This window comes from Fontibacter flavus, from assembly GCF_042432905.1.
GTDB lineage: Bacteria > Bacteroidota > Bacteroidia > Cytophagales > Cyclobacteriaceae > Fontibacter > Fontibacter flavus.
The window spans coordinates 1-57,671 of sequence record NZ_JBHLWI010000037.1 but is presented as its reverse complement, the minus strand read 5'-3'; the positions used below and the strand labels follow the sequence as shown (position 1 = coordinate 57,671).

The following is a 57,671-nucleotide window of genomic DNA, read 5'->3' as shown; positions in this document are numbered from 1 at the left end:
CAAACGCACTACTTTTTCACGGACAAAATCAAGATCGATTCCGACAGGCATATCTTTATGAAAAATAGCCGCAGCTATTCCTTTGGTATGGGTGAGGGAAACATATCCATACCCATCCATAGGATGGGATTTGCCGTGCTCATCCTTGAAAAAACCAGGATATGGCAAGGAGATACACTCTAAAGCAGATTTAATGGCAATTCTTGCCCCTTTCCATTCTACTCTTTTATCAACTCTGGAAATATTGGCGAAAGATAATTTCTCACGAAAACTTAAAAAATCAACCCCATTCTGTGAAACTTCTTCAATATTATTGACAGCCAAAGCTGATAAAGGACTAATTTTTTCTATTTTTGTTTGCATAGGCCCGATTGGGGTTATAGTGCTAATCAATGCAATTTATGTCAAATATACAAGTTAACAAACTTCATACGCTTACTGGTCACAACGATTGTATCTATGCCTTGGTAGAAGGTCCTGATCCTCGTTTTTTTTATACTGCATCTGGCGATGGAATGGTTGTAGAATGGGATCTTGACAATCCAAAGGATGGTAGACTTATGGCAAAGGTTGCACACTCTGTCTATGCTTTGGAAGTAGATAAGGAAAGAAACCTCTTGTTTATAGGTCATAACTTTGAAGGAATTCATGTCATCGATCTTGAAAAATCCAAGGAAATCTGGTCTATTAAGATCACTGAGCAATCCATATTTGACCTTAAGGCAATAGGAAACGAGCTCTATGTAGGAACAGGTGACGGTATCATCATTATCATAGATATTGAACAGCGTTCGGTAAAAAAACACCTTAAAATCAGTAAAAAAAGTGTGCGGGTTTTTGCCATCGATCCTACAAAAAGGCAATTGGCAGCAGGAATGAGTGACCATTCCATTAAAATTTTCAACCTGGCAGACCATAGTCCTATCCATAACTTGGAAGCCCATAATAATTCAGTATTTGCCCTTAATTACGCTCCAAACAAACCAGTTTTAATCAGCGGGGGAAGAGATGCCCACTTGAATTTCTGGGAAACAAAAAATTACTCACTACAGGAATCCATAGTGGCACACATGTTTGCCATCAATTACCTCTCCTTCCGGGAAGATGGGAATTACTTTGTTACCTGTAGTATGGACAAGTCTATAAAAGTTTGGGACAGCAATAATCTAAAGCTCTTGAAAGTTATAGATAAAGCTAGACATGCCGGACACGGTACTTCTATCAACAAAGTGCTTTGGAGCACTTATAACCATCAGATAATTTCGGTCAGTGACGATAGAAATATATCTATCTGGCACATTAACCTTTAACCAATAACACACATGACTGCTGCAGAAATCCGCCAAAAATCCTTTGAGAAAAATTTCAGAGGTTATGATAAAGATGAAGTTACTGCCTACTTACAATCAGTAGCCGAAGCATGGGACAAGCTGGTTCTGGAAAAAAATGAACTGGAAAGAAGGGTTGAAAACAGCGAAAGGGAGGCTAAAAAACTCAAGGATGTTGAAGAATCTCTTTTCAGAACACTGAAAACTGCCGAAGATACTGGCGCCAGTATCATCGAGGAAGCCAATAAAGCATCTGAGGAAATTCTGGCCGAAGCACACCAAAATGCAAACAGCATGCTGCAGGATGCCAAAAATCAGTCACAATACCTTGTGGAATCTGCTGAAGCAAAAGCTAAGGAAATTTTGAATAACCTCAGAGCGGATGTCAATGGGACATTGGAAAATTATGAGAAGCTTATTCAGCAAAGGGTATTGATTCTTAAAAATCTTGAAAAACTATCTGCTGACCTTGAACAAAGTATATCGGATTCAAATGAAACCTTTAAAAAAGTGAATATTCAGGTTCATGCAGATTTGGTAGAAGAACTCCAAAATAATGATTCATTCACGATTGCAAAAATCGCTGAAATACATCAAAAGGAGGAGTTGATCTACAACACTTCCAATAAATTAGAAGCAGTTAGCGAACAGACTGCTCATTCTGATTTAGAAGACGTGCCAGCAACGATGGAAACTGAGGAAACAGTAACTTCTGAAGAAGTATCTAGTAAAGAAGCCCCAATTGAAGAACCTAGATTAGAGGTAGAGGAATCCAAAACTGAAGCGGAGGAAAATAAACACAAGCAAAACAAAGAAGGATCATTTTTTGACAACTTAGACTGATGGGGAAAATTTCATTAGAAGGAATTGAATTTCACGCATACCACGGTGTCTTTTCCGAAGAAACCAAACTAGGAAACCGGTTTACCGTGGATATTCATGTGGAAACAGACTTTCAAAAGGCCATGCTTGATGATGACCTGAGCCATACCGTGGACTATGTGGGGCTCTATAAGATTGCGCAATCCCACATGCAGGAACCGGTAAAATTGTTGGAGCATTTGGCCCATCTGATGATTAAAGATATCTTGGTAGCCTATCCCAGCCTCAAATCTGTCATCATCACGATCAAAAAGCATAATCCTGCACTGGGAGGTGTAGTCAATTACTCAGTTGTAACAGTTAATTATCCTGAAGATTATGAATAAAACCCTTTTGACATTATTGGCGTTTTTATGCGGTTTACAATTAAGTTTTGCACAAACTACTTCCTATAGAATTTTTACAAAAGAAGGAGAGGAAGTTCATTTCGAGACCCTTGCACAAGCAGTAGCTAAACATGAGGTAGTCTTCTTTGGAGAACTGCACAATAACGGCATGGCCCATTGGCTTCAGTTACAATTATTGAAAAACTTACATGCAGAAAAAAAGGATCTTATCCTCTCAGGTGAATTTTTTGAGAGAGACGACCAATTGAACATCGATGAATGGTTTGCCGGGAAAATGACAGACAAAAACTTTGAAGCAGAAGCCAAATTGTGGAACAATTATGCCTTGGATTACAAACCGTTGATGCTTTTTGCAAAAAAGAACAATATTCCGTTTATAGGTTCCAATATCCCTAGAAAATATGCTTCATTGGTCAGCCGAGAGGGATTAGATGCTTTGGCAGAATTGAGTGAAGAAGCTAAAAAATATTTCGCGCCTCTTCCTATTGAAGTTGATAAAACACTTTCGGGATATGTAGGCATGAAAGATATGATGCACGGTTCGGGCATGAATGCGGATTTTATGGTAGAAGCACAGGCAGTGAAAGATGCCACTATGGCGAATTCTCTTTATCCATTCCTCGAAAAAGGAAAAACCATCCTTCACATCAATGGTTCCTACCATTCCAATCATTATGAAGGGATTGTCTGGTATCTGAAAAGAGATTACCCTACTACCAAAATCCTGACTATCAATACTGTGGAACAGGAAAACCTCTCTAGTTTGGATGAGAAGTCCAAACCCACCGCAGATTTTATTATAGTAACTCCAATTGACGGTCCAAAAAGTTATTGAAGTAGATGTATAGTAAAGCTGAAACGGCAAAAATCCGAAAAGATTTCTGGACTGCTTTTGGCCTATACATGAAGCCTGTGCCAAATGCAGAAGGCTACAGGACCAATTGGCAGAATTACAAAACAGGTATCAAAGATATCTATTTCAGAATGAAAGCTGAAAGAGGTTATGCATCCATAGGAGTAGAAATCACGCATAATGACACTGAACTTCAACAATTGTATTTTGAACAATTTGAGGAATTCAAAAAAATACTGGAAAGCGAATTAGGAGAAGATTGGGTTTGGGAAATGCATGTTCAAGATGAAACAGGCAAGATTATTTCCAGAATCCAAAAAATCTTACCTAAAGTCAACATCATGCAAAAGGAAGATTGGCCACAGATCATTTCATTTTTAAAACCCAGGATCATCGGGTTGGATGCTTTTTGGTGCAATATGAAACCAGCTTTTGAAGAATTGTAAAAAAATACAAACTTCAACTCTCAAATTTCAAGCTCCAACTTTCGAATTCCAAGCAACAAGCTTCAAATTCAAAAATTCAAAACCCTTGAGGTCTTTCACGCCGAGACGCTTGGACCTCAAAGGTTTTCTTATCAGCAAAACCTGTTACAAAATTTTTAGGGAAAGCAAAGTCTTACCTGTTAAAACTTCGAGGTTTTACAAAAACCCTCAATGGTCACTTTTACACAATCACTTTGGTCGTCCCTCCACCTTTAAGAGTAATTTCAACAGGTTTGTTGGATTTCCACGAACCGCCTGTGAAATCAGGAATATTGATGGAGTTGGACCTGTTGGCCACAGACCACTCGCTCAACGGGGAAATAGCTGACCACAAAGCAGCATCATACACATCTTGGTCTAAGGGAAGCCCATTGCGCAGACAATCGATCAGACGCCAGTCCATCATAAAGTCCATCCCTCCATGGCCTCCTATTTGCTTGGCCAATTCCCCTACTTTTTTGACGATTTCAGGCGTATATTTTTCTTCCAAGGCTTTTACTTCTTCTGCTTTCATCCAACTATGCCCTTTGGCGACTTTTGGATCGGGATATTTCTGTGCAAAGCCTTCAGTTCCGCTAACAGTATGCAACCTGGAATATGGCCTTGGGGAAGTGACATCATGTTGGATCATGATAGATCGGCCTTTTTTAGTTTTGATGATGGTGGTATTCATATTACCACCGTATTTTTTCTCGGCAAATGGTCCAAAGAAATTATCCTTTTCCGCTAAAGACCTGGCCATTTTGGCCATATGAAAATCATTGGAAGAAAGGGAAGTCAGGTAATCCATCTGATCTCCCCGGTTGATGTCCATAATCTGACATATTGGCCCCAATCCATGTGTGGCATATAGGTTGCCATCCCGGTAATTTTCCTTCAACCTCCACATGTCCTGATAGCCGCCTTCAGTATCTTTTTTGAAATTCAGCCACAACAAATCGTGGATATAGGCACCTTCTCCATGGATGATTTCACCAAAGAAACCATCCCTTTTCATACTCAAGGTCATCAATTCAAAAAAGTCATAGCAGCAGTTTTCCAACATCATGCAGTGCTTTTTAGTACGCTCAGAAGTTTCTACCAATTGCCAGCATTCTTCCAATGTCTTGGCTGCAGGGACTTCCACGGCTGCATGCTTGCCCGCTTCCATGGCATATACTGCCATCGGGGTATGCCAGTCCCAAGGTGTAGTGATGTAAATCAAATCCAGGTCATTCCTGTCCACCAATTTCTTCCAGGCATACACATTGCCAGAATAGCCCTCCGGATTGTGCTTGGTGCCCTCAAGCTTCGCCTTCATTTTATCAACCCTTTCAGGGATCAGGTCACAAAGCGCTTTGATTTCCACCCCCTCTATCTTACTTAATCTGTCCACAGCTCCCGGCCCGCGCTGACCAAGGCCGATCACGCCTACCCGTACGGTAGCCAACTTTGGTGCGGCATAGCCACTCATATTGAAATGCTGGAGGTGGTTTCTCTGACTAAGTTGTAAAAGTTGCTTCGGACTTTCTGCCTGTGCAAAATTTGGCATGGCGGATCCTACCAAACCAAGACCTGCTAATTTGAGGAAATCTCTACGGTTATTGCTCATGGGTGTATGAAAATATGAATGGATTGAACATTTAATAACTGACCTGAATTTAAGGCATAATCTTGGCTATGCCTTACACCTGATAATAATCTATTGAAAAATGATAAAAAAAGGCAAGTCTTCGCAGGCTTGCCTTTCCTTACACAATCTTATTGCTCAGTCTAACTTTTTTTAATAGGGCAAGTATTGATCCCGAAAATGGCATATAAAGGGCAAAAACTGATAACACTGGTTATCAGGAAAATGACAGTGGCTATTACCAAAACAAGGCCAAATGTACCGGTAACGGTTCCTGAATAATAAAGGTAAGCAGCAATAGCGGCCAGCACCAAGCGGACAACCCTATCGGGAGTTCCAAGATTTTTTTTCATGGGTGGATTTTGGTTAAAGGGTGAAACAACGAAAACCTGGATTTAATGATCAATTCGCTTTAATTTACAAACTTTTGATGAATTTGTGAAATAATATTCGGAATTGAATCAGTCGAAAAAATAAAGGGAATTATCAAATCAATTCTTTCAGGAAGTCGTTGTAGAAGACTTAGATACCTTGTACATTTTTAAGGCATAAAACACAGTCAAATAGACCATCAAGTATAGAGGTATTCCGAGCAGACCCCAAGCTCCAATTGCTATCGCCAAACGGTCTGCAAACTGGGAAATTGCTTTGAAATAACCTGCTTCAAATGAGGCTTGTAAACCCTCTAGACTTAGGTCTAAATTATCAAAACCAAAAATAAACTCCCCTGCCCTGATGAATGGAATGATCAACAAAAGCTGCAGTGGCGTTAACAAATAATTGACTGACAATATCAAAGGAAGGTTGAGCTTGAACCTGATCGCCAGAAATGTTAAGATTAGACTGGTCGTTCCATAAATTGGAAAAACACCAATTAAAAAAGCTAAAGCCATGGAATTAGCCAATTGTTTGGGAGACAATCCTTGCTTGAAAAGTAGGGTAAGTTTGGCCCATGGCTTTCTTAGATTGAAGGACATATAGTTATCAGGTAATTGTTTGGATCAAAACCCTGAGATAAACTTTCACCCTTGTCTGTTATTTTTCCATAAAGTATACTTTCACATTCTCCAAGAGGATTTCTGAAAGCAGTTCCAATTCACCTGCTTTATACAAAGTTTCCATGTCTTCCACAGGGGTGTTTTTATCTGCCGGTTTGTAGTTTTCATAATCCAACAAAATCAGCCCATCCACTTCATGTTGACGGATGGCCTTCCTGAAGCGTACTCCCCCACCATCAGTATGGTAAGAGTAGGCCATATATTCAATCAAGGAATTTTCTTTATTGAACCAATATAAAAACTCATCATCATGATCCTCTCCTCCGCCATCCTCGGAAAAAGTAACTTTCACCAGGTGATAATCCTTCCCATCAATATTGGTTTCCCCTAAATACTCCTTAAAAACCGCCGCATCATTCAGACCATAGGGCAAAAAAGCAAAATAAGCCACTGAATTGACCGAATTGCTGAATGCTTTTACCCTATCTTCAGGAAGTTCTACACTTTCCCCATTAACTGTCCTTTTAAAGCCTTCATTGTTTAACACATCCTTGATTATACCAGTTGAATCCGAAAATTGACGAACATATTCAAACCTGCTTGGGGATTTGAATATCTCATAGCTTCTTTCCCTGAAATCAAAGCTGATTTTGGCCTTTTCGAAAAGCTTTCCCCCGTGTGCAGCGATGGATTGATCCACTATTTTTTGGGCCTCAGATTTCGTTTCACAGGAAGAAAGAACAGAAAAGACTAGAAATAGATAAAGGATAGTGCGCATATTTTTATGATTTATAAAGCTTATTTTTCAACTGGCAATTTTAGACTTAGTGATTAGTTGATTGGTAATTAGTTTATTGGTAATTAGTAATTAGTAATTAGATTATCGGTCATTTCAACTGCCAATTTGATACATCCCATAACCATAAAGCGCTCTACGATACACATGGTTCCCCAAAGAATCCACCCTGAAGCTTTCTCTTCTGGCAGGAAGCAGGATACCTAAAGATTTATCCCAGCCTTGATTATAGACCAAGCTAAAATGATCACTTGTTTTAACTTTGTAAGCAAATATTTCAAAGGTCCTCGGCTCGAAGTAATACCACCATATATCCACATTTGGATCTTTTGGGTCCCCATCGATTACCCTGACAGTTTCCATCATTACCCCTCCGGGAAGCTCTGTTATACCTTCATAGGTCAGGTGTTTGTCTTCGCCCAAGAGATCAAATGGCTTAGTGAGCACATAGAAAGCCGCATCAATATCCTTTTTTTTAGCCGCCAAAAAACCTTCATTTTGGATTTCATTGGCACCCATCCAATATTGGGTTTTCAAGCCATCAAACACTACCCTATGTTGAATACTGTCCTTTTCCCAGCTCATTTTGGCTTCGAAGAAAGGTTTGATGCGAAACTCATTTTCCTGTCTGACATTGGATTCTGTATCACCTGATTCGTCAAACATCCAGATATCCCTGACCATCTTGATGGACTGAACCTCTTCCCAGGCCTTCATCCCTCCATGGGCTTCAATGGACTTTTCTATAATTGAAACTGCCTGCTTGTCACGGGTGGAACAGGAAAATAAACTTAAAACAACTATTATACTTAAAAGAACCTTTCTCATCTTCTAGAAATCATTGAAAGATCAAAAATAAAAGAAAAGAGGTTGATTTGTGATCAACCTCTAATAAAAAATGAATTCTTTGATCTTTAACGGATAATAATGACATCCTCTCCTTCAAAGTCCGATCCATCCAACATTTTACCCCTGATTTTCACCTTGATTACATCACCTGATGACACATCTCCAAAAGTCCCGATAATTTCCTGAGCATTAAAACGGAGGGTCAAATCCTCGTAGCCATCACTTCCTAGTGTATGGCATGCACTAGATTCTAGTGGCTTATCCATAATAGGATCGAATGGTGTAGCAACATCACTATACGCATACCCTACCGGAGATACCCCCTCCAATGTCACCGTTGAAACGTCTATATTCTGGATATCTAGGTCAGAAGATCCCAAAATCGCAGTTGGAATCACCCCGTTTCTTCTTAACTGTATCGGATTCGGACAGCTGCCGGGATGCACATCAAAAGCGACAGAAATATTCTGATCAGGAACGGTAATTGTCACAGAAGTCCTAGCATATTCCGCACCATCCCCTACCAAACAAAGGTCAAATGTATATTCCCCCGGCGCTGTACCTTCAGGAACAGTAATCGTGACATCAAAATTTTTCTCCAAAGGCTCATCCAGAACAAGGTCATTGTAAGAACTTGGCGAAACACCAGTCAACCAAGATGCATAAGTTGGGTCACAAGACGCAATACTTAAATCATCTATTTTATTCAGATTCTCTGCGATGATTCCAGCTATAAAATCTGCTACATCAGGACTGAAAGCGTTAAATGGGAAAGCATCACCTCCTGTGAGTTGAGAAGCGGCTTTCCACAATTGAAAAACTTCGCTAGATAAAGGCCATCCTCCAGAGACTAAAGTTATTAAGGTTATACCATTAGCTTTTAAATCGTCAAGAACTTTTACAAATTCCAAATCATCTAAAGTTCCCGCTACACCATCTCTTCCTGGGTCAGGACCAGTTGAGAAACCATTAATACCGATTAGACCAAATACGTTGCAATCATGGGGTATATAATCCAACCAAAATATGGCAATTTTTTTGGATCCAGTCCTCCAATTTAAACTTTCATCATTGTATAGTTCCCAAAGAGGCCTTGTATAATTCTCTGGCCCATCAGAGCCATTTCCTAATACCATGGCGTTAATTCCATTTGCGGTATTTGTTAAATCAGAACTAAGGTTAGCATCCAATCTATAAGGATAATCTCCACATGTAATACATCCATATTCGTTGGAATATCCACAGCCACTAAAGCTACCTGGATAATCCATATGAGAAATGGCACCAAAATTCGTATCTGGAATCAAACCCCGTAGAGCATTCATGATATTAATTGAATTTATTTTTGCAGTATTAAGGACCCCTCCCATGCTTCCTGTGAGGTCTAGGGTGAACATGACATCTCCTGTTGAGGGTGCTCCATTGATTTTTCCGGTTAGCGTTTGCGTATGACTTTCTTCCGGTCTTAAAGTTGCCACAATATCATCCTCTAAACTGGATTCAGAAGATGAAGTACTTGCCCTTTGATTGAATGAATAATCCTTTAAAGGGACCATCGAAGGTGGCAATTCTCCTTCAAACTTATTGCTTAACATGTCTACTACTGCTTGCCTATCAAGGCTTTCCAGGTCTTGCTGTATCTCTGTCAAATCCTGACAGGAATAAAAAGCAAAAATCAAGAAAACCAGACCGGCCTTCCTGAAGAAAATTTGATTCAAATTTTTCATAAATGTGAAAGTTGATTATTGATAAAATGGAAAGTGGTTAAATAAAAAACAGACCCTGCTGTACCTGACACTTGAGAAGTTCAAAAAAATCGGTTTATCCGAAATTGACTTCACTTCAACTATATTGAAAGCTAATCACAACAATTGCTGCAAAAAAGTATAAATATGCAGTTCAGGTAGTTTTGAGGACCATAGCGCCTTTTGGCTGTACAACTTTCAGTTACGAAATTATTTTTTATGTATACCAAATGATAATTTTTGACAATTAATAGCTTAAAAAGAGAATTTTTGTCTATATTAAACCTTTGGGAATTGAAATTTATCCTGAAACTGCATCTCTATAAAGATGATTTTGTTTTTTTAAACTAAGAATCATTATGATGGTACCTTTTGTATTTCTTTTCTCTGGGATTTTATACTTTCAGGATTTTACTCCACTTGAAGCGTCTGTCACTGCATATGAAAAAGGATTTGAACTAATTGACATTGACAAGTATGCAGGAACCCGGCCAGATACGCTGTGGCAGGAAACTGGTTTCCAACCTCTAATCAGTAATAAAGAAAAAAGGGGCAACCATGTCTGGTTCAGGTTAGCGCTATACAACTCTTCCGAATCAACAGATACAGCTTACCTATTCCTCAGCCCTACTCCCATATGGCTCTACACCTTCAAACTGGAACAGAATGGTAATATTAGCCCATTAGATACGGCTGGTACCTGGCAAGTACCAGAACGGGTCCAGTTCAGCCAATTTCCTGAAATTACAGCCCTGCCACTACTTCCAAAAGAAAAGGCAACTTTTATCATCAAAGCCAATGTCCTAAGGGTCAATCCAAACAGGGTCAACCTCGTGGTCAAAGATAAACTATCCACTTACCAGGAATTTTATGAAAAGGATTATCAGGCTGAATTTGTCCGTGTCATTCATACCATTTCGATGGGACTGATTACCTTTGCTGCGATTTTCTTTTTTGCCTATGCCCTGATCAACCGTCAAAGACTATATTTCATTTACCTGCTCTATATCCTTTCAAGCTGGTTTTTTTCCCTCCAATTCTGGGCCCATATCCCTTTTGTCAGTTATGGTTATTTCCATGGATTGGTCTATCTGAAACATTATACATTTGAAGCTTCCACCATTTGGATGTATATTTTTTATATTCTTTTCATCAAGGACTTGCTGGAAATCAAAAAACAAAACCCCAGACTATCAAAAACCTTAAACGGACTATGTTGGGCCCTACTCTTTTACAGCCTCTTATTCATGTTTTTCAATATTACAGGAATCAATGACAAATGGATTCCAATACTGTACAATTGGTTCAGAATCCTTGTCATGCCCTTTTATGTGGGATTATTGCTGTATATCATCGCAACAATTAAAAGTCCTGTCAAAAAATATTTTACAATGGCTGCAAGTGTCTTATTGATAGGAACATTTCTAGCTGTAATTGTGGCCATGTTTTTTGAAAGAAGCATTGAGATCGGTAAAACAGTCATCAATGATGGCGACATACTTGTCATCACCATATTTATAGAAATCACCTTAAATGCCATGATACTGGCCTATTATAATGCTGTAACAAAGCGTGAAAGCCTCCGAAACCAGGAATTATATATCAAACAACTCGAGGAAAACAGGAAGCTTGTCCAAGAGGAAAGTATTAGACTTGAAAAATTGGTAGATGAAGCAAAAGCCGCATTTAAAAAAGAGCAGGAGATCAAAGAAAGACAAAGAATGGCTCTGGTCCAGGCTGCATTTGAAAACAGGATCCAAAACCTTAAATTACAGACTTTAGAGTCTCAGATGGATCCACATTTCATCTTTAATGCCATGAGTGCATTCAGAGATCTCATTCTGAAAAATTCAGAAAAAAAAGCAATCAACTACATCAATGCTTTTGCTACTTTATTAAGAAAAACACTTTCCTACAACAAACTGCATGCAATTGACCTATTTGAAGAACTGAAGATAACAGAACTGTATTTGGAAATTGAAAAACTCAGGTTTCAGGATGATTTCAACTATCACATTTATGTGGACAAAGGCCTAAACCTCGACCCCATACAGGTACCTCCAAGAATCCTACAGCCTATAGTGGAAAATGCCATCAAACACGGATTACTACCTTCTCTCAAAAATGTCAAAACAATTGGCATCCACATTACACGGGAATCAGAAACCATCAAAATTATCATCAAAGACAATGGCATCGGGTACCTCAATGGGATGAAAATGAAATTAAAAAAAGAGCCAGCCCGTAAATCATTCGGACTGGATTTAATTCAGGAAAGACTGAATATCTTTAACCAACAATTCGAACATCAGATCAGCTTCAGAATTGAACAAATTGAATTATCCGAAGAGGATTTTGAAACAATCGCTATTTTTAGCATTAAAAACAGTTAAAAATACCCCGTTAAGGGTATTTTTAACTGTTTTATTTTTGTTAATTTCAACTTTACAAAATATATTTTTATGAAACCTATCAAAGATACAATAAAAATTATCTGCATCGATGATGAGATTCATGCGCTACATACATTTCAGTACATTCTTGAAAACAGTGGAATTGGTCCCCATATCGTAAAAACATATTCCAGACCTGATATATTTTTAAAAGAATGGAATATAGGCATGCTGGATTTTGATATTTTGTTTTTGGATATTGAAATGTTCCCCTTGAATGGCATGGAGCTGTTAAAAGAGATGAGAAAGATCAGCCCATCATTTCATTTTGATATTGTCTTTTTGACAGCATATGATGATTTTGCCCTTGAGGCATTCCGGCAAAATGCCATTGACTACTTACTTAAACCCTTAATGCTTGAAGACCTTCAATACTGCCTGGAAAAGTGGAAAAACAAAAGAATTCCTTTTATCAACCCATTACAATTGCAGTTGCTTGAACAATTCTTTGAAAAACCTAAAAAAGGAAGGGGACAATTAGCGGTACCTACACTAGATGGTTATGAGATAATAGATGTAGACCAGATTATTAGGTGTGAGGCAGAAAGAAACTACAGCCACATCTATCTAAGTGACCAAAAAAAATCACTACTGGTTTCAAAAAATTTAAAGGAATTAGAAAATGCCCTTCATTCCAATGGGCTCCTGAGAATACACCATTCCCACCTGATCAACCCCATTCACCTGAAAAAAATCCTCAAAACCGATGGAGGCATGGTCGAAATGGTTGATGGCACCAAAATCAGAATCACACGGAACAAAAACCTGATACTGGAAACCATTTTCAGCAATATTTCAAAGATCTGAGTTTCAATTGGCTAACCTAAGGTTTTTTTCTAAGCTCGAGGATAATTACCCCAATCAAAACTGCATATTCCAAGAAAATCAACATCCAATTTTCAGAAACCGGCGTGACCGAATATGCGCTATAAGACAAAAAAACCAGTCCAGTCCAAAACAAAAACACCCTATTCCCCACCAAAACACCGACTACAAAAGCTGGTAAAATATACCAGGGATGAACGACATTCTGTAAAAGCAGATAAACCAGATAAATCCATACAACCGCCGAAGCTACATGTTTTGGTTCCTTGATTTTATGGAAAAATGAGATCGCTAAAATACCCACCAAAGCAAAAAGGCTTAAAAAAGGTCCGACATAAACTAAGGGATTATAATCCATCCAAAACCCGGAAACCCATCGGATCAGGTACCAGACAGATGCATTGAATTCAAAATTGGATTGGTACAATCGGAAACTCTGCCAAAAATTGGAGAAATTCCCTGTGACAAACAATGGCAGCAAAAATATCCCCATCCATACCGCTGACCAAAGCAAGAAATGAAAGACCTTGGACTTCCCCCAAACTTTAATCAAAAATGGCCCTAACATCAATGGGCTGAGTTTGACACCCACTGCCCATACCCAGCCTAGAGTCGAATAACTTACTTTTGACAAACTCAATCCATAAAGCATTCCCAAAAGCCCTGTAATTACCAATGCCTCGAAATGAAGGTTGCCCGTCAGTTCCAATATAACCAAGGGGTTGAAGGCATAAAGCCACAACCGACTAAGAGGCAGACCCCATAATTTCAGAATCCTGTGAATCAACAGCAAGTTCAAACCCTCAAAGGCCAAAATCACTAACCTCAATATCAGAATATTCCCCAATAGGGAACTGCCCGCCCAAGCAGAAAAGAAAAAAAACAGTTGATGCAAAGGCGGGTACACCGAATAATATCCTAATGAGTTCATCCCTGTCAACAAGTCCTCCCAATACCTGGAATTTGGGACTTGAAGCTGTTGAAAAGCATCCTCCGGCAAAAACGCATAGGGATTGATGCCTGATTTCAGCAATTGCCCATCAAAAATAAAGCGGTAGAAGTCATCCGATAAAACAGGAATACTAAACAAGAGTACCAATCTGAGCCCTAAAGCTGTCATCACTCCTGCAAACACCCCAAAATGACCATTTCGGAAAAATCTATAAAGCTTCCAGTACGCCACAATAGCAAGTGAAAACAACAGGAGCTGTATAGCGAAGTTTTCCCTAGACACAGCATAGCCCATCATCACCAAAGCTATGGCAAAAATGGATAAAGCTACCCAATACTTAATGGTTTTCTTCCCGCTTATATGCAGCATCATAAAGTTTATATTCCATTTTTAGACAATTATAAATAAAAAGCCCGTCCCATCTTGAATTCCGCTCACAATCAATTTAATTTACCCCTTGAATTACGAATGAATATGAAGAATACGCTGCGTTGGGGAGCTGTTGTTGCTACAGCCATTTTGTTACTGGATTACTCACCTATACAGGCTCAAACATACGAGGTTTATGACCAAAACCTCAAACTCAAATCTAGGTTGGAATATGACCAAATCAGCATCCTAAGTGAATCTGTAAGGATCAGTACAGCCAATAATGGACTCAAACTTTTGAGCAAAGAATATAGGCCATTTATTGATCTGAAGGCCGAAAAGATACATTCTTATGATCAGCCTTGGATTATTGTGAAAGGTTCAAAAGGATTAGGAGCATTCCATGAATATGGTGAAGAAGTATTCCCTGCTGAATTTGAGAATATACAAACTTTTTTCACCAGATTATTGGCCCAAAAAGGACGACAATACTGGGTTTATGACCATTCAACCAGAGAAACCACTCCCATCGGTTCGTTTGATGAGGCCATGCTTGCTGTCAATGGGCAGGTAATCGGAAAAACAGTCCAAGGATATTTCCTTCCACTTTCCAAAAACCCCGATAAAATATACGAAGAGATCAGACAGGTCAATGAAAACTACCTTTTTGCCAAAGAATCCACGGGATATGGGCTGATCAATAGAGAGGGAGACTATGTTTTGCAACCTGTTATTGACCACTTGGTGCACTTAGAAGGGGACTACTTTTATGCTTTTGACGGTAATCAATACATGTTGATCAAAGGCCGGGAAGGCAAAGCAGATATCAGTTACTCTTCTTACCATAAAATCACTTTGGAAGATGGCATGATGCTGGAATTTATTCATGGCAAACTTCGTAGAGTAATGAAAAATGACGGCATTCTTCTGGATCAAGTGGGAATGGAAAAAGTGATTTCCGTTGGAGAAAAACACTATAACGTTTTCTTAAGAGAAAAGACTATCGGACTTTTAGGGCTCAAAGGATGGGAAGTAAATCCTGTTTCAGGTATTGAAAAAATCCTTCCAGGAAACGAAGGATTATACGGAGCACTAAAGGAAGGTGGCTTTGGATTTATTGATAAAAACGGAAACTGGGAAATCAAAACGCAGTTTGATGAAGTCAGAAAATTTCAAGGAGGGATTGCCGCTTATAGATTAAAGAATCTTTGGGGATTTGTAGATCGTAAGGGAAACTTGATTTCTCCAGCCCAGTTTGAATCTGTTTCCGACTTTTTCCGTGGCATTGCCATAGTCAAGCAAGGAGGGAAACAAAACTTATTGGATAAAAACGGCAATATGCTACTTAATCAAGGTTATGACAGGATATCCCTATCCGCAGACAATTTCTTTTTGGCTGAAGAAAATGGGCTGTTCGGCCTGATTGCTCCGGATGGCACCGAAATTGTTGAACCTAAATTTCATGAATTACGAAGGGAAGATGTCAATAGAATCTTGGTCAGATTGGACGACAAATATGGTATAATGGATGAAAATGGGGATTATTTACTTCCGATTTACTACAAAAGCATCACCTTTGATCAGGGAGCAAAGCAAATTTTAGCGGAAGACAGCTATCAGTTTGTACCTGAAGTGGAGGAAGTTAAATCAGGAAATAAAAAGAGGAAGACTGGAAAATAAATTGAAAATGACTAATTTATAATTCAGAATTATAGATATACGGAAATTTGTCAGTAATAAAACAAAAAAACCTAGATTAGCTTAAATCCGATATTTATTGATAATAGACACTAATAGATATTGATTCAAAACAACCCATAATCCTAAGAATTGAAGCTACTGGCAAAGAAGCGCATAACCAAATTTCAGAATAAACAAGTAGAATCATTCAAACCCATGAAAAAAGCGGCAATACTCCTGATTTTCACACTTTCCTGTTTGCCGGTTTTTGGTCAAACAGAATCTGTTTATGATGCTGAACTCGCACAAAAATTAGGTGCAGATGATTATGGTATGAAAACCTACGTCATGGCTTTTTTGCTTGCCGGAGATAGGGTCAGCGAATATACTCAGGAAGAAAGGGTTGAAATCCAGAAAGGGCATATGGCCAACATTAATAGATTGGCAGAAATGGGAAAACTGATCCTTGCAGGACCATTTATCAACGGTGGTGAGAAAAGAGGTATTTTTCTGTTTGATGTCCCTACTAAGGCCGAAGCCGAAGAACTGACCAATACCGATCCGGCAGTCAAAGCCGGTGTGCTCAAAATGGAATTGGTAGAGTGGTACGGATCAGCCGCTTTGATGATGGTACCGGAGGTGCATGGGAAAGTGCAGAAGAAAAACTTTTAAAGTTCCAAAATCCAAGATTAAAATCACAAACTCCAAATTACCAATTCATTCAGAAGTTTCTTTTAAATTTTCAGGACAAATATCAAAGCAGAGAAATAAACATATTTCTTCTATTTACTTTCTATAATTGTGAACGGGAATTATTGATCATCTTGCCAAAAATTTTAATGAGTTCAATACATTCACTCAATAGTTCTTCTCTTTGAAATTTATGCCCATAATTGATTTCTGTAAGTATTAGAAGGCAATTCCTTGCTTCTTTTAATTCCTTGATGCCTACGCCCGTTTTATGGATAAAATCCTTTCTGGATTCCGCCCCTGATGCTTCCCCATATTGAAGGCAAGGATTGCAGGAAGCACGGATCAATTGGCCCTTAAGGTGATTCCCTGCAAAATTATTAGGAATGCTATTTGAGAAGGTTATTGCCCTTGCGGCAAATCTGACCAACCTTTTTTCTAAATCAAAAATCTTTTCCATTGCTTTTTGATTTAAAATTCATGAAAAAGAAAAAAACATACAATTCCGAGTTGAATCTTATCCGTTTATTTATCCGGAAAAATCATCTCTTACAATTGGTTTTTGAAACTTGAATTTCGGCTTTGGATTTTGAAGTTTGAATTTTGGAATTTGGATTTTGGAATTTGGAATTTGGATTTTGGAATTTGGATTTTGGAGTTTTTTACCTGCCACAAATCTCCTTATACGCACAATACTTACACTTTTCCAAATCATCGGTCTGATCAAAAGGGACTTCTGGATGGTACATTTCTTCTAAAAGATTCTTTAAGCCATTTTCATATCCCTTCTGATAATCCCGATAATCATTAACTTCAATAGCGGAAGATCTTCCGGATTTTTCCTGCAAATAGGGATTGAAGTCGTCCTGGAATATTTCCTTGAAATTGAAAAGTGCAGGCTTTAATGCCATGGTATTGGATGGAAACATGGACTGATATAATAGACCGTAAAACATGGTCTGCATCGCAGCCTTGTTCCGCTGCTTATTTTCCCTGTCAAAAAGGCTCTCCACATTAGAGAAATTCTTTTTATCACCGCCTGATTTATAATCGATTAATCTTACTATTTGTCCTTGTTGATCTACCCTGTCGATTAATCCTCTTAAACCCAACTTTATAGGACCAGTAGTGGTATCTATCTCAAATGTAGCTTCATGGGCAAATTCCATAGACAAAATCGTAAATGGTGCTGCATCCTCATCTATCTCCAAAAGCCTGACAATATACTTTTTCAAAACATCTCTGACAATGGCCATCTGTCCACTGAGTTTGGTGTCTGCTTCTTCCTCCAGATGATAAAATTTCCTCACGGCTTTTTCAATCGCCGGATAAACCCAGTTTTTTTTCAAATCCTCAAAATCATTCTTGTACAACCAATCCCTCTTTTTTCTGTCCTGAAAGCCTTTGTACAAAAACTCCATACTGTAATGGGCAATGTTCCCAAATACAGAGGCATCCACTTCTTCTTTGACTTCCTCTTTTTCCTGAATTCCGGCAAGATACCGGAGATAAAACTTCAATCTGCAATCCAGGTACAAACTCAATGCAGAAGGTGAAAAGGTCTTCATTGAAGTACCGTCTTCTTTAACCCTATATCTATCTAATAAATTGAATATTTCCTGATTTTTCGTAATCGTAATCTCCCCGTGACTTTGAAGGTCTACCGGCACATAAATGACCTCTTCCTTGTTATTGATTCCCATTTCCACCATCATTTGCTGGATATAGCGGCTCTTTTCACCTGCCTTCCCTTGATCAGAAGCAGTAGTATAAATCATATGCACCTCTTCCGCACTGTGCAGCAAACGGTAAAAAGTATAGGCATAAATTGCATCGTTCTGCTCCTGAACAGGCAATCCAAAAGCCCTCCTAATATTAAATGGGATCATGGAATTCATACCCGCTGAAGGAGGGAAACTGTCTTCATTCATATTACAGATGATTACCCTTTTAAAATCGAGGTTCCTCGATTCCAAAACCCCCATAATCTGCAATCCCTGTAACGGTTCCCCTTCAAAGGGCAATTTGACTTCACGGAAAACCTGTCTGAACAAGCGGATAAAAAACTCTCGGTCTACGGTTACTTTTTCCTGCTTTTCAAAAATATCCCGAAGCCTGTTCAGCTGTTTAAAGCACTGAAACAAATAAGACCGCTGCAAGGGCTCTTCATCCAGCCTTTCTGCCAGCTCTTCCATTAATGTAGTCAAATAAGGAAAGAGCTGATCGGCACGCAATGCTTGGAAAATCAATTCAAAAAACTTACCCCCAGCATGCAGTTTGCTTTGTGGAACATGTATCATGTTATGCTCTTGGATTTCGGCCAAAAGCTTCTGAACAAATATGAGATTGACAGATTTAAGATAGGTGGATGAAAGCAGATTCTTAACCGCCTGATGGTAAAAAAGTACCTTTCCTTCTTCTATTTTTACATAGCGCTGCATTTCCAATACCGCTTCCAAAAAAGCATACACAGGTGCATTTTTTACCGGATACCCCATCGTGACATTGACCTTGTCAATCTGCTCAGGCAAAGTATGAAGGATAGGAAATAGCATCTGCTCGTCCGGAAGTATCAGAACAGTTTCCTCCCATTTTTCGGCTCCTTTGACATTTTCAAGAATCGCTCCCACCAAGTTGGCCTGATTACTCTTTAATGGTGTGGCATACACCTTAATCTTGGCATCATTGTTCTGAATTTGCTGCGGCAGTTCATTGGGAAAGGTGGGACCAAAAATCTTGTCCTGTCTATATTCTCTAAAGAACAGACCAGCTTCCTGATACTTATCCTCCAAATAATAACTGTCTATATCCCAAAAAATCTTGGCTCCAAACGCTGCAATGTAATGCTTGATCAGGCGTTCTTCAGTCGCTGTAAAAGCATTGAAACCTATAAATACAAATTGCTTTTCCGGTTGCGGGATTTGGTCCAATGATGCGGCTACCTGACGGTACAGCATTCCTGAATAGGCCATTCCTGATACTTCTAGTGCAGATTTAAACCCTGTATACAGTGGGCTTAGCATTTGCCAGAACTTGAGGAATTTCTCCTGATGGCTTCTGTCCTGACGTTCAAAAGATTTCCAAAATTCCTTAATCAGTGCAATTTGAGTTTCACTCAGAAAACCAAGGTCTGACTCCAATTCCTTGATTTCTGAAAGATAATGGTACAATTTGTCGGCATCAGCCATAAACTGGTCCACATCATTGAAATCCTTGAGAATCATCTCACCCCAAAAATAAAACCTATCAAAGGCCTCCGGATCAGGATGAAGCAATTGATAAACTTTATAAAGTTCAAAAATAAGGCTCAGTTGATCGACCGGTCGCTGTCCAGCGTGTTTGTAAAAGATGTCTTCTATGGTCATTACCTCGGGCATCCAAGTGGGGTTTTCGATCAAAGCCCCCAAATGCTGCGTAAAGAAAAGACCCGCACGGCGGTTGGGCAGTACAATAGCCAGTTTTTGCAAATCCGGGTATTCCTGTAAAATCTGTGCTGCTGTATTTCTTAAAAAACTATGCATATCAATTGGATCTCATTCATTGGTTAATTTAAAATTTCAAGGATCTTCCCGCTTTCTAGGTAGCACAAATAGCCTTTTGTAGTTTTGCCACTTAGTCCTTTTACCAAGTTCATATAACCCCTGACCTGCTTTTCATATTTGGAATATTCCTCACCTGTTTTGAAATCTACCACCAATGCCTCATGCTCTTTCAGAATAATCTTATCCGGTCGCTTTTGCTTACCTCCAGGTAGCAGGATTCCCTGCTCCGTCAACAGGGTATTATTTGGATCAAACCAAGAAGCAAAAAGTTCCTGTTTGAAAAGCGCTTCTATTTGTTCTTCGACCACTGAACTTTCCTCCTGTGTTAGCCTGCCTTCGAAATACAGGTTTTTCAATAGAAGCTTGGCTTCTTGCAGACTCCCTGATTTTTCAAGGATTTCATGCACGAGCAATCCAAAATTTCTTTTCTTTCGCTGCTCTATTCCCTCCTTGGAAAAATCAACTGCATATTTTCGGATCTGAAGCAAATTCGTCCAATTTTGATAGCCCCAGCGAAGATGAGGGGCTGACCCTTCTTTTGATTGTACCTTTGGCTTGTCGTGCCAATCTCCCAATTCAAAAACTTTGCTTTCTGGATCAAAATTTTCAGAAAGGCTGAGTTCACCTAAAGTATCCATGCTGGAACTGAGCAGCAACTGTAAATGTGCCTGAAGATAATTCAGATTTTTGATCTCTGCCTTATACGGTACCATACCCCAAAATACCTCCTCTGCTCTCGTAAGCGCTACATAAATCATATTCAAGGAATCCAAATAAGCCATTACAGCTTCCTCTGCATAAGTGCTGTTGAAATCAGATTTTGCCAGGTTGCTGTTCAGCGTCAAAGGAATAATGGCTGAAAAGTGTTTTTCTTTGTCCTCAAATGGGGACCAGACCACATTTCCTTTGCCGGTATCGAATATCGTCCACTTCAAAAAAGGCATCAATACCACCTTAAACTGCAATCCCTTGGATTTGTGGATGGTCAGAATCCGCATGGCATTATGGCCATCTGGGATTTTGACAGTCCTTTTGTTTTGGTTTTCTTCCCACCAATCCAGAAAGCCTGCCAAATCAGCCCTGTTGTTGGTAGTAAAATCGTAAACCGCTTCTTTGAAACCTGAGATATAAGCTTTTTCAATTCCTTGCTCCTCAAGCCCTAATTCAGCGATCAGCTCCTCCAACAATTCCATCAATGGCAATTGAAGAAGGATATTTTCCTTTTCCAGAAAAGATTTCACCCTTTCTTTTAAATGCTCTGGAACCTGGTCCAAGGCGAAGAGGCTATGGTCAACCGGCTCTTGCTTTAAGACTGAGCGGTAATACCACATGGTTTTAAACTGTATTTTTTCATCTGGACTGTGCAGGTACTTCAAACCAGCTACTAAGGCTTTTACCGTAGCAGATTTATGCAGGTACATGGATTCATCTGAAAGAACATCAAAGCGATATTCCGATTGGGGATGCACTGCATTGTAGGCCATTAAGGTATCTGCTATTAATTCTCCCTCTTTTTTGGTCCTGACTAGAAAAGCAATGTCTTTCAATTCATAACCCCTATCTTGAAGTAATGCCACTATCTGGGGAAGCTTGGCGAGTACCTGTTCATCAAATTTGCCTTCGTCTTCATCTTTCAGTTCTTCCAAAAACTCGATTTTGACTTTGCCCTGAAAGGGAGATGTCGCCTTTCTTGCTGATACTTTTTGTTGGACATCCTCATAAGCCCTAGAAATAATCCCCGCATCCTTTGCCAAATAAGCTTCGCTTACTGAGTCCTCAAATGCCTGAGGTAATTTTTTAAAAAGGGCATTGTTAAAAGCAATAATATTGGGTAAGCTCCTGAAGTTGGTATCCAACTTCTCATTCCTGATCGATTTCTCGCCGATTTGCCTTTCCACTTCTTCCAACAACAGCCGCATTTCCCCTCCACGCCAGCGGTAGATGGATTGCTTGACATCCCCCACCAAAAGGTTGGTTTGCCCCTGCGCCAATGAATTCTCCAATAATGGCTTAAAACTTGCCCATTGGAAGCCTGATGTATCCTGAAACTCATCAATCAGATAATGTTGGTATTGATTGCCTACCTTTTCATAAATAAAAGGCGCATCATTTTCCCTGGTTATTTCTTTCAGAAACTCATTCGCATCAGATATGAGCAAAATATTCTCTTCGTCCTTCAACAAAGTCAGTTCTTCCAAAAGATTCCTGAAAATCCCAAAAACAAAGATATTTTTCGAAATGGCTTCAAGTGTGTTCCATTTGAGCATCAGAGGTTCAAATTGTGACAAAATCTGCCCCAAACCCTGATGATAAGCGGCTATGATCGCGTCCTTATTTTTACTGGTTTTGGCATACCAACCTTCCTCTGATTCCGATAACTGCGCCTGCTTTTCTGTCAATTCAGGAATCGGATTTAACCTATCTCCGAGCTTATCAAATTTTTTTGCAAATGAGGTACTACTGCCTGAAAAATCCGTCCAATCCAGGCCATTGGAAATCCGGATCCTATTGGCTTCTTCTTTCATTTGCCTTGTAATTCGGATTATTTCTGCCTTCCGCTCCCTGGAAAAAGTCTGGAGTTCTTTGATATGCTCTTCTTCTTTCAAAAATTCCTTGATTTCAGCTGCATATTTTTTGAAGTCTTCCTGAAAAATCTGTCTGCCCAATTCCTTGATATTCCTCCGAATATCCCAAGATTTACCGTTTTGAATCTGCTCGATGGCATAATCCACCAACCAACGGTGCAAAAACTCATCCTCCATCACTTTGGCAACTACCCGATCAACTACCCTGTCCAGCACTCCATCCTGATCCAATTCCACGTCAAATTTGGCATTCAGGTCAATCTCCCGTGCAAATGCCCTAACCACTTTCTGAAAAAAACTATCGATGGTACTGACTGAAAAACGACCATAATCATGCAAAATGCTGGTAAGCGATTGCGCTGCTCTGAGCTTCAACCCTTCTTCATCCACCCCTAATGCCGACATGATTTCCGCATCCATTTTTTCATCATGCCTGACCGTAGTCCTGAGTCTTGTCAATTCCTTGAGAATCCTCTCTTTCATCTCCTGCGTTGCCTTATTGGTAAAAGTCACCGCAAGAATACCCCGGAAAGCCGTGGGATGTTGCAAGGCCAATTTCAGGTATTCCATGGTCAGGGTGTAGGTTTTTCCTGAACCTGCAGAAGATTTATAGATAATAAAAGGTTTGTGCTCCATGGTCAAAAAAGAATTTAAACAAATCAAGGATTTTTTACTTGGAATAAAAAACCAATGACAGAAGATGTCGCAAAAATCAAAGGATTAAAAAATCAAGTGAACAAATTCTTGAATTGTTCATCAGGATGGAGTAATGCAAGCGTATCCCTTCCAAACTTCCTCAGCGTATAACCATTCTTTTTCAGCATATGCTCACACTCATCAAGCTCATCTTGAGAATGATTGATATTTTCAAAAATAATGGCTTTTGGTTTTGTCGTAGGAATATCAAAAAGCCTGATCACTTCAAGATCAAAACCTTCGGCATCAATCTGCAATAGATCAATTGATTGAATCTTATATTTTGTCAAAAGGGTCTGCGGGCTGATTACCTCGACCTGCTCATAGGTAATTCTTTCTTCTGGTTTTTGAGGAATCTCAATTCCAAACTTCTGGCAGTTCTTTTCGACCACCCCATTTTCAAATGCCTCTTCCAACTTTTCTTTAGAAAATGAGGCCAATCCTGTGGCCCAGCGCATATCGCTAAAAGCTATTTTGTAAAGATTTTGAAATCCGTCCTTTGGCCCTATAGCTGCACAAATTGGATGTAGGTCTTCGTTTTTCCGGTAAATCTTTTTGAGGTATTGGTTGAAAACATCTGGCTGCGGTTCCAGCAAAACTCCTTTCCATCGGTCTCTTTTGATGAATTTATGAATAGGGTCATTGGTAATCCCATCATTTGCACCTATTTGGATCACAGTGAAGTTTCCTTTTTTGGAAAGAGAGTAATCAGATAAAAATTCTGAAAGCGAGCCTTTTTTAGGCTTGTACAAATATTTATAGAATGCCATGAAAAACAAGTTTTCCTCAGCACTCAAATTGATTCTAAAATCTTTATAGAAATTTTTCCAAAAGGAAGTTATAGCCATATGATTAAGTCTAATTTCAGAAAGGTGAAATTAATTGATATGATGCAATATCAAAGTTTTCCAAGAAATCTAAGAATCTTGTTGTATGGTTTCGACCATGTTCTTTGAAAACGTAACGGACCTGAAAGCTCTCTTTCAAAGAAATCACCATGTTTTTTGTTGAGATAGTCGATACGTGCCCTTTTATTTTTACTTGTTCGGGTTTTTTTTCGCTTACTCATTAAAGTTAATCTGTAGAAAAACCCAATAAAAGACAGCTTCACAACTTCCCCTCCATTCTTCAACATTTTAATCCAAAACTCCCAATCTTCCCTTCCCATGACCATATCCTCCGAAAATCCACCAACTGCGACGGCATCTTTTTTCCAAAAAAGAGCTGCCGAAAAAATCATGTTGTCTTTTGCCAATTTAGACAAACTGAAACTTTTCAATTTCCATTTCTTCTGGCCTTCTTCATCAAATTTCACCGCATCACAAAAGACGACTTTCACTTCAGGTCTTTTGGACAGAATGTTTACAGCCTCTTCTATATAGTTAGGTGAAATCAGATCATCCCCGTCCAATGGTAAAATGATTTCCCCCTCTGCTTTTGTAATCCCATGATTTCTGGCTACTGATACGCCACTGTTGGGTTGGTCGATGACTCTAATTTCTTTAAATTCTCTTGCCAACTCCTGTGCGATTTCCAGAGAATTATCGGTAGAGCCATCATTGACAATAATCATCTCAATAGGTCTGTAAGAAGACTTCATGACAGACTCAACCGTTTCTCTCAGATAATCAGCTTGGTTAAAACAAGGCGTAACAATAGATACCAGTGGTTTTTGCATTTTCAAATTTAATGTATTTTTTCCGACAGTAGTTGCCCGAATTTCAAAAGAAAAAAGATCAATGATTCACAAAAAACCTTAGATTTGTTTATACGAGTTTTTTAAACCTTTATGCAAAAATGAAAACTGTTTTTACTCCGCTCGGGCAATTTGAAGAATTCCTTCAAGGTGATATGGGTAAAAAATCCATATTCGGACTGTCTTATTATATCAAGGAAATGGAAAAAGAATTTGAAAGAGTTCGCAAAGCCATTCCATTTGAGTTGACTGAGGAGGCAAAGCAGAAATATATAGATTTTGATCATATCAATATCGATTTTAAAAAATTCATCAGTGAATCTGGATTACTTGTTTCCTTTGATTGGGAAAACTGGCTGGAAGGAAATGAGGTTTTAGAAGGTGTACGCCCCATGTCCAAGCTTAATCAGGTCAAGGTGTTCAAAATGCTGACTTTGATATTCAAAAAGGATCTTGACGATCATGGCTATTTTGACCATCATCTCAAAAACGGCAATATTCTCCTCATGTTCAAGAACCTTCCTGAATACTCTGAACAACAATCATAAACTAAACCTTCACGAAAAAAATGAAATACAGAAAATTCGGAAATACCGATCTTTTGGTGAGTGAAGTAGGTTTTGGAGCATGGGGAATAGGTGGACCTGTCATGGCTGGGGATGTCCCTATTGGCTGGGGTGATGTAGATGACAGTACTTCAAAAAGGGCTTTAAACCATTCTTTGGATTTAGGCATCAACTTTTATGACACTGCGGACTTTTATGGTTTGGGACATTCCGAAGAATTAATCGGTGAGGTCTTTGGAAACCGCCCAGATATATTAATTGCCACAAAAGTAGGTCACAGGCTTTCCAGTGACGGAAAAATATTTACAGATTATTCAAAAGCTCATATCATCGACTCATGCGAAGAAAGCCTTAGAAGGTTAAAGAGAGACAGCATTGATTTTTATCAACTGCATACCGCAAAAGTCGAAGATTTTGAAAATGGAGAGTGCATAGAAGCTTTGGAGCTGTTGAAGCAGAAAGGTAAAATCAGGTATTGGGGGGTCTCTTTGAACACCTTCAATCCACATCCGGAGGCTCAATATCTTTTTGAAAAGAAAATCGGGGATGGACTACAGGTCGTCCTGAACATTATCAATCAGGAAGCTTTGGAAATCATCCAAAATGCCCAAGAGTCAGGATATGGTATCATTGCGAGGATGCCACTGCAATTTGGACTGCTCACAGGAAAATTCACCAAGTCAACCCGCTTCTCTGAAGATGATCACAGAGTCTTCCGATTACCGCCTGACATACTGGAAGAATCTCTGGACCTGTTGGAAGAAGTCTGGATATTGGCTGATAAGTACCAGATCAGCAAAACTTCCCTGGCCATGAGTTTTATCTTGAGTTTCGAAGGGGTATCCACTGTCATTCCAGGCATCAAAACTTCTGAGCAAGCAACTCTGAATACCACTGGAATCACCAAAATTTCCGATGAAGACAGAGATAAAATTGTCAACATGTACTATCCGAAATTCAGAGACTTGCTGATGAGAATGAAATAAAGTTAGAAAGCAAAAAATTAGCTTTCAATAGGTAAATCTGTCTGAAAGCCATTTTAAGGAAAATTCTAAACCCTACACTACTTGTCTTTACTAGATAAATTTAAATTTTACAGACGGAACCTTAGCCGTATCCTGACACCCGAAAGGTTTGCCTTGTCCCCTATTTGGGTACAATTGGTTGCTATATTTTTTGTAAGCGCGATTCTGATCATTGGTCTTTCCCCTTTTTTGGGAGACCTACCCACCAGCTACAAACTGTTTGCTGATCCAGCGAACTATGCTAATACTTCAGGTCCATTACAGTTGTTTGTAGGGCTGATCCAGGTTTTGATGGGGCTGGTTTTGTTTTCCTTCATCATTTCAGTGCTTTCTGCTGCATTGGTCACCTTAATTGAAAACATCAAAAGCGGATCCCTTCCGTACAGAAAGAAAGGCCATATTCTTTTTGTCAATTTCAATATCAAATTACCCTTGATCTTGGATCAGGTAAACCTTAGGGCAAAGGAAAAAGGCATTTTAGAAGATGTGGTTCTGCTTTTTCCTGAAGCAGAAACAGTGACATTTTTCAGAAACCAATTTGACAAAGACAGATGGAAAAACCTTGAAGTATTTATTCGGCAAGGTGATGTCCTCTTTTTTCAGACATTTGACAGACTCTCTGTACAGCATGCTATGGCCTTGGTAATACTTCAGCCGGATCACTTGGCTGACACCTTCTCTGCAGATAATTTTAATTTAAAAATACTGACTACCCTTACCAATAACCATGGATTCTTCTCCCATCTGACTAGCAAGCAGGAAGCTGGAAATCCGGTAAAATGCTCGATAGAACTGTCCAAAAAAACAGATGTAAGAAAAATAGCTCTGGAAATCACCAAAAATAAAGCTGGACACCTCTTTTCTGTCATCACTCCCGGAGATGTTATTGGCAGTATCCTGGCAAGAGCAAAAGTGGATGTGGTGTATTATAAAGTATTTTTTGAGGTTATGGCATTTGATGGATCTACTATCCATTTTGTGAACCCAAGGCAGTTTGGGACAGTCAATTTTGAAAATAAAGATTTCAATCATCTTCTTTTCAGTTTTAAGGGGGGAACATTAATTGGATTCTCCGCTTCTGATCATGAAGGTAAATTTGAAATCAATCTCTGTCCCTTTCACAAAGAATTCAAAAAGGGAGATTGGCTGATTTTCCTTACCCCAAATGTGAAACACCTCAAATATTCACCACCAAAAGAACCTTTAAATCTGAACACCCATATCCCTGTCATACCGCCAACAGAAGAAGTCAGTAAGAAAATCTGTGTCATCGGCAATGCATGGACAATGGAAAACATCGAAGATTTTATGGATGGGAAAAGCTTGGCAGCAATGCAGGAGTCGCAGGTCATCTTTGACAATCCAGAAGGGTATTTCACAGATAAATTCCTGAACAAATTACATCAAGGAGAATTTGACAATATTATCATCAACCTGGATGATGAACTTGGTTTTAGACTGACGATGATGCTGGTTTCTTCCAACAAGCATAATCCTGAATTTTTAAATAAAATTGTCACCATCCTTGGAGATCCTGTCACAGAGCAATTACTGAATACCAATATCCTCAAAAGCAATACGGTACTCTCCCATAAACTTTCTGCCCGATATATTGCCCAATTGGCTTTCCAGAAAAACCTTGAAAGAGTCTTTACTGAACTAGCCTTTACCGAAGGGGCAGAATTCCACCTTTTAGATGTGGGCAAGCATATCAGGACTGAAGTTCTAAAGGATGTAAACCATGTCAGGAAAATTTTAGCCGCACATGATATGATCTATTTGGGAACTGTAGATGCAGACAAAAACGTCAATCTAGAAGCGGTTAATTTTGAGGGCACTAATCAGATTTTGGTCTTGGCGGAAGGAAAAATTACCGAAAAAAGCCATTTAGGATAATTCAAAAGTTTAATATTGCATAAGCCTAAAGGCTGAATGATTTAATTTCCAAAATGAGACGATCTTATGAATGAGCCTTTGGACAAGAAAAACAGCCAACCTAACAATCCTCTCCATGGAATTCGCCTAGTCGACATTTTGGATTATCTTGTTGAAAAATACGGATGGAAAAAGCTCGGTGAAAAAATCAGTATACGATGCTTCACCCATGACCCATCTATTAATTCCAGTTTGAAATTTTTAAGAAAATCAGACTGGGCCAGAAAAAAAGTGGAAGACCTTTACCTCTACTCGCTCCAAAAAGACCAAAAAAGAAAAGCTGAAGAATAAACATCCCTCAGCTTTCTCTGAATCAGTCTGTCACGTTTTCCATCAGGAAATCTAACAAAAGTAAATATCAATAGTCTCCTGGGATCAATTGTATTTTCCTAAACTCAACAGGTCCATGGTCTCCTTGCAGCATGATAGGGCCAGGTAAAGCTTCATGGCTATCCAAGGCTCCTCCGGTGATACCCGGGATTATCTGATCGCAAATAATGGTCTTTCCATTTGCCACCACTGTCAACCTCCTTCCTACAAGGGTGATTTCATAAGTCTGCCACTCACCTGCCTTTTTTGCAGCCATTTCATTTGGAGTTAAAAACCCATAGATACCGCCAAAAAGTACATTTGACGGGGCTTTACCATAATCATCCTGAATCTGAACTTCATATCTGCCCCTTAAAAAGATCCCACTGTTGCTTCCCTCAGGATACCTGAATTCAACTAATAGCTTAAAATCCTCATATTTGGCATCAGTGATCAGGTTGGCTCCAGATTTTGGACTTTTCAAGATCCCTTCGTTGACAAACCATTGGTTTTCTGGTTTATCTGTATGCCAGCCTTTTAGGTCTTTTCCGTTGAAAATATTAATTACATTACCCCATACAGGTGTCTTTTCTCTTACCAAACTCGGCGCCCTCTCTCCTACAAAAGAATACTCACCTCCATTTGGATGGCTAATGGAACCGAAAATTTTACCATCGTCAACCCGACCTTCAAACATAAGATCTTTATCTGTATCCTGCCACTGCGGTGGTATAGTAAAGGACACTCTACCATTGTCAAAATGTACTTTAGAAATCGGTCGAGCACTGCCATCATCTCCAACAAAATGACCAACCAAAACCCTGATACCGGACTGCTTGACTTCCAGCCAGGATGGGGCCTGTTTACCATTGCCCATCTCCATGGTAATATTCCATGTCCCAATAATATCAGAAGCATTACTTTGTGCCTGGGCGAAATTGGTTATTGAAAATAAAATGAATAAAGCCAAAGATCCTTTCAGCTGATTAAATAAGATTTTCATGATTTTGTTGATTTTTGAATTCAAAATTTATGGATTTTATGGCATAAGATAAAGTAAGAAACTAGATTCATTTCTTAAGCAGGAATTTGCATTTATTTTCTTGGAATGAATTATTAGAAAAATGAATAAAAAACGCTGCTCAACCCCTAATTCAAATCGTCTGAAAAAAAAATTTCAATTTTTTTTCATTTTTTTTTCACCACACTTTTTAGGGTGAAATACATATTCTTTTTGGTGATTTACATTAATTAGTTCATATACCTAAAACAGGACTAAAACACCAATTTAAACACAGTTAACACTGATTTTCAAGAGTTTGGAAATTAAATTTTATGTATCATATTAGTAAAAAATTAGCAGGGTTTAGCAGGTTAAACTCTGTTGATTTCAGGGTAAAAAAGTTCTTTAAACAGTTTTATTAACACTAACGACGATATGACAAACAAAACAAAATTAATCGTGGCAAATGTTTTTGCTCTCTTGGCTGTAGTAGCTATACTAGCCAGCACAAAGTTGATGGGATTAGATGTTTCCGCAACTTCATTGGCCACCAAAGCATTGTTGTTTTTGATCCCTCAAGTGGGCTTCATCTATTTTTATGTGAAGTCCACAAGTGAAGAAAACAAAAAGGTTTTAGCTTAATCTACCCCCCCTTTTCCTAGGACATCATCGCATGATGATGTCCTAAGGGAAAAAACGTAAAAATTTCTTTTATGATGTTGGATGGTGTTGTGTGTGCGTATTTTTTTTAAAGGTTAATGTTATGCAATTGGTCTAGAAATGTCCGCAGTCTTTGACTTCGGACATTTTTGGTTTTAAGACTTTTCATTAAATACACTTCCCTTTATCTATTATTTCCATAAACCTCTGGATTACATACACTTATTTATTTTTGTAAACCCAAAATTTATTTAGCATTGCTGACCTAATTGTGGGATCTAAAGACCCAGTTTATCCATTTTCTTCTTCAAGTACCCTTCATTTTCAGAGGGAAACCTAAACAGTTTGCCATATATCCCCTTTTCCTTGGACAAAGCCCTAAGCAAATTGCCCCCTGCTGGGATGGTTTGCGGTCTATTCAAATAAATAGAATCCTGAAGGGCCACATCTATATCGACCAGCTCCCATCCTTCCACTTTTAACGCTTCCAATAAATCTCCCAGAAAAAGCCCCGCAGCCAAGTTGTGGTGCAACAAAAGAACATGGTCAATTTTTCTGCCTGTCAGCACCATAGCCAAGCTGTCATTGAATCTTGCCCTGTCTACATGGTGTTGGACATATAGGTTTCTGAACCCCTTCAGGTCTGCGTTTGGATTTTGCCTAAGCATGTTAACCAACCTATTGTTGATATACCAATCTTCCCCATCTACCGTAACATGGGCGGTTTGAACTCCCTCATCATCCAAAAATTGCCTGAAACCATCCCGCTTGGCTTCTGTCTCACCCTCCCGGAGATAAGGGAACCTGAAATAAGGAAGGAGATTATCATATTGATCGAGGAATCTTTTGTTTTTTGAAAAATCCAACTTGTAATCTTCCAAGCTTACGTTTTCGCTGCTGAAATTGGGATGGGAATAGGTATGGTTACCCAAATAATGCCCTGCTTCTTTCCAAGTTTCGAGTACATACCTCCCCTTCTCATGATTAAGCTGCCCGCCAACAGCAAAAAGCATCCCCTTGACCTGATGATTCTCCAAATGTTTCAGGATTTTGGAATGCCATTCTTTCCAGGAATAACCAGGCATATTGATCGTGCTACCATCATCAAATGAGACGGCAATACGGGGGTTGGGGTTCTTGGATTGATCGCCCGAATCAACTGACCCACTCTCAAAAGTAGAAATCGGGTATGATAATATCCAGAAGAGGATGATATAAATCAATCTGAAAGTCAGCATCAAATGGAATAAAGGAAAATGGAGGAAAAAGGTAATCAAGACAGGCTTATGATGCAAAAGAAATTGGGGAAAATATAGAGAAACAGATCCATACGAATTAATTTAACTAAGGGTCAAAAAAATAAAAAATCAGAAAATCAATGCATTAGACTCCGTACTACACATTTTTGGTGGATTGGGGTTTGCAAATTCAAACATAAGACCTACATTTGCATTCCGTAATAACGGAGACTATTTAACGGCAAAGTTAAATTAGCGACAATTAGAGGAGTGGCAGAGTGGTCGATCGCGGCGGTCTTGAAAACCGTTGTACCGAGAGGTACCGGGGGTTCGAATCCCTCCTCCTCTGCGAAAATGCATGTAAAACCTTCAATTTTGACAAAATTGAAGGTTTTTTTTTACCCAAAAACCAGCATTTTCAATACATAAATCACTGTTTTTCAGCTATTTGAAAATTTAACACGCTAAAATCCACTCACTTAGTGAAAATCCTGAAAAGGGTCAGAAAATTCAAAAAAAAGCAAATTTTCAATGCGTCATTCGTGTAGTGGATATTCCGGAGCTTGCTGACCTCTTAGAAACAGAATGTTTTTAATATCAGAATGTAACCTGAATCGCTGGATTCGACTGACATTCCGGCGGATGCTGCCCCCCTTCAACAAAAAAATCAATGAGCTTATTAACATTAATTAATCAAGGTTAACGAAATTAAAATGATTTAATCCTTGAAAATGGTTCCTAAAAACATGTTGGAACTCAGAAACAATTACAACTAATTTTACTGTTTTTAGAGAAACTCCTGCTAAGCGGGACAAGTAGTAAAAGGTTTGAACCAAAACCAGAAGAGACTTATTTCACTGCTACTCCCGCAAATCGGGAGCCTGACGTTATATGTAATTGCCCCGCCCCTTGAGGGCATAAGAAAAATATGAAATAAGAGAATTAAATGATTGTAGCATAAAGGATTGACTCCAATTATGTGTTATTTTTATTTGCAAGAAGCTTAATGAGTGACTGAAACTTGTGCGAAGATTTAGTTTGTAAAAGAGGAAATCATGAATCTGCTAAAAAAGACACCAGTCTTATGCTACTTCGCAATAACTTTCCTTATCTCATGGGGAGGCGTTTTCATTTTGGGATATCCTTACGAAATGCCATCAACCAAGGAGCAGTTTCAAGCTCTATGGACCGCTGTTGTTGTTCCCTATTTCTTGGGACCAGCAATAGCAGGATTACTGATGACTGCAATAATTGGCGGCCGGAAAGGATTACGTGATCTCCGCGATCGCTTGTTTAAGTGGCGAATAAGCCTTAAATGGTATGCAATTGCGCTACTGACCGCGCCAATCATTGTTACACCCTTACTATTCATTTTTTCGCTTTATTCCCCGGTTTTTCTGCCCGGTATTGTCACATCCGCTGACAAGGTCTCCGCAATATTGACTGGCATTGTAACTGGAGTTCTATTTGGCGGATTAATGGAAGAATTAGGCTGGACCGGATTTGCTGTGCATGTTTTGTTAAAACGCTTTAGCACCTTCAAGACTGGATTGATTATCGGAACACTCCATGGTGTATGGCATTTCCCAGTGAAGATCTTGATAAGTGGTCCTCTGGGACTTTCTCCTTTTCTGGTTATAGACCTCATTACGGCGGTAGTAAATCTCACAGCATGGAGAATCCTCATGGTGTGGATCTATAACTGTACCGGTGGCAGTCTGCTCACAACGATGCTGATGCACGCAAGCCTTACTGCCAGCACCCTCTTTATCCTTGCTCCGACAGCAACAGGAAGTTCGCTTGTCGTCTATAACCTTGCGGCCGCGGCGGCAGTTTGGATTGTCGTTGCCGCGATCTTCCTTATTCACCATAAATCAAAGGAAGAATAAATATGAAATTGCTAAAAAAAACTGATTGGAAGAGGAGACAAGATAATGCTGATTACTCTGCCTGGGTGTGGTGATCTGTATAGGATGATATTTCGGTTCCAGGGTATATTCTCCAAAGAGGAGGCAATGCTGGCAGAAAACGTTGGTCTATCTTGGGATGGATACATACAAATAGTTTTAATTCTTTGGGTTTAAAAAATATATCATGAACTGGATAAAAAAGAACCCTGTCCTGTCCTACTTCATCTTTACTTTCCTGATATCGTGGGGCGCAATTATTATTATGATGTCAATCAACGGAATGCCAAACACGGTAGCCGAAGCCCAGGCACAGCTTCCGCTGGCAATCATGACATTCCTACTCGGTCCGTGTCTCACAGGGCTGATGATGGTCGGCCTGGTCCATGGCCGGAACGGCTATCTCAACCTATGGTTTCGCATGATCAGGTGGCGGGTCAATCTAGTATGGTATGCCATTGCGCTATTTCTCGCGCCATTGGTTTTCGTAGGATCTCACTTTGTTTTGTCTTTATTCTCGCCGGTTTATTTGCCCGGCTTTTTGACTGTTCCAGATGGCTCTACCCTGATTCTCATGGGAATCATCTCAGGTATTATGGTAGGCATTCTTGAAGAAGTGGGCTGGTTCGGATTTGTCATACCAGAAATGAGGAAGAGATACAGTCCCCTTAAGGTCGGGCTTATCGTCGGAATTATCTGGGGCACATGGCACATCATGGCCAATGACATCTGGGCAATAAAAACCTACTCGGGTGAGATCCCCACAGCCCTTTATGCGGTCCTTTCAGGCCTCAGCTTCATGATCGGCCAGCTACCTCCGTTCAGGATAATTATGGTATGGGCTTATGAGCGAACCGGAAGTCTCTTTTTGATGGTGGTAATGCATTTTAGCCTGACTGCCTGTTCCATCGCTTTCTCTCCTGAAAAGATGTCTGGCTGGCAGGTCTTTATTTACAGCATGTCGGTGGCCGCAGTTTTTTGGGTGATCGCCGCCGCAGTCGTCATGACGGACCGCAGGATGAAAAATTTTGGTAAAGTTCAGTTTGAGAGCTCTCGGAGTGAAAGTGGGAATCTTTCTGTGGGTAGCTCAGGTGACGGGCTGTGATACGCAGTTTTCTTTCGAAGTATGAACTCTGAAAAATTTCCGAAGAACAGAAAAATATTTTTTAAAATTTGAGAACTTACAACAAGGGAAAATGAAACCATATGACTTAATAAAAAAAACAATTGGCTTAGCGTTGAGATGACCTTGCAAAAACTGTATCCCGACCAAAACAAAATACTTGACGAATACTCCCATTGAGATATCAATAAAATTCTTTTCAGGTAATGGCTTTTTTTTCAGTTGTTACTTTGAACCCAAGGTGTTACTTTTGACTTTGAGCCATTTTATACATCAATTAGAAATACTTGCAAGAGGACCAGATCGTTTCAGGGCTAAGGGCCAATGACAGGGCAACGGTAGAATATGTTTACGAAAAATATTCCCGGGCACTTTTGGGGGTAATCCTTAGGATCATTCCAGACAGAGATATAGCAGAGGAGGTTTTTCATGATGCCTTTGTCAAGATAATCCGCAAGATTGATGGTTATCAAGTGGAAAAGGGCAGGATTTATACCTGGATGTCCAATATCTGCAGAAATGCAGCCATAGATAAGACCCGTTCAAAAGAATTTTCCAACTCCAAAAAGACCAATCCACTAGAAGATTACGTAAATGCCTATGAAGATCAGGCAGGAACAGCCGATTATGTGGAAGGAATAGGTGTAAAGGAACTGTTGAACAACCTCAGTGAGGACCAAAGGTTTATTATCAAGTACATCTATTTCAAGGGATACACCCATTCGGAAGTCTCAGAGGAATTTGGGATACCCCTGGGTACGGTCAAATCCCGTCTTCGTGCTTCACTTGCTGCATTAAAAAATAAATTAGAGAAAATTTAGTGGATATTCAAGCATACATATCGTCAGGAATATTAGAGCTGTTCTTGTTGGGAGAGCTCAATGAGAGGGAGAAGCAGGAAGTCATGGAAATGGCCGCCCGTTATCCTGCCATCCAAAATGAGCTCGAGGAACTGGAAAAAACCATGTTCGCCTTTGACCAACAATCAGGAATAAACCCTTCTGAAGGGGTAAAAAGCCGGATCATGGAGACGCTCTATGGAGCCGAGCAGCCAATAAGTCCCGCGCTACCAATAGCAGAAAAGGTAAGAACGACCGATATGGGTAGCGGTATCGAACGAAATATCGGCAACACTTGGAAAATTTGGGCGGTGGCAGCATCCTTTGTGGCATTGTTGGCTTCGGCAGCTGCCATCTATTTCGCGGCAAGGTACTATAAGTCACAAGAGAATTATATGGCTTTGATGTTGGAGCGATCGGTTTTAGCTGAGGAGCTGGATATCAAACAGGCCAGATTTGAGCAGGTGGAAGAAGTGCTGGCTGGAGATTTTGACATGGTTTCTTTATCGGGCACTGCTTTTGAAATCCAGGAAGATGCCAAGTTGAATGTTTTCTGGAACGCCAACGAAGCTTTGGTGTACGTGGCGGTTCAAAACCTAGCCCTATTGGGAGCTGACCAAGACTATCAACTCTGGGCAATTGGAGAGAATGGACCAATAGGAATAGGACTGATCAACCCACAGGAAAAAAACGTGCTGCAGAAGATGGACCAAGTAGCCGCAGCTGGCGCCTTTGCCATCACTATTGAACCTAAAGGGGGCAGCCTTACCCCAACTCTTGAAAAGCTCGTGGCTTTGGGAGAGGTAACCTAAACAACCGCATCCAATTATCCTTTCAATTTTCACTCAAGCTACCATTGGTAGCTTTTTTTTTGTGCTCAAAATCCAAACGGAAGGTCTACTGCGTATGTACTTCAAAATCTAAAGTTATGAAAGACCAAGGAATAATGAAGGCAGGAGTGCTGCCAAAGGGAAGAAGGGCATTTCTTCAGAAAATGGGGGCCATGGCGGTGATGTCTAGTTTTGGCATGTCGTTTTTTGCGGCCTGTAGCAGCAATGAGGATATGGATCCCGACCAGGATCAAAATCAGGGAAACGGAATTAATGTAACCGCAGGACAGGTAGCCATTGATTTGGAGAGACAAAACCAATTGAGAAATGCAGGGGGATGGATCCTGGTGGTTGAGGCTAAGATGTTGGTGGTCAATGTGGATGGCAACAGCTTCAGCGCCCTTACCTCTGTATGTACGCATACCGGATGTGACAGAAACTGGTCTTTGAACCAAAACCAGTTTATCTGCTCCTGTCATGGGTCAAGGTTTGACCTTCAAGGGAATGTAGTCAATGGCCCTGCAACCCGCCCCCTGTTCTCTTTTAACACAAAACTAGAAGACAATGTACTCATCGTCACCAGGTAAACTTACGGTTTGGCTGTTGGTGCTTGGCCTATTCGTCATCCATCCTCCACAAGCCAATGCACAGCGATTCTTGACCAAAAATGGGGCTGTGGAATTCCATTCCAAGGCGTCTTTAAATGAATTTGTCGGTTCCTCTAACCACTTGCATGGAATGGTCGATTTGAATGACAATGCACTTGATTTTTATGTGGATCTCAACACCCTTACAACAGGAATCAAGTTGCGGGATAGACATATGCGGGAAAATTACCTGGAAACCAAGAAGTACCCCTTTGCTGAATTTACAGGCAGGCTTAGCCAACAGGATCTGCCTAACCTGAAGAATGGGCAAGCTGTGCAGGCCATGGGGGATTTTAAAATCCATGGACGCAAAAGAGCCATCAAGGTGCCGGGTAAGGTACAATTATCCGAAGACGGAAAGGAATTGATGCTGGAGGCGGAATTTGTCCTCAAGCTTAGTGACTATGGAATTGATGTGCCGGGAGTGCTTTTTTATGAGCTTTCCGAAGTACAAGAGGTGAAAATTAAAGCAATCTTAAAAAATGAAGACAATTAGATATACTTTGCTGCTATTGGCGATGATGTTGAGTTGCGTGAAGACGCTTTATGCGCAACTGGAAAGGAAACTAGTGGAAGAGGATATTGAGGAGGAGCTGATTTTCCACGCTCCCCGCCACATCAATTTGGTTACCGTGGAGTCACTGGAAAAGAACACCCTACATTTTGCCATTATGCATACCTTTGGCACAGTGGATAACGGTCCCAGAAACTTATGGGGATTGGACAACGGTGCGAATATTCTGTTGAACTTTGAGTATGGGTTGACAGATAGGTTTTCCCTGGGACTCTCCAGGCAAAGCATGGACAAGTTTTACAATCTGTACTTCCGCCACCATCTACTGAAGCAAACACAAAACAACCGCAAGCCCTTCTCCCTCTCCCTAATGGCTGGGCTGGGCCTTAATACTTCCGATTATGATTTCCTGCCAGATCCAGGTGTTCAGCTCCAAGAAAGGCTTTCCTATGTTGCGCAGGTAATGGTCGCGAGGAAATTTTCAGAAAAACTCAGCCTTCAGTTGAGTCCCATGCTGGTTTATTTTGACAACCCACTGCCTGTTTTCCAGATTGAAGGGACTCAGCAAACCTATTTGGCTCTAGGAGTGAGCGGTAAGTATAAAATTACCGGCAAGACCTCTCTTACAGGGCAATGGATCCCTAATCTCAACAACAGCCTGGCCAACAATGTAGGGGTAGGTATAGATGTGGAAGCAGGAGGTCATGTCTTCCAAATGTATTTTGTGACAAGCCCTGCCTTGACCGAACAGTACCTGCTTGCAGGTGGCAATGGTCGCGTAGGGGAAAAATTCCGCTTGGGCTTCAATGTCAATAGGCTTTTTCATATAGGCAGGTAGATACCCATAGTACAATGGCGGGCAGGTTTGGCCAATTTAGCCAACCTATTGTCTTGGATGGGAGGTTAGTGTCTTAGCTTTTTGAACATTTTTTGTCGTCACATGTTTGGTTTGTGAACTGCCCCCATGAAATATCTCACTTCATGGGGGATTTTTTATGCCCAAAAACAAGAAACAGGATTCTGACATTCGATGGTGTCGGGTTTCGAAAGTTTTTATTGGCAGACATTCCATATTCCGCATATCGCTTGAAGATAAGACTCATCACTCCTTGGTTAAAAGGTACCTTACCATTTACCAGAAATTTGGAATTGATGGTTTAAGGTTCACAAGAAATAAAGACTGAAGGTTTCACTCCTGGGAATGCTAAAATAGAATCTCACCCAATAATTGTCCTTTGTAAGCCAGGTTACTGTTAGAACCCTCTATTGGCCTTAAGTTTAAATCCTGCTCAACTTTTAAAAACTCAATTATCCCTTGATTCCCTGGCAATTGTGATTTTTTCAAAAAAAATTAAAAAATCTTCCGATCCAGAAGATCCAGTTTGGCAGACGAGGTCGTATATCCCGTCAAGGAATTAATAAAAAAAAAACATTATGAAAAATTTAAAACTTTCTTTGTCTGCTTTATTGTGCATGATGGTACTTCTGATCTCCTGTAACGAATCTGATGATCAACAACCCATGCTAAGAATGGAAACCTTTGAGTATAGTTTCAATGAAGGACAACTGGTTGGGGCAGCTACGGCCTATGTTGGTGAGCATCCCAGAAATTTGACTGCTAGGATGCTGGTAGAAGAGCAACCTAATGGCATGGCAAAAATCACAGTAACACTTAACAACACCCTGTCGGGTCAGATGTATATGATACATGCCCATGATGCAGCGAATCCTGCCAACACCCCCAACGGTACGCCCTATAATGAATCGCCTAACGGCAATGTGTTGTCGGCAATGGTCACTGCACAGGGAAACTCGGCAGTAGTAGAGCATCAAGCCACACTGTCATATGAGCAGATAGTGAATAATTACGAAGGTTTCCTTGTGGTCCATGACCCAACTCAGGACATCAGTACAACCGATTTGACGACCTATCTGATTTTGGGCGTGTTTGCGAGGTAAGTTTAGTGGGTGGTTATATTTTTTTGAACAGGGATGCCTCATAGGGGCATCCTTTCTCTTTGTAACGCATCGCCTATCGACCCCCCGTCCTGGAAAGCGATGCTCTTAAGGTTATGGTTACGGCAAAAGTACTTTCCTCCCCAGGGTTTTCCATTTATGCGCTTTAATTTGCTTATTTTAAACATAGGTAGAAATCAGTTTTTAACTTGTCTCCTCCTCTGAGAGTAGAATGATCTTTTGGTGGTGGCTAGTTGAATTCCGTACAGTTTCCTGAAGCAACTTCACCCAAATTTTTTACCAATCTGCGATTGGGTAAATACCCTTTAATTACCAATCATCCACTTCAATCAGACCATCTACCATTAATGATCACCTAGATTGAATATCTTCTCTTTCAAGATTTATCCTTTTAGATAAATTAAGAGTTATGCATTTCTCTCTAACATAACTTAACAACCCTAAAGCCTTCATTTCCATTACATTTGGATATGAAAAATTTCATATCCCTAATTCTTGCTATAGCGTTGATTGGTTGCGTCAAAGATAAAAACGCTGAGCAATCCATTTCAATAAATTACAAATTTGAAATTACTGACTCAATCAGAGTCAATCTGCTGGAAGAATTGACATTAATTGATATTGAAGACGGAATGTTCTTGGCTAAAAAAGAAGGGCATTCAAGCTATATCATTTTTGACAATACCGGTAACATCACTTCTGACATTGAGCTCAAAACAAACGGGCCAAATGCAATAAACATGCTCTACTCAGCAGGTTTTTTTGAAGGGAAATTTACAATAATGGACTTACATAGGGGATTGATTCAGTTTTCAAATGACAGTGAGATAATCAATAACATCCCCATACCTGAGGATTATATTTATATGCATCCTTACAATAGACCAGCTTTTAAATTGGGAAATAAAACAGCTTATTACCGCCCTGAAAGAGATCTGAAAGATTGGGAAGACCAAGAGAAATTCTATCAAAAATATTACAATGAATCATTGCTGGAGGTCATAGATCCTATTACAAAAGAAGTAGAGTTGAAAATGGAAATCCCTGAAACTTCAATCTACAAAGACGGCGATTTTCATTTCTTATATCATCCTAAAATCATAAAAAAAGGCAAACATTGGTATTTATTCCTAATGGCTGAAATGAAGTTTTATATTTATGAAGAACAAGGTGAAGACCTTATTTTCAAAGAAAGTGCCAGTCTGAATGTGAAAGATCAAATTCCTTTTCCAAAAGCAAGTTTTCAAAACTCCCCTGAATTATTTCTCAAACTAGAAATGGTCGTCCCATCTATGATAGAACAACTTTATGTGATTAAAGACAAAATCATTCTTATTTACAAAAAGGGAGCTACTGAAAAAATCGTGAAGAATTACGACAGGGAAAATCAAGTTGAGTGGATGGATTTCCTTGAATCCTTTCCAAAATATGCCGCAGTTTTTGATTCGGATTACCAATTGCTCCAAGACGATATAGAATTGCCATCAGGTACAATTTCAACCCCTATTGTAAACAAAGAAGGACAAATTATTATCCAAAAAAACCAAAGACTTCTTGGGGAGGAAGATTGGAATACATTTTATTTATTAAAGCTAATTGATGGAAACAAAACGAAGTGATCATTTCAGTTTGGAAAATCAGGATTGTCTCCAAGTTTAAGCGATGCCTTTATCCGTCAGCAAAGCCATTTCATTCCTTGGAACGTTTATTTAAATAAACTATATTAACCATTAAAGGCACACATATCATCTTGGAATACAGCCTTCCTTTGTCAGAAGACAGATGGGCGGTTCTGAGAAAATCGAAAATTGAGTTTCATTAAAAAGTAAGGAATAGGTTGGAAGAGAACGGCTGTCTACCTCCAGAAGGGATGGACTGTATGGAAGTAAACAGGCCAGCCGTCTCCATGCTTTAGCCTACTATGGGTCAGATTAAAAAGACAAAAGAAAATATTATGTCAATAACAAAAGAATCAGAATTAATTGGAATGCAGCAAGTTAGCGAAGTCGTTGCATATACTTTAAAAGAAATGAAGAATTATGCAAAGCCTGGTATGTCTACCAAACAACTAGATGACTTTGGAGGAGAAATATTAAATGATTTCGGAGCAAATTCAGCACCCAATAAAACATATCAATTCCCTGGTTGGACCTGCATCAGTATTGATCAAGAATTTTGTCATGGAATACCATCGCCAAACAAAATTTTAAAAGAAGGACAGCTGATAAATATTGATGTTTCGGCAGAGCTCCATGGTTTTTGGTCTGACAATGGGGCTTCTTTTGTGCTTGGAGAGGACAAATTTGGATATCAAACACTGGTGGATGCTTCAAAAGAAGTTTTAAAAAAAGCAATTTTAAACATCAAAGGGGGTATCAGGATTGCAGACATTGGACAACTTATAGAAACTGAGGCAAAAAAGCGTGGCTTTAAGGTAGTCAAGAATTTAACAGGACATGGTATTGGAAGAAGTTTACACGAAGAACCTTCAGAAATTGCCAACTACAGGGATAAACATAATAGGACTCGTTTCAAGAAAAATTCAGTAATAGCAATAGAAACATTTATATCTACACATTCAAACTACGCGATAACCTTGAATGACAATTGGACTATGGTTGGAAATAAAGGTGGCCATATGACACAACACGAACATACTATCGTAGTAACAGACTCAAAGCCTATCATATTGACGGAAAAAAATGGAATTTGGGATGAGGGATTAGTTACTGGTTGATCGAACCCCGAGGGATTAGGGTGGGTTGGTTATTGGTTGATGAAATTCTTGAAGGATTGGGAATGAATTAATATTAAAGCTTAGATGTAAACTGATTCAGTTTAATTATGATTAGAAAAAGGGCTAGTTGGTTTTTAATTGCATCACTAATGATCGCTATCTCCTACTTTGCTTCATTATCTGATCCAATAATTGATGAATCAATCAATTTGGTTAATATAGATAGCTATATTTCAAAAGTAGAAATGTCTAATGACATTGACAGCTTAACTTTTACTTTTGAAAGGATTCACCCTAATCCATACAGATTTTCTGATAGGATACATTTTTTTTCAAGAAGAGATGCTATAAAAAAAGAGCTTCCTGATAGTTTAAGTATTATAAACTTTTGGAGAATTATTGATCAGTTAATTATAGAATATAATGATGCTCACTCTAATGCTCATGATTCCTATATTCTTACTGATTATGTCAAAAAGGGGAAAAAGTTTTTCCCCTTTCCAGCTAAAATATCAAATAACCAGATCATTATTTCTGGTGATGATAGCATGTCAAGTACGTTACCTCCTGGCACTGAAATAATCAAAATAAATGGAAAAACTTCTGAGGAATTAATTTCAGACTTACTAAAGCATGCATCAAAAGAAACGCAACCTTTAAAAGTCCTAGAAATCTCAGATGATTTTGGGTTTTACTTATGGAAAACTTACGAATGGGAGACTGAGTATCAAGTTCAATTTAAAAAGAATGAAGACTCAAGTATAGATTCAATAATGGTAGCTGGAGTTCTATGGGAAGACAGAAAAAGTTACAAAAAGACAAATTCTGAATCTTACACTTTCAAAGTATTAGAAGAGAAGGTTGGGTATATTAAAATTTCAGATTTTAATGGAAATGAAAAAGAATATCAAGATTTCTATAAACGCTCTTTTCAATCATTAAAAGACATAAATTCCTCAGAATTGATTTTAGATTTCAGGGGGCATGATGGAGGGGCAGATAGCTATGGGGAACATTTAGCAAAGTATTTTGCCAAGGAACCATTTAGAAAATTATCAAAAGCATATTGGAAAATAACCCCTGAGTTTAAAGAAGCATTTGACAGAAAGTTTGTGCCTAAAAGCATCCGATGGTTTAAACCAATTTATTTAGTGAATGAATATTCTAGTATTTTTTATGGTGCAAAACCTAATGAAATGGTAGAAGTCAATTATGAAATGATAAATCCGCTTCCGTTTAAAGAAAAATTCATTGGAAATGTATATTTGATTATAGACCATAATACCTTTTCGGCAGGGTCCATCTTTGCTGAAATGTTTAAGTTTTACAATATGGGAAAGGTAATTGGAAAACCAACAGGTAATTTATATTCATTCAATGGTTTTGCTTTGGCTAATTTTACGTTGCCCAACTCAAAACTTTCCTATCAAGTATCTTCAGTTTATAATGTAGCAAATAATGGAAAAGATGGGTTAATATCTGTTGAACCGGATGATCATATTAATACAGAGGAAGATCCTGTATCATATATTTTTCGAGAATATATTCGGCGATAATTTCTATACTGAGTAATGTTCAATTCGAAAAGTTAGTAAATCCTGAAGCGCTATACTGATCTTTACTTTTAAATATAGCTTTGATAGAAAATTATGGACCCTACATCTATTTGATTTTAAAAGCTGATATAATATCAATTGATAAAGAAATCGGTAATTTAGGAATGAGAAATAGAGATTTGTATTAATGTTGGCAAGAGTTTCATAGCTTCATTTATGCAGAAGTTAATTATAACAAGTTTTGATCTTATGTGAGCGTCAAGATTGATATCATTAAATTTGAATTAGATCAGAAGGTCATTGATAAACTCATTTGACGCAAGGATCAAATCAAGGAGATAATTGAAAAATTGAAGGATTAAGGTATTTGGTGACCGGGTGAAAGAGTTGATGATGAAGAAGATTTATAAAAAGCCCAATAGTAAATAAGATACTAGAAAATGCCAGAGAAAAACTACATTAGTCTTGACTACAGCTTCAAATCTGAGCTGGGAGACATTCAGGAGAGACGGTATATCCAAGAGGTTTTACTGACTATCAATTTAATGGATGAAAACGGAGGTAAAGTTGAAAAGATAGGACATGCCGTTTTCTTTGTGCTCCATATTGATCATGCAATTGATGATAATTACCCGATATTCCAAGTTTTGGACGGATACTCTGAATATCTTTCCAGGCACCTTTTGGAGATCATAGATCTGGATATGGAAGAATTTGCCGAGGATATCCAAGAGTACTACCAATCTAGCTTTTACAATACCAATGTTTGCGTGATCCAAGAACTGAGCATTTTCCCCAAGTTTCGTGGATATGATCTGGGCGCAAAAGCCATCAAGGACATCATATTCCATTTTGGAAAATCCTTTGGTCTATGTGTCCTGCAACCCCACCCTATTCAGTTTGATCCAGCTTTGGAAATGAAATTGGATATTGAAAAAATGGGCATTGTAGATTTGGAAAAAGATGAAGCACTGGCATTTGAAAAACTGAGAAACTATTACTTAAGGATGGGATTTGAAGCCATAGAAGGATTTGAGGAGGTTCTTTTTTTCAATCCTATCTTTCAAAATGACGCCATAGATCAGATCAGTCTTGATGAGGATCCATTTTAACTAAGTCTAAGGGCCCGAATATTTCTTAAACCTTAATTTCTTTTACGGTAAGTGTTTCAATTTCCTGAATAAAGTCCTGAATGGTCTCTTCCCCAATTTCCCGCTATTTCAGTAATAGTAGTGCAGAATCCAAGGCCAATTTAAGAGCTGTAGGGTAAACCAGTCCTTTAGTTTCCTACTCATTTTTCAAGGTTTGGGTAGCATTTCTATATGTTGGGTACAATTCCAATTTCGGAAGTTTTTAGCAGACCCAATCCCAATGAATGGTGGAAATTTTTTTTAAGTTCAATCAATTTTTTCCAGAATTCGATAGTCTATAAATGTAATTCAAATATTCTTTCATGTAATTGGTCATTAATTGTTAGTTTAATCTATTTCTAAATTTCAAAAAATTTGATAAATCATTATAAAATCATGATTTTTATCATAAAAAGTGGTGAAAAACTTAAAAATAACCTTTAAAAAATCATTGGTTTTGTTGAAATGAACAGCGTTGGAGATAAATCACATTGATCCAACTTTAGCTTAATAAAGTTTATTGGGACTGAATCACCTCCCAGCAGTATATATTAAATCAATAGTTAAAGAGGAATTCTTAATATAACAATTGAATAACAAATAAATGGATAAGAAGCCCGACTTCAGCAGTTTTTTCTACTTCAATCCCTTACCCTCATGGGTATACGATTTGAATACTTTTAAAATACTGGATGTAAACAAGGCGGCATTAGAACACTATGGTTATTCCAAGCAGGAGTTCTTAGACTTGACCATAAAAGACCTTCGCCCAAAAGAAGAATTGCCGAAATTGTTGGCGGCACATGAAAATATCAATCACAGAGAAGGGAATTTGTATTTTGGGGTTTTTACCCATCAAAAAAAGAATGGCGACCTCATAAGGATGAAGATCAACGGCCATAAAGTGGACTATCTTGATAAAGTTAGTGTAATGGTGGTCTGTCAGGATGTTACACAAGAGGAAGAACAATTAAAAACACTCACAGCATCTTTTGATTCCCTACGTGAAAGTGAGGCCAGATTCAGGACTATTTTTGAGATAGCCACATTAGGGATAGCACAGGTTGACCCCAATTCCGGTAAAATAATTCTGGTGAATTCATTTTACGAGACCATCACAGGTTATTCAAAAGAGGAACTACTTCAAATAAGTTTTTCAGAAATCACCCACCCTGAAGACAGGGAGAAAGATTGGGAAATATTCAGAAAAGCCATGCGAGGTGAACAGGAATACCGTAATGAAAAACGTTATGTGCGAAAAGACGGCAGCATTGTCTGGGTACGTCTTCACCTTGCGTTTATCAGAGATGAAAATGGCAATCCTTATCGTACAGTTGCCATTTGTGAGGATATCACGAGCAAAAAAGACGAAGAGCATAGATTAAAATTATTGGAAAGTGTCATCACCAATACCAATGATGCCATATTAATCACAGAAGCTGAACCTTTTGATGAACCGGGACCCAGAATTCTTTATGTAAATGAAGCTTTTACCAAAATGACAGGCTATACAGCTGATGAAGTGATCGGGAAATCTCCAAGATTACTTCAGGGCCCAAAGTCTGACAAAGAGGAACTGGCAAAACTTGGCAAAGCACTCAGAAACTGGGAGTCTTGTGAAATTACAACTGTCAACTACAAAAAAAGCGGAGAAGAATTCTGGATTAACTTTTCAGTTTCACCTGTAGCCGATGAAAGAGGTTGGTTCACTCATTGGGTTGCCATTGAAAGGGATGTAACGGAACAAAAACGAAAAGAAATCGAAAAAGAACTGCTGGCCAAGATCAGTTTGAATTTTTCATTTGAAAATGATTTAATCACATCTCTTCATGAACTCTGCAAAACAGTTACCAAGTTTGGTGATTTTGATCTGGCAGAAATTTGGATTCCCAATATAGAAGGCTCTTATGTTAATCTAATTGCCCATCATTCTGCAACTCCTAAAGCTGATCTTTTTTATAAATGGAGTAAAGGCATTGCCAATTTAAAATTTGGGGAGGGACTTCCCGGAACTGTTTGGAAAAATAAAACCACTGTCCTTTGGAACAAAATAAATGACAGCAATGAATTTGTCCGAAAAGAAGCATCTGCAAAAGCAAATATAAAATCGGTATTGGGAATCCCTCTTTTGTTCAATGCAAATATAGTGGGGGTCTTGGTCATAGGGACTGAATCCGAAGTAGAATATTTACAAAAATATATAGCCCTTTTTAATCACTTGGAACTTTATATCGGTTCAGAAATAAACCGTAAAAAACTGGAAAGTGACCTTAAACATTTATATGAATCCGTTCCGGATATTATCTGCATTGCTGATTTTCAGGGAAGATTCCTGAAAATGAATAAATCAGGCTGCAAATTACTTGGTTATACTGAAGAAGAACTTCTGTTTCACTCCTTTAAGGAGTTTGTTCATCCAGATGACTCCGAACGTACAGCCAAGGAAGTGGCCAAACAAGCACAGGGAAATAATACTTTTTATTTTGAGAACCGATACATTACCAAAAACGGTGAAATCTGTTGGTTAAGCTGGACCTGTAACACAAGTTTGCAGGAGGGTATAGTCTATGCCTCTGCCAAAAACATTACATCGGAGAAGAAGCTACGTGAATTGAACCAAACCACTTCCAAGCTGGCCAGAATTGGCAGTTGGGAAGTGGACCTGCTAAAAAATAAAGTATTCTGGAATGAAATGGTTCATTTACTACATGAAACAGATCCAAATAGCTATGACCCTGAAATTGGAGAAGCTATCAATTTTTATAGGGAGGATTTCAGACCAATTGTCACTGATGCTATAAATCAATGTATTCAATCCGGAATACCATTTGACTTTGAGGCTGTGTTAATCACCTTAAATAATAAGGAATTATGGGTAAGGGTGATCGGGAATGCAGAAATGATAGATGGCCGTTGTGTCCGGATTTATGGTAGTTTTCAGGATATTCATGAGAAGAAAGAAACTGAATTACGCTTGCAGTCTTTGGCTGACAATTTACCTGGAGTAGTATTTCAATATCTAATCCGACCTGACGGGTCCGATGAAATGAAATATGTCACCAAAGGTTCTGAACAGCTATGGGGTTTAAGTCCCCAAAAAGCTATTGAAAACACTGAATTGATCTGGAACCAGATAAAACTTGGCGGTAACTATGATACCGTCAAACGAAGCATCGAAGAGTCTATTCAAAACAAAACAAAATGGACAGCTAGATGGAAACATATTTTACCATCAGGAGAAGTTCAACAACATCTGGGATTTGGCACTCCTGGTTTTTTAACTGATGGTACGGTGATTTTCAACTCCATTGTCCTGGACATTACTCAGGAAGCCAAAAATGAAGAACTTCTTAGACAAGCCACAGAAATGGCCAAAATCGGCAGCTGGGAGTTGAATTTAATAAATCAGAATAATGACAGCATGTACTGGTCTCCTATGACCAGAGAAATTCTTGAAGTAGATAAAAACTACAATCCATCGCTTTCAGGTGGATTTGAATTTTACACCGAAGAAAGCAAAAAGCGCATCAATCAAGCCGTAGACCTGTTGATCAAAGAAGGTAAAGAGTTTGATGAAGAACTGTTGATCATTACTCAATCCAATAAAGAAAAGTGGATCAGGTGCATTGGCAAGTGCGAACGGGTACATGGTAAATGCGTGAAAATTTTCGGCAGTTTTCAGGATATCCATACGTCCAAGTCCCTCGATATTCAAATAAGGGAAATTCTGGGAAGTATATCAGATGCCTTTTATGCTGTGGATGAACACTGGAACTTCAGCTATTTTAATAAAGAAGCAGAAATACTCTTGGAAAAGACTGCAAGTGAAGTTCTCGGAAAGAATATTTGGGAGGTTTTCCCTTCAGCTATCGGCACTCCTATCCAGGATATATATGAGGATGTTGTAAAATCCAATCAACCAAGGTCAAGCGAATACTTTTACCCTGGTAATGGCAAATGGTATGAAGTTAACGTTTATCCTTCCAATGGAGGAGTATCTACTTATTTCAAAAACATTGATGAACGTAAACAATCAGCAATTGACCTGGAAAAAGCCTACCAGGAAAAAAATAAAATTTTGGAAAGTATCGGCGATGCTTTTTTTGCCCTGGATAAAAATTGGACAGTTACCTATTGGAACAAAGAAGCTGAATTAGTCCTGGGCAAATCCCGAAATGAGATGATAGGCCAAAATTTGTGGGAAAAATATGCAGACGCAATTGACTCTGATTTTTATCGGCAATACCACGAATCAATGGAGACAGGGAGGAACTTAAGCTTCGAAGAGTATTATCCAACACTTCAGAAGTGGTTTGAGGTTTCGGTATATCCTTCCCAAGATGGCCTATCGGTTTATTTTAAAGATGTGACCTTAAGAAAAGAAGCGGATATAAGGTTACACCAGGCCAACGAAAGGTTTGAAAAAGTAACGGAAGCCACCAATGATGCCATTTGGGATTGGGATATTGTTAATGATACTCTCTATTGGGGGGTAGGTTTTAAAACTTTATTCGGGCTTGATATAGAAAAAATAAGGCCAACACAGGAAGTATGGACTGATCATATTCATCCGGAAGATAAAGATGGGGTCATCAGCAGTCTAAACTCGATCATAGAAAGTGGCCAAACCAATTGGACAGCAGAATATCGTTACAAAAGACAAAACGGATCTTTTGCAAATGTCATCGATAGAGGGATTGTGATCAGAGGAATCAATAGTGAAGCCGTCAGGATGGTCGGTGCAATGACTGACATTTCAGAACGCAAACGTCATGAAGAACAATTGCTGTCAATCAATCAAACTTTGGAAGCCCAGACCAGAGAGTTACAGCGATCAAATGAGGAATTAGAGCAGTTCGCCTTTATTACTTCCCATGACCTACAGGAGCCCCTGCGGATGATTTCCAGTTTCATGGATCAATTGAAACGCAAGTACAGCCATTCATTGGATGACAAAGCACATCAATATATTGATTTTGCAATTGACGGCGCAAAGCGGATGAAACAGATTATCCTTGACTTATTGCTTTACTCCAGAGCCAACAGACCTACCGAGGAACATGAAGAGGTCAGCTTAAATGAAATAGTAACTGAATTTACGCTTTTAAGAAGAAAACTTATTGCTGAAAAAAATGCGACCATAACTTTTGAAAATCTACCTGTATTGGAAACCTATCGGGCACCGATTACCCAAATATTCCATTGTCTACTTGACAATGGTTTAAAGTATACAAGACAAAACGTAAGACCTACAATTGAAATAAAGGTAAGAGATAATGACGGGTTTTGGGAATTTTTGATAAAGGATAACGGGATTGGAATTGATGAGAAATTTCACGAAAAAATCTTTATCATTTTTCAGAGGCTTCACAACAGAAAAAAACATGATGGGACAGGAATTGGTTTATCCATAGCAAAGCGATGTATTGAATTTCTAGGAGGGAAGATCTGGCTAGAATCCACATTAGGAGAAGGAACCACCTTTTATTTTACAATTGCCAAAACAAGTAATCAACAATATGCACTCAAATGATTTAAAATCAGCACATATTCTTCTTGTAGAAGATAATGAAGGAGATATTCTTCTGACCCTTGATGCTTTTGAAGAAAGCAAGTTAAAAACCAAGGTCAGCGTCGCCAGAAACGGGCAAGAGGCACTCGACTTTTTATATAAAAAAGGGGAATTTAATGCTGTCCAAAGACCTGATCTGATATTATTGGACATTAATATTCCCATTTATAATGGACTTGAAGTGTTAAAAATAATCAAGTTAGATGAAACCCTCATGAAAATCCCGGTGATTATGCTGACAACTTCTGCCAGTCAAAAAGATGTTGAAAAAGCCTATAGCAACTATTGCAATAGCTATATTATAAAGCCCTTGGAAATGGGAGAGTTTATAAATGTCGTTTTGAAAATTGAAGAATTTTGGTTGGAGCTAACCATATTGACTAAATAAAATGGAGAACGAACAAAAAGAGAAAAAGCTATTGTCCATTATCGTATTAGAAGATAATGATGGGGATTTTGTTCTAATTGAAGATTACCTGATTGAAGCATTCAAAACCATTGAAATTCACAGGTATGAGACATTTGATGAATTCAAGAAATTTAAAGAAGCTACAGATGATTTCAAGTATGATCTCATTTTACTTGACTTGAATTTACATGACTTTTCAGGGATAGAATTAATAGAAAAAGTACTCTCAGCAAAACTTCACGTACCCGTCATAATTTTAACCGGATACTCGGACCTTACTTTGGCAAAAGAAAGCCTAAAATTAGGAGTGGAAGATTTTTTGATCAAGGATGAAATTTCACCCGGAATTCTCCATAAAAGCATAGAATTTGCGCTGAGCAGGAGTTTGTTCATCAAACATATTCAGGCACAAAATGAAAAACTCAGCCGTATTGCGTGGACGCAGTCACATATAGTCAGGGCCCCTTTAGCAAGAATATTAGGAATTATCAATTTGATTGAAGCTGATAAAGACAACATGGATGATTTGATGTTTTGGCTCAAGCAACTCAGGATCTCCTCAAATGAAATGGATGGTATTGTTACAAAAATCATTGAGGATGCGCAGGAAATAAATTGGAAAGAAGAAAATGAATAAGACAGTTTGTTTAATTGATGACGATCCGCTCTTTCGTTTAATAGTAGAAAGGATGATGAGGAAAACCGACAGCGATTTAAATTTTGTCCAATTCGAAAATGGCAAAGCTGGAATTGAAAAAATCAAAGATTTACTTGTTCCCGATTCTGATTTTATTGTCCTGTTAGATTTGAATATGCCAATTTTAGATGGATGGGGATTTTTGGACCAAATGCAATCACATCTAAAAAATCGTGAGGATAACATATCAATCTATATCCTATCTTCATCGAAAGACAAAAGCGATATGGAAAAATCCAAAAGCTATTCAATGGTAAGGAAGTTTTATCATAAACCATTAAGCAATAACGATATTATAGAAATATTGGACCTGGGTAAAAAAAACATGTAATAGATTGCCTGATAACAAATTGAAAAAATCAATTCGGGGATTGATTATAAAACTTTGGAAATATCAATATAACAACAACCGAACTTCATCCAAGAAGAACTTTCTGATAAATCTGGGATTATGAAAAAGACCATTCAGGATATTGAACCTGAAAAAGAACCAAAGGGAAAGACAATAAAAATTTCTTCAATGACAGAAGGTATCAAGAAAAGTGGATTGATTGAACAAGAAGAACACCTAGGTGAAATCAATGCAGATCTTTTAAAGGAAATCAACCTATCTTCTTTGCCTTTTACTATAATACCTCCTGCCAATATCATTATCCCGCTCATGATCATGTTTGACAAAAGGCAATTCAATCATTTGACAAAGCAAATTGTCTCCATTCAGATCATATGGTTCATCTGTACTGCCTTTATTTTTATCCTTGGTTCTGTAATGAAAAATTGGTTTTCATACGGGAATAGTTTTATCCTGTTAGTAATGATTCTTTTGGTCATGATCAATTTGATCATTATCCTTAAAAATACAGCAGAAATTGAGAGAACAGGAAAACTGTTCTTCAGAATGAATTTCAGTCTTATATGAGCCATTTGTTAAATATTTTAAACTTAATTCCCTAAATTAAAGCTAATTACAGCTTCACATCCCAAAAACGAAATACTTTACGCCCCTTTTCAACAAAACGGGAGGCAAAGGTCGGTAGGCAGTTGGTTTGATTTTAGAAAAATTGATAATATCTATAAATATTTAAAATCTGCATTATGGAAAAGGAAGCACTTATTTGGTTGGGAGAACTCGCAATTATCCATGCTACCGGCAAAGAAACAGATGGAAGATATTGTCTAAAGCTGTTAAATTAAATGAACCAATTGAATAAGTATTGTCTTTGATGAATTCGTTTTTTAACGGGGTCAAAGAAGGAATTTAATTTGCAAACCTCTAAAACCGGATCGACGAAGTCAATTCCTTAATTTTTTTATTCAAATTCTCTCGAAAAAATAATATCTGCAATCAAACCGCCAAAAGACCACAGAATCAATCAAAAGCTATTTTCTTTTCACAAAAACTTTTTGATTTATCCCATCTTGAATAGTTTGCTTTCTTTTAGCTAACTTGGAAACTACCAAAAAACATTAATTGCACATTTCATCAACCCAAAATAAAGCATGAAAAAACTACTTTTCTTAGGACTGACCTTATTGCTTACCGAAGGGCTCCTTGCCCAAGGTAGCATATTGTTACGAGAGCCTACCATCAGTATGGATTACATTGTCTTTGTCCATGCCAATGACTTATGGAGAGTGCCCAAAAATGGTGGGGATGCGGTTCGCCTGACTTCCAATGAAGGAGCCGAAAATCTGCCTCACTTCTCCCCAGACGGTAAACATATCGCCTTCACCGCCCAATATGACGGCAATACAGATGTCTATGTGATCCCTGTAGAAGGCGGGGAACCAAAAAGATTGACCTGGCATCCAGGTGCTGACCTGGTGACCGGTTGGACACCTGACAGCAAACATGTGCTATTCACCTCTGCCAGGGAAAATGTCCCCACCAAGGAATCAAAATTCTTCCGCATTCCTGTTACAGGCGGTATGGAAGTGGCTCTTCCCATTCCCAGAGCAGTAAACGGGAGCATTTCTAGCGATGGAAAACATATCGCCTACCAACAGATTGCTTTCTGGGATCCGGAATGGAGAAATTACCGAGGAGGACAGGCCAAACCTATCTGGGTGGTGGACCTGGAAACCTTTGAACTGAAGATGACACCACAGATAGATAACGAACGCCATACCCAGCCTATTTGGCATGGCAAAAGGGTGTTTTTCCTCTCTGAAAGGGATTTTGCCAATAATATCTGGTCTTATGATCCATCTTCCGGTGATTTGAAACAAGAAACCTTCCACAAAGATTTTGATGTCAAAAATCTTGATTCGAATGGAACCGAGATCGTCTATGAACAGGGTGGTTACCTGCACTTGTTAGATCCTGCTACAGGTCAAACCCAACAACTGGAAATCCATACCAAAGGAGATTTCCACTGGGCTAGAGAGAGATGGCATGATATTAACCAAAGGGCTTTGCTCAACGCTTCCCTCTCTCCTACCGGACAAAGGGCACTCTTCGAATACAGAGGGGAAATCATCACTGTACCTAAGGAAAAAGGTGATGCCAGAAACCTCACCAATACCTCCCGCGTGGCAGAAAGAGCAGCGGTTTGGTCTCCTGATGGTCAGCAAATTGCCTGGTTCTCAGATGCCAGCGGAGAATACCAGCTGATGATCGGGGACCAAGAAGGGCTAAAACCGGTGAAAACCATCACCTTGCCCAAAAGTACTTTCTTCTTCCAACCGGATTGGTCTCCTGATGGCAAACACATTGCCTTTACGGATACGGATTATAACCTTTGGATAGTGAATGTGGCCACCGGAGCCGCCAAGATAGCCGACACCGACCGCTTTGCCCATCCCAACAGGAGCCTGAATCCCGTTTGGTCTCCGGATAGCAAATGGGTGGCCTATGCCCGATTGTTGGACAATCAGTTCAAGGCTATTTTTACCTACAATGTAGAAACTGGCAAGAAAATCCAGATCACGGACAGTATGGCCGATGCCATCACTCCCGTTTGGGATAAAAATGGAGAATACCTATATTTTCTGGCCTCCACCAATTTTGGACTGAATACAGGTTGGCTCGATATGAGCAGCTACGACAGACCGATTACAAGAAGTCTGTACCTGGCCGTACTCAGCAAAACAGGTAAGTCTCCTCTCCTACCGGAAAGCAATGAAGAATTGCCCAAAACAGAGAATGGAGAGAAAAAGGACAATAACAAAAGTGTTACCGTGACTATAGATGAGGAAGGTTTGTCTCAGCGCATCATTGCAGTGGATATTCCGGACAGAAATTATACAGGATTGATTGCCGGTCCAGAAAACCATGTCTTTTACCTGGAAAATATCCCCAATCAAACCGGGCAGACTTTACACCGCTACAATTTCAAAGACAGAAAATCGGAAGCTTATCTTACGGGAGTCAATACTGCTACAGTATCTTTTGACCGCAAGTCGCTCCTTTACCAGGCCAATGGTAACTGGGGCATTGTGGAGACCACTGGTGGTCCTAAAAAACCTGGAGATGGAGCTTTGAAGGCCCTTTCAGGTTTCAAAATAAAAATCACTCCTAAGGAAGAATGGGAACAGATATACAGAGAAGGCTGGAGGTATCAGCGGGATTTCCTTTATGTGGACAATGTACACGGTGCCCCTTGGGACGAAATCTACGAATGGTACAAGCCTTGGGTGGCCCATGTAAAACACCGCTCTGATATGAATTACATCATTGACATTCTGGGCGGTGAGGTGGCCGTGGGCCATAGCTACACCTCGGGAGGTGATTTCCCAAGTGTAAAAACCGTGGACATCGGTTTGTTGGGGGCGGACATCTTCATTGAAAATGGCAAATATCGCATCAAAAAAATCTACAATGGCGAAAATTGGAATCCTACTTTGAAGGCACCATTGTCAGTTCCTGGTGTGGATGTCAAAGAAGGAGATTATATACTGGAGGTAAACGGAGTGACTTTAGACAGCCAAGAGAACTTCTACCAATACTTTGAAAATACCGCCGGCAAACAAATCAAGTTGCGCGTAAGCGATCAGGCTTCGGGAGCCAATGCCCGTTTGATCACTGTAATCCCTGTGGCGAATGAGGGACAACTGCGCATGATGGACTGGGTAGAAGGCAACCGCCGCAAGGTGGATGCACTATCAGGGGGTAAATTAGCCTACGTCTATGTGCCCAACACCGGACAGGGTGGCTATACCTATTTCAACCGCTATTATTTTGCCCAGCAGGATAAAAAGGGAGCAGTGATAGATGAGCGAAACAATGGAGGTGGCTCCGCGGCCGACTATATGGTGGACATCATGGCAAGGGAACTGCATGGCTATTTCAACAGCCGCGCCAATGACCGCAGGCCGTTTACCACCCCTATGTCCGGCATCTGGGGTCCAAAGGTAATGCTGATCAACGAAAGGGCCGGTTCCGGAGGAGACCTTCTCCCCTACCTTTTCAGCAAGATGCAGATCGGTCCTTTGATCGGTACGCAGACTTGGGGCGGATTGGTGGGCACCTGGGACACCCCTCCCTTTATTGATGGAGGCAGAATGGTGGCGCCAAGAGGCGGATTCTTTGATGTGGATGGAGAATGGGCTGTAGAGGCTGTTGGTGTGAAACCTGATATCCCGGTTGAACAGACCCCTAAAGATGTGATCGAGGGCAGAGATCCACAACTGGAAAGGGCTGTGCAGGAAGCTTTGAAGTTGATGGAAACTGAAGGTGTGGAGCTCAAGCCCGAGCCCAAAGCCCCTATCCGCTACTTCAGGCCTAAGAATTAAGCTATTGATTTTGCTATTTCAAAAACAAAGACCTTTGGGGTTTCCAAAACCCTGAAGGTCTTTTCGCTTTACAACAAAAAATATCTTTTTCACCAAATTGCCCCTCTGGTTCTTCAGATTTATCTGCCGAAGGGCAGGCCTGCCCGTCCGATCAGGCGGGCTTGGACCCCAATATTGAAACAAGAATTCGTGATAATTCGAAAGCTTCGCGCATAATTCATTTTCCTGTAATGAATTGATCATAAAATAACATCAAAATCCCGCAGCAGCTAAAATGCAGGTTAAAAAAATTAGTGTAATTCCATCTAACTTAACCTTAATTGGAATCTAAACATAAAATACAATTCATCCTTGCAGAGTAGATTTTTACATTTTCTTTTTGTCACTTTTTTCCTTGATGAAAAAAGTAACCAATCCCGAGAATATCGGGACAAGCGCAATGATCCTTCCCCCCACAAGGCCTACGCCGGCGCGGCATTGCGCGTCCTCCCCGCCCTACTAAGACGATCTCGTTTTCATTTTAATAAGATTTTCGTTTACAAATTTTATGACTTATCTCAAGTTAGCTACTCAACGTTACTTTTTAAAAATGTCTTAGAATTAGCGGTTAAAATACTTGTTGTCCTGCTTCTCCTGAAGCTGCACTCAATCTTCCTCTATTGTATAGCCCGTTGTCCTACTTCTCCAGAAGCAGGACTCACTTTCAACCTTATCTCATCATCAAATTCAAATTTCGGGAAACCAATCTGAATAGCTCTAAAAAGGGGCTGTCCGAAAAGGGCAGCCTTTTTTATGCTGCAATTTTTTGATTTTGAAAATCTAAAGTCATGATTGGGGATTTTTGATTAGATTTTTTCCTTGACACGTATAATACTGGTCGACT

At 39.2% G+C, this 57,671-nt stretch carries 47 protein-coding genes and 1 tRNA gene (1 of these 48 running past the window's edge); 33 read left to right on the top strand and 15 right to left on the bottom strand.

From position 1 onward, the window contains the following. A protein-coding gene (locus tag ACFFIP_RS13345; RefSeq protein WP_382388158.1) for a 4'-phosphopantetheinyl transferase family protein crosses the window boundary here: on the bottom strand, positions 1 to 363 show its 5' portion. 267 nt of this gene lie to the left of the window's left edge; only the first 363 of its 630 coding nucleotides appear in the window; it begins with the start codon at positions 361 to 363; the stop codon falls past the left edge of the window. Between the two features lie 38 nt (positions 364 to 401). On the opposite strand from ACFFIP_RS13345, the gene ACFFIP_RS13340 reads away from it, so the two are divergent. From ACFFIP_RS13340 to ACFFIP_RS13320, 5 genes are read left to right on the top strand one after another with little or no spacing between them, the layout of a single operon-like run. Next, positions 402 to 1,310 carry an eIF2A-related protein gene (locus ACFFIP_RS13340; protein ID WP_382388157.1) on the top strand — a complete coding sequence of 303 codons (909 nt, stop codon included), beginning with the start codon at positions 402 to 404 and terminating at the stop codon, positions 1,308 to 1,310. Between the two features lie 12 nt (positions 1,311 to 1,322). Beyond that, on the top strand, positions 1,323 to 2,171 hold the full coding sequence (locus ACFFIP_RS13335) for a DivIVA domain-containing protein (protein ID WP_382388156.1): 849 nt from the start codon (positions 1,323 to 1,325) through the stop codon (positions 2,169 to 2,171). Then, positions 2,171 to 2,536: a dihydroneopterin aldolase gene (folB, locus tag ACFFIP_RS13330; protein WP_382388155.1), complete on the top strand. Its 366-nt coding sequence runs from the start codon at positions 2,171 to 2,173 to the stop codon at positions 2,534 to 2,536. Before ACFFIP_RS13335 ends, folB begins: the two co-directional genes overlap by 1 nt. Then, positions 2,529 to 3,392 (top strand): ChaN family lipoprotein, encoded by an 864-nt coding sequence (locus ACFFIP_RS13325; RefSeq protein WP_382388154.1) that lies wholly within the window; start codon positions 2,529 to 2,531, stop codon positions 3,390 to 3,392. The genes folB and ACFFIP_RS13325 overlap by 8 nt, the downstream gene beginning before the upstream one ends. A 5-nt stretch (positions 3,393 to 3,397) precedes the next feature. Continuing rightward, positions 3,398 to 3,856: a DUF4268 domain-containing protein gene (locus ACFFIP_RS13320; RefSeq protein WP_382388153.1), complete on the top strand. Its 459-nt coding sequence runs from the start codon at positions 3,398 to 3,400 to the stop codon at positions 3,854 to 3,856. A 220-nt stretch (positions 3,857 to 4,076) separates the two neighbouring features. Here ACFFIP_RS13320 and ACFFIP_RS13315 read toward each other — a convergent pair whose 3' ends face one another. The 6 genes from ACFFIP_RS13315 to ACFFIP_RS13290 form a co-directional block, all read right to left on the bottom strand. After that, on the bottom strand, positions 4,077 to 5,486 hold the full coding sequence (locus tag ACFFIP_RS13315; protein ID WP_382388152.1) for a Gfo/Idh/MocA family protein: 1,410 nt from the start codon (positions 5,484 to 5,486) through the stop codon (positions 4,077 to 4,079). A gap of 161 nt (positions 5,487 to 5,647) precedes the next feature. Continuing rightward, positions 5,648 to 5,857 (bottom strand): YgaP family membrane protein, encoded by a 210-nt coding sequence (locus ACFFIP_RS13310; protein ID WP_382388151.1) that lies wholly within the window; start codon positions 5,855 to 5,857, stop codon positions 5,648 to 5,650. A gap of 147 nt (positions 5,858 to 6,004) precedes the next feature. Next, positions 6,005 to 6,481: a DUF2062 domain-containing protein gene (locus ACFFIP_RS13305; RefSeq protein WP_382388150.1), complete on the bottom strand. Its 477-nt coding sequence runs from the start codon at positions 6,479 to 6,481 to the stop codon at positions 6,005 to 6,007. 58 nt (positions 6,482 to 6,539) lie between these two features. Next, entirely contained in the window at positions 6,540 to 7,280 is a 741-nt protein-coding gene (locus tag ACFFIP_RS13300) for a DUF6503 family protein (protein WP_382388149.1), read from the bottom strand. 114 nt (positions 7,281 to 7,394) lie between these two features. Beyond that, on the bottom strand, positions 7,395 to 8,126 hold the full coding sequence (locus ACFFIP_RS13295) for a hypothetical protein (protein ID WP_382388148.1): 732 nt from the start codon (positions 8,124 to 8,126) through the stop codon (positions 7,395 to 7,397). An 86-nt stretch (positions 8,127 to 8,212) separates the two neighbouring features. Continuing rightward, the gene (locus tag ACFFIP_RS13290) at positions 8,213 to 9,874 is read right to left on the bottom strand and encodes a COG1470 family protein (RefSeq protein WP_382388147.1); all 1,662 of its coding nucleotides are present in this window, start codon (positions 9,872 to 9,874) and stop codon (positions 8,213 to 8,215) included. Positions 9,875 to 10,251: 377 nt separating this feature from the next. Here ACFFIP_RS13290 and ACFFIP_RS13285 point away from each other — a divergent pair, with 377 nt between their 5' ends. Both ACFFIP_RS13285 and ACFFIP_RS13280 read left to right on the top strand, forming a co-directional pair. Continuing rightward, positions 10,252 to 12,285: a histidine kinase gene (locus ACFFIP_RS13285; RefSeq protein ID WP_382388146.1), complete on the top strand. Its 2,034-nt coding sequence runs from the start codon at positions 10,252 to 10,254 to the stop codon at positions 12,283 to 12,285. Between the two features lie 69 nt (positions 12,286 to 12,354). Further along, positions 12,355 to 13,152: a LytR/AlgR family response regulator transcription factor gene (locus tag ACFFIP_RS13280; RefSeq protein ID WP_382388145.1), complete on the top strand. Its 798-nt coding sequence runs from the start codon at positions 12,355 to 12,357 to the stop codon at positions 13,150 to 13,152. Between the two features lie 16 nt (positions 13,153 to 13,168). Here ACFFIP_RS13280 and ACFFIP_RS13275 read toward each other — a convergent pair whose 3' ends face one another. After that, on the bottom strand, positions 13,169 to 14,494 hold the full coding sequence (locus ACFFIP_RS13275) for an MptA/MptB family glycosyltransferase (RefSeq protein ID WP_382388144.1): 1,326 nt from the start codon (positions 14,492 to 14,494) through the stop codon (positions 13,169 to 13,171). 102 nt (positions 14,495 to 14,596) lie between these two features. Between ACFFIP_RS13275 and ACFFIP_RS13270 the strand changes: the two genes are divergently transcribed. Continuing rightward, on the top strand, positions 14,597 to 16,171 hold the full coding sequence (locus tag ACFFIP_RS13270; RefSeq protein ID WP_382388143.1) for a WG repeat-containing protein: 1,575 nt from the start codon (positions 14,597 to 14,599) through the stop codon (positions 16,169 to 16,171). 216 nt (positions 16,172 to 16,387) lie between these two features. Beyond that, positions 16,388 to 16,843, top strand: a complete 456-nt coding sequence (locus tag ACFFIP_RS13265) for a YciI family protein (RefSeq protein ID WP_382388142.1) — start codon at positions 16,388 to 16,390, stop codon at positions 16,841 to 16,843. A 121-nt stretch (positions 16,844 to 16,964) separates the two neighbouring features. Here the strand turns inward: ACFFIP_RS13265 and ACFFIP_RS13260 are convergent, their stop codons facing one another. The 5 genes from ACFFIP_RS13260 to ACFFIP_RS13240 all read right to left on the bottom strand — a co-directional run bounded on the left by ACFFIP_RS13260 (position 16,965) and on the right by ACFFIP_RS13240 (position 25,362). Then, complete coding sequence (locus tag ACFFIP_RS13260) at positions 16,965 to 17,321, bottom strand: four helix bundle protein (RefSeq protein ID WP_382388141.1); 357 nt, start codon at positions 17,319 to 17,321, stop codon at positions 16,965 to 16,967. Between the two features lie 202 nt (positions 17,322 to 17,523). Beyond that, positions 17,524 to 20,382, bottom strand: a complete 2,859-nt coding sequence (locus ACFFIP_RS13255; protein WP_382388140.1) for a PD-(D/E)XK nuclease family protein — start codon at positions 20,380 to 20,382, stop codon at positions 17,524 to 17,526. 23 nt (positions 20,383 to 20,405) lie between these two features. Then, positions 20,406 to 23,624, bottom strand: a complete 3,219-nt coding sequence (locus ACFFIP_RS13250; protein WP_382388139.1) for a UvrD-helicase domain-containing protein — start codon at positions 23,622 to 23,624, stop codon at positions 20,406 to 20,408. 92 nt (positions 23,625 to 23,716) lie between these two features. Beyond that, the gene (locus ACFFIP_RS13245; protein WP_382388138.1) at positions 23,717 to 24,454 is read right to left on the bottom strand and encodes an FkbM family methyltransferase; all 738 of its coding nucleotides are present in this window, start codon (positions 24,452 to 24,454) and stop codon (positions 23,717 to 23,719) included. Positions 24,455 to 24,582: 128 nt separating this feature from the next. Then, a complete protein-coding gene (locus ACFFIP_RS13240; protein WP_382388137.1) occupies positions 24,583 to 25,362 on the bottom strand; it encodes a glycosyltransferase family 2 protein in 780 nt (259 codons plus the stop codon). Between the two features lie 119 nt (positions 25,363 to 25,481). On the opposite strand from ACFFIP_RS13240, the gene ACFFIP_RS13235 reads away from it, so the two are divergent. The 4 genes from ACFFIP_RS13235 (at position 25,482) to ACFFIP_RS13220 (ending at position 29,197) form a co-directional block, all read left to right on the top strand. After that, positions 25,482 to 25,928, top strand: coding sequence for a DUF6508 domain-containing protein (locus ACFFIP_RS13235; RefSeq protein WP_382388136.1), 447 nt, complete (start codon positions 25,482 to 25,484; stop codon positions 25,926 to 25,928). Between the two features lie 20 nt (positions 25,929 to 25,948). Further along, positions 25,949 to 26,932: an aldo/keto reductase gene (locus tag ACFFIP_RS13230; protein WP_382388135.1), complete on the top strand. Its 984-nt coding sequence runs from the start codon at positions 25,949 to 25,951 to the stop codon at positions 26,930 to 26,932. 81 nt (positions 26,933 to 27,013) lie between these two features. After that, positions 27,014 to 28,867, top strand: a complete 1,854-nt coding sequence (locus tag ACFFIP_RS13225) for a hypothetical protein (RefSeq protein WP_382388134.1) — start codon at positions 27,014 to 27,016, stop codon at positions 28,865 to 28,867. 66 nt (positions 28,868 to 28,933) lie between these two features. Next, on the top strand, positions 28,934 to 29,197 hold the full coding sequence (locus ACFFIP_RS13220) for a VF530 family protein (protein WP_382388133.1): 264 nt from the start codon (positions 28,934 to 28,936) through the stop codon (positions 29,195 to 29,197). Between the two features lie 67 nt (positions 29,198 to 29,264). Here the strand turns inward: ACFFIP_RS13220 and ACFFIP_RS13215 are convergent, their stop codons facing one another. Continuing rightward, positions 29,265 to 30,218: a 3-keto-disaccharide hydrolase gene (locus tag ACFFIP_RS13215; protein ID WP_382388132.1), complete on the bottom strand. Its 954-nt coding sequence runs from the start codon at positions 30,216 to 30,218 to the stop codon at positions 29,265 to 29,267. 435 nt (positions 30,219 to 30,653) lie between these two features. Between ACFFIP_RS13215 and ACFFIP_RS13210 the strand changes: the two genes are divergently transcribed. Continuing rightward, on the top strand, positions 30,654 to 30,860 hold the full coding sequence (locus ACFFIP_RS13210) for a hypothetical protein (protein WP_382388131.1): 207 nt from the start codon (positions 30,654 to 30,656) through the stop codon (positions 30,858 to 30,860). 296 nt (positions 30,861 to 31,156) lie between these two features. Here the strand turns inward: ACFFIP_RS13210 and ACFFIP_RS13205 are convergent, their stop codons facing one another. Beyond that, the gene (locus ACFFIP_RS13205; protein WP_382388130.1) at positions 31,157 to 32,116 is read right to left on the bottom strand and encodes a polysaccharide deacetylase family protein; all 960 of its coding nucleotides are present in this window, start codon (positions 32,114 to 32,116) and stop codon (positions 31,157 to 31,159) included. A 264-nt stretch (positions 32,117 to 32,380) separates the two neighbouring features. Between ACFFIP_RS13205 and ACFFIP_RS13200 the strand changes: the two genes are divergently transcribed. From ACFFIP_RS13200 to ACFFIP_RS13110, 19 genes are all read left to right on the top strand, one after another. Continuing rightward, positions 32,381 to 32,465, top strand: a tRNA-Ser gene (locus ACFFIP_RS13200). A 706-nt stretch (positions 32,466 to 33,171) separates the two neighbouring features. Then, on the top strand, positions 33,172 to 34,005 hold the full coding sequence (locus ACFFIP_RS13195; protein ID WP_382388129.1) for a CPBP family intramembrane glutamic endopeptidase: 834 nt from the start codon (positions 33,172 to 33,174) through the stop codon (positions 34,003 to 34,005). A 205-nt stretch (positions 34,006 to 34,210) separates the two neighbouring features. Next, positions 34,211 to 35,128: a CPBP family intramembrane glutamic endopeptidase gene (locus ACFFIP_RS13190; protein ID WP_382388128.1), complete on the top strand. Its 918-nt coding sequence runs from the start codon at positions 34,211 to 34,213 to the stop codon at positions 35,126 to 35,128. A gap of 305 nt (positions 35,129 to 35,433) precedes the next feature. After that, complete coding sequence (locus tag ACFFIP_RS13185; protein ID WP_382388127.1) at positions 35,434 to 35,967, top strand: RNA polymerase sigma factor; 534 nt, start codon at positions 35,434 to 35,436, stop codon at positions 35,965 to 35,967. Then, on the top strand, positions 35,967 to 36,797 hold the full coding sequence (locus ACFFIP_RS13180; protein WP_382388126.1) for an anti-sigma factor: 831 nt from the start codon (positions 35,967 to 35,969) through the stop codon (positions 36,795 to 36,797). Before ACFFIP_RS13185 ends, ACFFIP_RS13180 begins: the two co-directional genes overlap by 1 nt. 116 nt (positions 36,798 to 36,913) lie before the next feature. Next, on the top strand, positions 36,914 to 37,402 hold the full coding sequence (locus ACFFIP_RS13175; RefSeq protein WP_382388125.1) for a QcrA and Rieske domain-containing protein: 489 nt from the start codon (positions 36,914 to 36,916) through the stop codon (positions 37,400 to 37,402). Continuing rightward, a complete protein-coding gene (locus tag ACFFIP_RS13170) occupies positions 37,380 to 37,958 on the top strand; it encodes a YceI family protein (protein WP_382388124.1) in 579 nt (192 codons plus the stop codon). Before ACFFIP_RS13175 ends, ACFFIP_RS13170 begins: the two co-directional genes overlap by 23 nt. Continuing rightward, entirely contained in the window at positions 37,945 to 38,814 is an 870-nt protein-coding gene (locus ACFFIP_RS13165) for a DUF5777 family beta-barrel protein (protein WP_382388123.1), read from the top strand. Before ACFFIP_RS13170 ends, ACFFIP_RS13165 begins: the two co-directional genes overlap by 14 nt. 596 nt (positions 38,815 to 39,410) lie before the next feature. Beyond that, positions 39,411 to 39,935 carry a hypothetical protein gene (locus ACFFIP_RS13160; RefSeq protein ID WP_382388122.1) on the top strand — a complete coding sequence of 175 codons (525 nt, stop codon included), beginning with the start codon at positions 39,411 to 39,413 and terminating at the stop codon, positions 39,933 to 39,935. 488 nt (positions 39,936 to 40,423) lie between these two features. Then, positions 40,424 to 41,572, top strand: coding sequence for a hypothetical protein (locus ACFFIP_RS13155; RefSeq protein ID WP_382388121.1), 1,149 nt, complete (start codon positions 40,424 to 40,426; stop codon positions 41,570 to 41,572). Positions 41,573 to 41,907: 335 nt separating this feature from the next. Beyond that, complete coding sequence (map, locus tag ACFFIP_RS13150) at positions 41,908 to 42,690, top strand: type I methionyl aminopeptidase (RefSeq protein ID WP_382388224.1); 783 nt, start codon at positions 41,908 to 41,910, stop codon at positions 42,688 to 42,690. A gap of 107 nt (positions 42,691 to 42,797) precedes the next feature. Further along, complete coding sequence (locus ACFFIP_RS13145) at positions 42,798 to 44,246, top strand: S41 family peptidase (protein ID WP_382388120.1); 1,449 nt, start codon at positions 42,798 to 42,800, stop codon at positions 44,244 to 44,246. A gap of 440 nt (positions 44,247 to 44,686) precedes the next feature. After that, the gene (locus ACFFIP_RS13140; protein ID WP_382388119.1) at positions 44,687 to 45,358 is read left to right on the top strand and encodes a hypothetical protein; all 672 of its coding nucleotides are present in this window, start codon (positions 44,687 to 44,689) and stop codon (positions 45,356 to 45,358) included. Between the two features lie 622 nt (positions 45,359 to 45,980). After that, entirely contained in the window at positions 45,981 to 50,909 is a 4,929-nt protein-coding gene (locus tag ACFFIP_RS13135; RefSeq protein WP_382388118.1) for a PAS domain S-box protein, read from the top strand. Beyond that, entirely contained in the window at positions 50,896 to 51,336 is a 441-nt protein-coding gene (locus ACFFIP_RS13130; RefSeq protein WP_382388117.1) for a response regulator, read from the top strand. Before ACFFIP_RS13135 ends, ACFFIP_RS13130 begins: the two co-directional genes overlap by 14 nt. A gap of 1 nt (position 51,337) precedes the next feature. Then, complete coding sequence (locus ACFFIP_RS13125) at positions 51,338 to 51,994, top strand: response regulator (RefSeq protein ID WP_382388116.1); 657 nt, start codon at positions 51,338 to 51,340, stop codon at positions 51,992 to 51,994. Beyond that, entirely contained in the window at positions 51,987 to 52,385 is a 399-nt protein-coding gene (locus ACFFIP_RS13120) for a response regulator (RefSeq protein ID WP_382388115.1), read from the top strand. Before ACFFIP_RS13125 ends, ACFFIP_RS13120 begins: the two co-directional genes overlap by 8 nt. A 120-nt stretch (positions 52,386 to 52,505) precedes the next feature. Beyond that, positions 52,506 to 52,973, top strand: a complete 468-nt coding sequence (locus ACFFIP_RS13115) for a magnetosome magnetite crystal formation protein family (RefSeq protein WP_382388114.1) — start codon at positions 52,506 to 52,508, stop codon at positions 52,971 to 52,973. Positions 52,974 to 53,554: 581 nt separating this feature from the next. Continuing rightward, the gene (locus ACFFIP_RS13110) at positions 53,555 to 56,788 is read left to right on the top strand and encodes a S41 family peptidase (protein WP_382388113.1); all 3,234 of its coding nucleotides are present in this window, start codon (positions 53,555 to 53,557) and stop codon (positions 56,786 to 56,788) included. The last annotated feature ends 883 nt before the right edge of the window (positions 56,789 to 57,671 follow it).

What these genes read in the sequence shown, in the direction of transcription:
- ACFFIP_RS13220 (WP_382388133.1), top strand. Translation starts at nt 28,934, where the DNA reads ATGAATGAGCCTTTGGACAAGAAAAACAGCCAACCTAACAATCCTCTC.
- ACFFIP_RS13340 (WP_382388157.1), top strand. Translation starts at nt 402, where the DNA reads ATGTCAAATATACAAGTTAACAAACTTCATACGCTTACTGGTCACAAC.
- ACFFIP_RS13155 (WP_382388121.1), top strand. Translation starts at nt 40,424, where the DNA reads ATGAAAAATTTCATATCCCTAATTCTTGCTATAGCGTTGATTGGTTGC.
- folB (WP_382388155.1), top strand. Translation starts at nt 2,171, where the DNA reads ATGGGGAAAATTTCATTAGAAGGAATTGAATTTCACGCATACCACGGT.
- ACFFIP_RS13250 (WP_382388139.1), bottom strand. Translation starts at nt 23,624, where the DNA reads ATGGAGCACAAACCTTTTATTATCTATAAATCTTCTGCAGGTTCAGGA.
- ACFFIP_RS13165 (WP_382388123.1), top strand. Translation starts at nt 37,945, where the DNA reads ATGAAGACAATTAGATATACTTTGCTGCTATTGGCGATGATGTTGAGT.
- ACFFIP_RS13215 (WP_382388132.1), bottom strand. Translation starts at nt 30,218, where the DNA reads ATGAAAATCTTATTTAATCAGCTGAAAGGATCTTTGGCTTTATTCATT.
- ACFFIP_RS13300 (WP_382388149.1), bottom strand. Translation starts at nt 7,280, where the DNA reads ATGCGCACTATCCTTTATCTATTTCTAGTCTTTTCTGTTCTTTCTTCC.
- ACFFIP_RS13295 (WP_382388148.1), bottom strand. Translation starts at nt 8,126, where the DNA reads ATGAGAAAGGTTCTTTTAAGTATAATAGTTGTTTTAAGTTTATTTTCC.
- ACFFIP_RS13255 (WP_382388140.1), bottom strand. Translation starts at nt 20,382, where the DNA reads ATGCATAGTTTTTTAAGAAATACAGCAGCACAGATTTTACAGGAATAC.
- ACFFIP_RS13145 (WP_382388120.1), top strand. Translation starts at nt 42,798, where the DNA reads ATGATTAGAAAAAGGGCTAGTTGGTTTTTAATTGCATCACTAATGATC.
- ACFFIP_RS13325 (WP_382388154.1), top strand. Translation starts at nt 2,529, where the DNA reads ATGAATAAAACCCTTTTGACATTATTGGCGTTTTTATGCGGTTTACAA.
- ACFFIP_RS13260 (WP_382388141.1), bottom strand. Translation starts at nt 17,321, where the DNA reads ATGGAAAAGATTTTTGATTTAGAAAAAAGGTTGGTCAGATTTGCCGCA.
- ACFFIP_RS13265 (WP_382388142.1), top strand. Translation starts at nt 16,388, where the DNA reads ATGAAAAAAGCGGCAATACTCCTGATTTTCACACTTTCCTGTTTGCCG.
- ACFFIP_RS13310 (WP_382388151.1), bottom strand. Translation starts at nt 5,857, where the DNA reads ATGAAAAAAAATCTTGGAACTCCCGATAGGGTTGTCCGCTTGGTGCTG.
- ACFFIP_RS13125 (WP_382388116.1), top strand. Translation starts at nt 51,338, where the DNA reads ATGGAGAACGAACAAAAAGAGAAAAAGCTATTGTCCATTATCGTATTA.
- ACFFIP_RS13110 (WP_382388113.1), top strand. Translation starts at nt 53,555, where the DNA reads ATGAAAAAACTACTTTTCTTAGGACTGACCTTATTGCTTACCGAAGGG.
- ACFFIP_RS13335 (WP_382388156.1), top strand. Translation starts at nt 1,323, where the DNA reads ATGACTGCTGCAGAAATCCGCCAAAAATCCTTTGAGAAAAATTTCAGA.
- ACFFIP_RS13305 (WP_382388150.1), bottom strand. Translation starts at nt 6,481, where the DNA reads ATGTCCTTCAATCTAAGAAAGCCATGGGCCAAACTTACCCTACTTTTC.
- ACFFIP_RS13160 (WP_382388122.1), top strand. Translation starts at nt 39,411, where the DNA reads ATGAAAAATTTAAAACTTTCTTTGTCTGCTTTATTGTGCATGATGGTA.
- ACFFIP_RS13320 (WP_382388153.1), top strand. Translation starts at nt 3,398, where the DNA reads ATGTATAGTAAAGCTGAAACGGCAAAAATCCGAAAAGATTTCTGGACT.
- ACFFIP_RS13170 (WP_382388124.1), top strand. Translation starts at nt 37,380, where the DNA reads ATGTACTCATCGTCACCAGGTAAACTTACGGTTTGGCTGTTGGTGCTT.
- ACFFIP_RS13315 (WP_382388152.1), bottom strand. Translation starts at nt 5,486, where the DNA reads ATGAGCAATAACCGTAGAGATTTCCTCAAATTAGCAGGTCTTGGTTTG.
- ACFFIP_RS13210 (WP_382388131.1), top strand. Translation starts at nt 30,654, where the DNA reads ATGACAAACAAAACAAAATTAATCGTGGCAAATGTTTTTGCTCTCTTG.
- ACFFIP_RS13115 (WP_382388114.1), top strand. Translation starts at nt 52,506, where the DNA reads ATGAAAAAGACCATTCAGGATATTGAACCTGAAAAAGAACCAAAGGGA.
- map (WP_382388224.1), top strand. Translation starts at nt 41,908, where the DNA reads ATGTCAATAACAAAAGAATCAGAATTAATTGGAATGCAGCAAGTTAGC.
- ACFFIP_RS13275 (WP_382388144.1), bottom strand. Translation starts at nt 14,494, where the DNA reads ATGATGCTGCATATAAGCGGGAAGAAAACCATTAAGTATTGGGTAGCT.
- ACFFIP_RS13230 (WP_382388135.1), top strand. Translation starts at nt 25,949, where the DNA reads ATGAAATACAGAAAATTCGGAAATACCGATCTTTTGGTGAGTGAAGTA.
- ACFFIP_RS13175 (WP_382388125.1), top strand. Translation starts at nt 36,914, where the DNA reads ATGAAAGACCAAGGAATAATGAAGGCAGGAGTGCTGCCAAAGGGAAGA.
- ACFFIP_RS13285 (WP_382388146.1), top strand. Translation starts at nt 10,252, where the DNA reads ATGATGGTACCTTTTGTATTTCTTTTCTCTGGGATTTTATACTTTCAG.
- ACFFIP_RS13130 (WP_382388117.1), top strand. Translation starts at nt 50,896, where the DNA reads ATGCACTCAAATGATTTAAAATCAGCACATATTCTTCTTGTAGAAGAT.
- ACFFIP_RS13205 (WP_382388130.1), bottom strand. Translation starts at nt 32,116, where the DNA reads ATGCTGACTTTCAGATTGATTTATATCATCCTCTTCTGGATATTATCA.
- ACFFIP_RS13245 (WP_382388138.1), bottom strand. Translation starts at nt 24,454, where the DNA reads ATGGCATTCTATAAATATTTGTACAAGCCTAAAAAAGGCTCGCTTTCA.
- ACFFIP_RS13190 (WP_382388128.1), top strand. Translation starts at nt 34,211, where the DNA reads ATGAACTGGATAAAAAAGAACCCTGTCCTGTCCTACTTCATCTTTACT.
- ACFFIP_RS13195 (WP_382388129.1), top strand. Translation starts at nt 33,172, where the DNA reads ATGAATCTGCTAAAAAAGACACCAGTCTTATGCTACTTCGCAATAACT.
- ACFFIP_RS13280 (WP_382388145.1), top strand. Translation starts at nt 12,355, where the DNA reads ATGAAACCTATCAAAGATACAATAAAAATTATCTGCATCGATGATGAG.
- ACFFIP_RS13135 (WP_382388118.1), top strand. Translation starts at nt 45,981, where the DNA reads ATGGATAAGAAGCCCGACTTCAGCAGTTTTTTCTACTTCAATCCCTTA.
- ACFFIP_RS13235 (WP_382388136.1), top strand. Translation starts at nt 25,482, where the DNA reads ATGAAAACTGTTTTTACTCCGCTCGGGCAATTTGAAGAATTCCTTCAA.
- ACFFIP_RS13270 (WP_382388143.1), top strand. Translation starts at nt 14,597, where the DNA reads ATGAAGAATACGCTGCGTTGGGGAGCTGTTGTTGCTACAGCCATTTTG.
- ACFFIP_RS13140 (WP_382388119.1), top strand. Translation starts at nt 44,687, where the DNA reads ATGCCAGAGAAAAACTACATTAGTCTTGACTACAGCTTCAAATCTGAG.
- ACFFIP_RS13120 (WP_382388115.1), top strand. Translation starts at nt 51,987, where the DNA reads ATGAATAAGACAGTTTGTTTAATTGATGACGATCCGCTCTTTCGTTTA.
- ACFFIP_RS13240 (WP_382388137.1), bottom strand. Translation starts at nt 25,362, where the DNA reads ATGCAAAAACCACTGGTATCTATTGTTACGCCTTGTTTTAACCAAGCT.
- ACFFIP_RS13290 (WP_382388147.1), bottom strand. Translation starts at nt 9,874, where the DNA reads ATGAAAAATTTGAATCAAATTTTCTTCAGGAAGGCCGGTCTGGTTTTC.